Below are 57,671 nucleotides of genomic sequence, written 5' to 3' on the forward strand. Positions count from 1 at the left end.
AACAAGAACCCAGATAACAATAAATGAAGGTGTTGATAAAAAATATTAATCAGAAAAAAGATTAGGTTAAATGCCAGTTAATGACAAGTGTCCTTATTTATGATTGTATTGACCTGCCTTACTCATAAGCATTGGTTTTTATCTTCTAGAAAATATTCTGAACCCCATCATTTATATAATAGGCTTCAGACTGTACGTGTAGAAGGAGCTGTTGAGCTCCCGGGCTTATATAATGTTGAAAAAACAGCTACTTTAGCAAATGTGTTAGAGCAAGCTAAAGTTCTTCTTGAGGCGGATTTAGGTAAGATTTCTTTAAATAAAAAAGTCAAAAACAGCCAATTAATCAAAGTGCCTTACAAAGAATATATTACAGTGAAAGTAGAAGGGGCTGCTAGGAAAACAGGCCCGTTAACTATTCTTAAAGGAACTTTAATGGAGGAGCTGATTAAGCTAATTGAACCACTAGAAAAAGCAGATGTAGGGCGGCTAAAAAGAAAAAGAAAGCTAAAAGATGGAGAAATTATCAAAGTATTGATCAAAGAAAAGCTCTTAAAGGGTAACTGTAAAGGGGAATGTAAATCTATAGAGTAATTTTTTTTAAATATCTGTTGAGAAAAATACTCCACTTTGATAGTCTTTTCATTTAAGCAATTTTATTAGATGAAAATTTAATAAGCTGCCAAAAATGTTTTCACTTGTTTAGCGCTGTTAAGAACGTGCTTCGCACGCAGCTTATCACTAGTTATACAGGTATTCATTTCTTAGATTGTAATATAAAAAAATGATTGCTCAAATACTCAAGATAGTGGGTTAAGGATTTTCATATGGCGCCTAAACTGATGGGCAAAAAGCGTGGAATGATCCAGCTTTTTGATGAGAATGGAAATAGTATTGTGGGTACGGTTATTGAAGTGCAACCAAATGCTATTGTCCAGATCAAGAAGAAAGAGATTGATGGTTATAATGCTATTCAGATTGGTTTTGATAAAATTCATGTTAAAGACCAGCGAACGATGGCGAATCGTCTATCCAAACCTTTGCGCGGACATTACAGTAAAGCATCTGTATCTCCACGTAAAAACCTTTCGGAAGCAAAGGTTGATAACATTGAACAATATCAAGTAGGTCAAGAGTTAGCGATAGACCTTTTTGCTGATGTAAAATTCGTTGATGCCACAGCAGTTTCAAAGGGTAAAGGTTATCAAGGTACAATGAAAAAGTATAATTACTCTGGGGGGCCTGCTTCACACGGTTCGGGATTTCATCGTCATGCTGGATCTACAGGTATGCGCTCAACACCAGGTCGTTCGCTTCCTAATAGCCCACGTCCTAGTCATATGGGTTGTGAAACTGTCACCATTCAAAATTTAGAAGTGGTCATGGTAAAGCCTGCAGAACAGGTGATTATCGTAAAGGGTGCTGTGCCAGGTCCTACGCATGGATTGGTCTATATTGCCCCATCGGTGAAAAAAACAAGCTTAAAAAAAGCTAGCTAGTAAAAAATTTCTGGAGTTATCTTGTGGCAACACTGAAAAAATATAATTTAAAAGGTCAGGAAATTGGCCAAGTGATAGTTGATGAAAGATTAGCTAATGCTGAAGCGCATGGGCAGATGATTAAAGATTATATCGTCGCTATCAGAGCCAATGCTCGCCAATGGTCGGCAAATACTAAGACCCGTTCTGAGGTCAATCACTCAACAAAAAAGCCTCATCCGCAGAAAGGTGGAGGGCGTGCTCGTCAGGGGATGCTTTCAGCTCCTCAGTATAAAGGGGGCGGTCGTGTTTTTGGGCCAAGGCCTAAATTTGATCAGCATGTTCGTATTAATAAAAAAGAACGAAAAGCTGCAATTCGCTGTTTGCTTGCTGAAAAAATTGCTGCAAATCGTTTACATGTTCTTACAGAATCTGTTCTTAATGAACCTAAAACTAAAGTTATGGCTGACTTTTTAGAGGTCACAGGCTTAGCAAATAATAGGGTAATGTTTTTAGGTGAAGCTCATTATGCAGAAGTTAAGACTGAAGAGGAAACAAAGCGCGTATCCATACATCATGATCAACATGATAATTTTATTAAAAGCGTGCGCAATCTACCAAAAGTTTCGTTTTCACTAGCCACTAACATTAGTGGTTATGATGTTCTAGTTGCTAAAGATATAGTAGTGACGGAACCTGCCCTAATTGAATTGGTTGAGTGGCTTTGTCCTTGATAGATAAGGAATAACACCAAGTTATAGATGAAAGGAATAGAGTAATGTCAAAAAAAAATCCTTACCAAGTTGTGAAACATCAATATGTTACCGAGAAAGCCTTGGTATTGAAAGAGCTTAAAAATGCCAGTAGTAATCCCTCACTGAAGCGTTGCGAATCCCCGAAGTATGTATTCGTAGTCGATCGCAAAGCAAATAAAACTGACATTGCTAATGCCATTGAAGAGATTTACAGCGACAGAAATGTTAAAGTAGTAGCTGTCAATACAATTAACGTTAAGCCTAAAGCAAGACGTGTTCGTGGTCGTTCAGGCATGAAGCCTGGTTTTAAAAAAGCTATGGTTACCCTGCAAAAAGGCGATAGCCTTGATAACGTATAAATAAGAGGCGAAGAGAGTTATGTTAAAAAAATATCGTCCCATAACGGCGGGTACACGTCAATTAATCCTTCCAATCAATGAAACGCTCACTCGTGCCAAAGAAGGTAGCCGTGCTAAGGTAAAGCCTACGAAGTCGCTGATGCTGCCTAAAAAAAGAACGAATGGACGTAATAACAATGGGCATATTACCTGTCGTCATAAAGGTGGTGGGCATAAGCGTCATTACAGAATAATTGATTTCAAAAGAGATAAGGAAAATATACCAGCTCGCGTAGCTTCTATAGAATATGATCCTAACAGATCGGCTTATATAGCACTGCTTAATTACTCTGACGGTGAAAAACGCTATATTTTGGCTCCTCATGGTTTGAAAGATGGAGATGTAGTGCAGACAAGCGATGAGCCTCCTTTTAGTGTAGGATGCTGCATGAAGTTAAAATTTATGCCTTTGGGTTCTACTATCCATGCTATAGAAATGATTCCCGGTAGAGGAGCTAAAATGGTTCGTTCTGCTGGTCTTTCTGCTCAGTTGATGGCCAGAAGTGGCGGATATGCAACAATTAGAATGCCTTCAGGTGAAGTGCGTATGGTGAGTGAAAATTGCCGTGCAGCTTTTGGAATGGTCTCCAATTCGGAGCATAATTTGCGTGTAGAAGGTAAAGCTGGCCGTATGCGATGGAAGGGGATTCGCCCAACCGTTCGCGGAACTGCGATGAACCCTGTCGACCACCCGCACGGTGGTGGTGAAGGAAAGCATAAGGGTAACATCCCACAAACACCATGGGCGCTGTATACACGAGGGCTTCGAACTAGATCTCAAAAGAAATCGAACAAGTTTATTGTTAAAGATCGAAGGAAAAAATAAGTATGGCAAGATCACTCAAGAAAGGACCTTTTATTGATCACCATCTTCATAAGAAAGTTGAAGATATGAATGGTAAAGGGGGCAAAACGCCAATTAAAACATGGTCAAGACGATCGATGATCATTCCTGAAATGATCGGACACACTTTTGAAGTGCATAACGGCAAAAAATTCATTTCTGTCTTTGTCTCGGAAAATATGGTTGGACATCGTCTGGGTGAATTTTCTCCTACCCGTAATTTCAAAGGCCATCCAATTAAGAAAGCAGAGGCACAATCAAAATGAATAGGGCAAAAGCAATAAGCAAGTATATTAGAATTAGCCCCCGTAAAGCACGGCTTGCCGCAGGGTTAATACGAGGGCTGCCTGTTCCACAAGCTAACCTCCAATTATTGTATAGCAATTTAAAAGCAGGGCGTCTCTTAAAAAAAACCTTAGATAGCGCTGTTGCTAATGCTGAAACGCAGCTAGATCTACGCCGCGAAGATCTTAAAGTATTAGAAGTACGTATTGATGAAGGGCCAAGACTTAAACGTGCAAAGCCCAAAAATAAGGGTGGCCGCCATCCGATTTTAAAAAGAACAAGTCACTTTACTATTATAGTCAGTTCAGGAAAGGAGTAAGGAATGGGACAAAAAACTAATCCAATAGGATTCCGCCTTATTCGGAATAAAAAATGGCGTTCAAAGTGGTATGCGAATAAGCAAGAATTTGGTACTTTACTCGTCGAAGATAAGAAAATTCGAGAGTATTTAATGAAAAAACCTCAGTGTCAAGGTACTTCGCAAATAAAAATTCGACGCATGAGCGAAAAAATCGAAGTGACTATTTGCACAGCCCGTCCAGGGATGGTTATTGGTAAAAAAGGTTCTGAAATTGAAGGATTACGCGGAGAACTCTTTAAACTTACAGGTAAAGAAGTCTGGATTGAAGTAGAAGAAATTAAAAGACCTGATCTTGATGCAAAAATTGTAGCCGATGCTATTGCAAAGCAATTAGAAAGACGAATTCCCTTTAGGCGTGCAATGAAAAAAGCGATGCAATCTAGCATTGAAGCTGGTGCTCTAGGAATTAAAGTGCAATGTTCTGGCCGTATAGGGGGAGCAGAAATTGCACGGACAGAATGGTATAAAGAGGGGAGTACTCCTTTACATACACTCCGGGCTGATATTGATTATGCCATGGGACGTGCAGAAACAACTTATGGTAGTATTGGAGTGAAAGTCTGGATTTACCGTGGTGAAGATAATCAAGTGAAGGAGGGCCAACAGTAATGCCTTTAATGCCTAAGAAAACAAAACACCGCAAAACAATGAAAGGTTCCTGCTCAGGTTTGAGTAAAGGAGCGACTTTCGTTCACTTTGGTGAGTTTGGTATACAAGCTCTTGAGCGCGGTTGGCTCACTAATCAGCAAATTGAAGCATGCCGTGTGGCTATTAACCGCTATTTCCAGCGTAAAGGAAAAGTTTGGATAAGAATTTTTCCGGATAAGCCTGTTACTAAAAAGCCCCAAGAAGTGCGTATGGGTAAAGGTAAAGGGGGACTTGACCATTGGGTAGCGGTTATCAAACCAGGTAGAATACTGTTTGAAGTGGGTAACGTTTCAAAAGAAGAAGCTCAACATGCATTGAGACGTGCTGCAGCTAAAATTGGACTAAAGACACGATTTGTCGAACGTGTTGAACAAGTATAAGGTAGTAGAATGAAAAAAGCTAAAGATTTTAGAGACCAATCGTTAGAAGATTTAGAAGCCAATTGTAAGGATGCACGTAGAGATCTTTTTAACCTTATAAATGAAATGAAGCAATCTAACAAAGTAGAAAAGCCTCATTTAGTACGCCATAAGAAAAGGGAAATTGCCCTCTTGCTGACTGTCATCAACGAAAAAAAGCGGTTAGCATAAATAATATACCAACTTTGAGGTTAGAAGATGGACGAAAGAGGAAATCGTAAAGAAAAAAAAGGTATTGTAGTCTCTAATAAAATGGCTAAGACTTTAGTAGTCAAGATTGAAAGAAGGCTGCGAGATCCTGTATATGGCAAAGTGACTAAAAGAAATAAGAAAGTCTTTGCCCATAATGAAGGACGGCCTTATGAAATAGGCGAACAGGTTACTATTGTGGAGACAAGGCCACTATCAAAATTAAAAAGATGGCGTGTTGTCGCCTAGCAAATTGCATAATATATTTGGAGTTAGCAACGTATGATTCAACAAGAAACGCAGCTCAAAGTAGCCGACAATTCAGGTGCAAAGCGCGTCAAATGCTTTAAAGTATTGGGTGGTTCTAAACGCCGTTATGCGCATGTAGGTGACATTATCGTTTGCTCAGTACAAGAAGCTGAACCAGAAGGCGGAGCCAAAAAAGGCGATGTGGTCAAAGCAGTGATTGTCAGAACAGCTGCACCTATTAAAAGAGATGATGGAACAGTTTTGAAATTCGACACGAATGCTTGTGTATTGATCGATGACAAAAACAATCCACGTGGTACACGTATTTTTGGACCCGTAGCTCGTGAAGTACGCGATAGAGATTTTCTCAAAATTGCCTCACTGGCACCAGAAGTGATTTAATAAAAGGGCTAGTACATGACTAAAGTTAAAACACATAAAGCAATCCGTAAAGGCGATAAAGTGATCGCTATCGCGGGCAACTTTAAAGGACAAAAGGGTGAAGTGATTGCACGTTTGGGTGATAAACTCGTGGTGCAAGGGCTTAATCTGCGCAAAAAGCACGTTAAAAAAAGTGAAGCTCATCCCCATGGTGGTATCATTGAACTAGAGAAAGGTATTCATATCTCTAATTTAAAAGTGTTAAATACTGAAGATAACCCTGTTAAACTTAAGGCTCAAAAAAGTGATGAAGGCCATAAGGAATGGGTTTACAAGCAAGATGACAAGCATGTTGTTCATCGTGTTGTTAAAAAAACAAAATCTAAAAAGAGTTGAAAGTTATAATGTCTAGGTTAAAGAAAAATTATCTAGAAAAGGTTAAGCCTGCGCTACAAGAGAAGTTCGGGTATACAAACCCGATGAACATCCCTGGTTTGAAAAAAATCGTGGTCAATATGGGTATCGCTGAACCTTCAAAAGATAAAAATGCTATTCAAGCTTGTGTTAATGAGTTGACCCTGTTGTCTGGACAAAAGCCGGTAATTACTAAAGCGAAAAAAGCTATTTCAAACTTTAAACTGCGTGAAGGCCAACCAATAGGTATTAAGGTCACATTACGTGGAGAAAGAATGTATGATTTTCTTGATCGTTTATCCAACATCGTCAGCCCACGTATACGTGACTTTAGGGGCTTTCCTACCAAATGTGATGGGCAAGGCAACTATACATTAGGACTTGATGATCAGCAGGTTTTTCCTGAAATTAATCTTGACGAAGTTAAACGTACACAAGGGATGCACATCACCTTTGTTACAAGCGCCGAAACAGATGCTGAGTGTGTAGAGCTCCTCCGTCTGCTTGGACTCCCTTTTAATAACCTGCCGGTCTCGGTAATAGCTTAAGATAGGAGATGAAATCATGGCAATACCTAGTGATCCCGTAGCCGATTTCCTCACAAGGATTCGAAATGCTGCCAAAGCAGAACATCGTTATGTTGATGTTAGCTGGAGCAAGCTTAAAGAAAACCTTGCGGAGATTCTAAAATTATATGGCTTTATCGAAAATTATTTAGTAAATAAAGACCAAAATCACCGTGGAACTATCAGACTCTTCCTCAAATATGTTGAAGGTCGACAGCCTGTTATCCAAGGACTAAAAAGAGTATCAAAGCCAGGTCTACGAAAATATGTTGGACATGAAGATATTCCACACTTTTATGGTGGGTTAGGTCTTTCTATTGTGTCTACTTCGCAAGGATTAATGGCAGGTAACGAAGCTCGTAAAAGACATATCGGTGGCGAATTGCTCTGCCTGGTATGGTAATATTTAGGTATAGTTTGCCCATTAGAAGGAGTTTATAAATGTCTCGTAAAGGAAAAGCACCCATTCCCTTGATAAAAGGTATAGAAGTTAAGCTTGAAGATTCTACCCTAACTGTTAAAGGCCCTAAAGGAACTCTGACCCGCGAAATCATCTCTGGCATTGAGCTGGTCATTGAAAACGATCATCTTCAAGTTAATTTGGCCTCGGGGTATGAAAAAATGAGTAATTACCATGGGCTCTATCGATCCCTTATCAATAACATGGTGGTAGGCTTATCGCAAGGTTTTACTAAAAAGTTAGAAATGATCGGCGTAGGTTACCGAGCGGTAGTGCAAGGTCAATTATTAGATTTACAAGTTGGTTATTCACATCCTACTAAGTTGACAATACCTGAGGGTTTGCAAGTAGCAGTAGAGAAAAATACGACGATTGTAATTTCAGGTTCTGACCCTCAACAAATTGGACAGTTTGCTGCACAGGTTCGTGCGATCAGGCCTCCGGAACCCTATCAAGGTAAAGGTATTCGTTATGCAGGCGAGTATGTCCGTAAAAAAGCTGGTAAGTCGGCTTCTGCGAAAAAATAATTGCTAGGTAGAAAGGCTCAATGAGGATCGTATGATTAATATAACCAAAAAAAGACATAAATTACGCATTAAGCGCGCTTTAAGAGTACGTAAAAAGATTCATGGCACAAGTGAGAAGCCACGCTTATGTGTAGTGAAAACAAATAAGCATATTCAAGTGCAACTTATTGATGATGATAATCATGTTACCATCGGTAGTGCTGCAACTTTTTCAAATGAATTTAAGAATACTGAATTCGCTAGGAAAAATAAACTTTCAGCTGCTAAACTTGGTGAGAAAATTGCGCAAATTGCACAAAAAAATAATATAAAAGAAATCGTCTTCGATAGAGGACCATTCAAGTATCACGGAATTTTAGCCGCCCTTGCTGAAGCAGCAAGATCAGCTGGGCTTCAATTCTAAAAACTATTTGGAAAAAATTTAGGATAGACCTAATGGCAAAAAGTAATGACAATCCCAAAAAAGAAAGAACTAATTCTGAATTTAACGAGAAAGTTCTTTATATTAACCGCTGCTCCAAAGTAGTAAAAGGTGGACGCAAGTTTAGCTTCTCAGCTTTAATTCTAGTGGGCGATGGAAAAGGCCGCATTGGTTATGGCTTTGCTAAAGCCAATGAGTTAACTGATGCTATTCGTAAAGGTGGAGAGTCTGCTCGCAAGAACATGATAACCTTTGCTAGTGAAGGGACTTCAGTGCCTCACGAGGTTTTGGTCAACTGGGATGGCGCTGCTATTTTACTTAAGCCTGCGCCGGCTGGTTCAGGAGTTATTGCTGGATCTAAAGTACGAGCTGTACTTGAATTAGCAGGTCTTAAAGATGTGATGGCAAAAAGTGTTGGTTCTAATAACCCAATCAATCAGGTACGTGCAACCTTCAAAGCTTTGTCCCACTTGAAAAAACGTGAGCAAATTAAACAGATGAGAGGCCAAGGATGACATCACTCAATAAATTACAAGATGTATCGCGAGAAAGAAAAAAACGTAGACGTGTGGGTAGAGGAATTGGCTCTGGACTAGGCAAAACTTGCGGCCGGGGTGAAAAAGGAGCAGGCTCTCGTTCTGGGTATAAAAGGCGCCTAGGCTACGAAGGTGGCCAGTTTCGTCTGTTTATGAAGCTACCTATTCGAGGCTTTAGTAACGCACGATTCAGCAATAAATATGAAACTGTCAATCTAGGTCAACTTAATGAAATGTATAGTGACGGTGAAACTGTAAATGCTCAAACACTCGCTGAAAAGGGTTTCTTTCGTGGCAAAAGCCGTGGAATAAAAATTTTAGGGGATGGGGAATTGAATAAAAAAGTTAAAATTGAAGTAAAAGCCGTCTCTTCAGCAGCGCAAGAAAAGCTACAAAAAGCAAAAATTGCTATTGAAATTGTTTAGAGATTAAGAGCGCTTACTAAATCGAGGTAGAAGATGTTCAAAGAGCTACAGAAAGTTTTTCAGATCCCAGAGCTAAGAGCAAAGATTCTATTTACAATTTTAATGCTAGCAGTCTACCGTGTGGGAGGATTTATACCCGTCCCTGGAATCAATGGAGAAGTGGCAGTAAGTTTTTTTAGGCACGCAACAGGCGGGGGACAGAACCTTTTTCAACTCGTTGATATATTTTCAGGAGGCGCATTCTCCCAGATGACAGTGATTGCCTTAGGTGTTATGCCCTATATTTCTGCCTCTATTATTATGCAGCTTGTGGTGGCTTTGTGGCCTTCTTTGCAGCGTGAAATTAAAGAAAATGCCGAGCAGGGCCGTAGAAAAATTAACAAGTATACACGTGGCCTGACAATCATTTTGTCTATCCTCCAATCGGCGATGTTTGCTAAATATGCCATTCAAATGAATTATAGCCGTCCAGGTATAATTACAGGCGAATTGTTAGATGCTCAGATCTGGGGCATGCCTATCCTATTTTATTTGCTTTTCATTTTCACTATGACTGCAGGAACAGTTCTCTTGATGTGGATAGGAGAGCAGATTACAGAAAGAGGGATTGGCAATGGAATGAGTTTAATTATCACCGTAGGTATTGTTTCGCAATTGCCTACAGCGATTGGGTTGATTATTCAACAGCTGAACTTAAACTCTCAAGAACCTGGGGCGATGAATTTTACGACGGTCCTAGTGCTTATAGCGATATTTGTTGTAGTCGCATTAGGAACTATATTGGTCATACAAGGACATAGACGCATACCCTTACAATATGCTAGGCGTGTAGTAGGTAGAAAAGAAGTACAAGGGGGAAATTCCTATATTCCTTTAAAAGTTAATTATGCAGGAGTAATACCAGTAATTTTTGCTTCCTCTTTGCTTATGTTTCCTGCTATAATTGCGACCTTTGCAGGAGCAGGTAACCGATTAAGTGAGATCGCTCAGTGGCTATCTCCAGGAAGTACGCTCTATATCTTATTGTTTGTAGTTTTAATTATATTTTTTACCTACTTTTGGACTGCTACTCAGTTTAGACCTGATCAGATAGCATCGGATATGAAGAAAAATGGAGCATTTATACCTGGCATAAGACAAGGTAAGCCCACCCAAGATTATTTAGAATCTACTATGAATAAAATTACTCTCATAGGGGCTATTTCTCTTGCTATGATTGCTGTATTACCTACCATTATAGGCCGCCTATTAGGAGTGCCAGCAACGATTAGCTACTTCTTTGGAGGTACAGCTTTGTTGATTCTTGTAGGAGTTGTTTTAGATACAATGAAGCAAATTGAATCCCATTTATTGATGAAGAGATATGAAGGCTTTATGAAGAAAGGTAGGATAAGAGGAAGAGGATAAAAATAATATTTGCAAGTGAGCTTTACATGTAATCATCTGAACAGTTCAAATAGTTACATTCATAGCAAGTCAAGCGTTTTCATAAATAAAGCTTTTGCTAATAAAGTGAAAGTATGATAAATTTTCGAATTCCATTTTTGAAATTTTAGGAGAGATTCAATGCCTAGAGTTATCGGTATAGATATACCGGATAATAAGAGATTAGAAATAGCACTAACCTATATCTACGGAATAGGTCGTAGCTTGTCAAACGAGATTATTGAGAAGCTTGGGTTTGATCACAATATGCGTGCTCACAAGCTAACACAAGATGATATAGCACGTATTAACAACTTGCTGCAATCTGAATATATGGTAGAAGGTGATCTACGCCGGCAAGTTCAAAATAACATCAAACGATTAATATCTATTCACTCTTACCGTGGAACTAGACATCGTTCTGGTTTACCTGTTCGAGGACAACGTACAAGAACTAATTCTCGTACACGTAAAGGTAAACGTAAAACTGTTGCTAATAAGAAGAAATAATTTTAAGAGGAGTGCTCTACTTTGTCTAAGCAGTCAGCCACAACAACAACAAAAAAGCCTGTTAAAGCAAAAAAAAGAAGCCATCAGAACGTTCCATCTGGAATTGCCTTTGTGAAGGCGACTTTTAATAATACAATTATTGCTATTACTGACCCTTCGGGTCGCGTTATTTCCTGGTCTTCAGCCGGAAAAGTAAACTTTTCTGGTTCTCGTAAGTCTTCAGCGTTCGCAGCGACTGTAGCTGCACAAGATGCAGGCAAAGCTGCTATGTCATTAGGAATGAAAGAAATTGAAGTTAACCTAAAAGGGCCAGGAGCAGGTCGTGAATCTGCTGTACGCGGTTTGCAAAGCACTGGTTTGTTAATAACTGCTATTCGTGATACCACACCAGTACCACATAACGGGTGCCGTCCTCGTAAACGTAGACGGGTGTAATAAACACTCAGAAATTTTAAATTATTTAGGAGTCGCTTAATGTCTGTTAAATACGGCAAGTTCGAAATGCCCCAAAAAATTTTAGTAGAAGAGGATAAAGACAATTCCAATGTGGCTCGAATCATTGCAGAACCTTTTGAGCGCGGATTTGGTCATACAATTGGAAACTCCATGCGACGTATGATGCTCTCTTCTTTAGAAGCTCCTGCTATTATTGCCTTGCGTATTGAAGGTGTGCCCCATGAATATATGGCCATTGAAGGTGTTATCGAAGATATGACCAATATCGTGCTCAATTTTAAAGGTGCTCTTTTAAGAAAGTTGCCTACGGATGAAAGTTCTTATAGCCGTGATACGCGCATTTTGACATGTGTTTTAGATATTACTCAAGAGGAGCTTGACAAGAATAATGGCCAGTATAAAGTTACTCTAGGTGATATTGTAAAAGACGGTTCATATGAGGTTGTTAATTCGGGTCTTCATCTATTCACGGTTACTAAACCTATGAAACGCCAATTAGATCTACGTGTGGCCATAGGACGTGGCTATGTACCTTCAGAACGGCATATTATTTATGATAAAACCGCTGATGAAATCCTTTTAGATGCCTCCTTTTCACCTGTACGTATAGTTAACTATTTTGTAGAAAATACGCGCGTAGGTCAGGATACAGATTTTGATCGCTTAATTTTTGAAGTCGTGACAGATGGGCGTGTGACTCCTGTAGAGGCAGTTTCATTTGCTTCTCAAATCGGTGTTAAGCATTTCGACGTATTTACAAAAGCCAAATCCCACTCACTGGTATTTGACGAAGGATTAGGTGATGGAGATAGCGATGCAGATGAAATGATGGAAAAACTTTGCCTTCGTATCGATGAGATTGAGTTATCCGTTAGGTCAACCAATTGCTTGAGTGGAGCAAACATTGATACAATTGCTGAACTTGTATCCATTCCTGAGAGAAAAATGCTTGAGTTTAGAAATTTTGGCAAGAAATCTTTAAATGAAATTAAAGCTAAACTTCATGAAATGAACTTATCTCTTGGCATGGATCTTTCTCGCTATGGTATTACACATGATAATGTGAAAGATAAGATCAAGCATTACAATGAAGACAAAAAAGGTAGAAAAGAATTAGCAAAAGTTGAAGATTAGCAGCTAGGTAATAAGATATGAGACACAGAAAAGATACATGTAAACTAAGCCGTACCAGTTCACATAGACGGTGTATGTTTGCCAATATGTTAAAATCATTGATCGAAAATGAGCGCATCGAAACAACGGTGCCGAAAGCAAAAGCGCTACGTCGTTATGCCGATAAAATGATCACTTTAGCAAAGAAAAACACTTTAGCTACCAGGCGTCGTGCAATTAGTGAAATGATGGTTCGTTTCAATGCGTTGACTGACAAAGAAGCACGTGCTGCTCGTAAAGGGGACACAAGTGCCTATAATACAGATAGGCAGGTGATTGATAAACTATTTGGTGTATTAGGGCCACGCTTTGCAAGCAGAGCGGGTGGATATACACGAATTGTAAAAGCTCAACGTCGTGTGGGCGATAATACTCAAATGTGTATTATCGAATATCTTGACAACTAAGAGCCTAATCTAGTTATTATAGAGTTCTAGTATAAAAGATCGCATAATTATGCGATCTTTTTGTATCTATACACATTTTTAAAGGATCGTTGCCCATGAGGAGTAAGACACTAAAAGAAGCTCAAAACCCTCTTATCTTGCGTTGTCATCGACTGATCGAAGCTTTTACAAAGTCTGATGACGAACGCGATTTTTATCTTGACCGCCAAGAGGGCTTTATAGTTTATGTCGACCTGGATAAACCTCAGGAAGAGATAGAGGCATTAGAACAGGAATTGCGCCAGCATAGTGAGCGTTACTTTCTTATTCCTAAATTAACTTTTTATGAAACTAAAAAGATTATGGAAGGTTTCGTTAATGAAAAAGTGTATGATATTGATACGAAGGAAAAATTACTAGAAATCATTCAATCCAAAGAAGCTAGGGAAAACTTTCTTGAGTTTATCTACGACCATCTTTCTGAATTAGAAAAATGGCAGCAATTTTACCAAGAAAGGTCTCGCATTCGTATTATTGAGTGGTTAAGAAATAACCAGTTTCATTTTGTGTTCGAAGAGGATTTAGATTTACCCAAATCGCTTTTAGAAAAGGTCAAACGCCACCTATTCGATACAAAAGTAGGTAAAGATATCTTACAAGCTAGAAAAGCCTTGCTAGCGAAAGCTAAGACCTACTACTCTAATGAAGCTCTAAATCCTCGTCCTAAACGTGGAAGGCCTCCTAAGCAAGCTGTTAAGCAAGAGTTTGAGCCGCAGATTGCCACCGATGTCTATACAACTGTGCCAGCTTCTATGCGTTTGTTTTTGTTTACACCTGATTTAACTGCTTCCGCAGTAACCTTCTCTTCTAAATTTGAAAATGAGGGACAGCTTTTAGCAAGTAGGCGTCAACTCCATGATGGCATGGATCAAAATCTTCAGAGTATTAATCAAAAGCTGGCAGCTTTACGCAATTTATCTTCCAAATGGTTAGATCAGGATAAAAGCAAGCCAGAGTCTAGAAGGTTTTTAGACATAGCTGATAAGACGACTATCAATCATTTTGATGGAGAAGATGAAGAAGAAAAAGAAGATTTTGCCTTCACAGCTGATAACAATCCAGCAATTAGCAAAGCTATCTATGTAAACGGGGCATCCTCGACATCTTCTAAGCCAGCTAAAAAGCCTACTCAGAAGTCTAAAGATAATTCTTCCTCACGCAAATCTAAAGCTGTAAAAGTTTCTCCTAAGGAGAATAAACCTAAACCCTTAGCTAAGAGTAGTAAGATTAAATTAATGGATTCTAAAACAGCTAAAGGTAAACCTAAACAAAAAATTAAAGCCAATAAGCCTCCGAAATAACCTTGCTCATAGCTAGCGCTTGCACGGTATGAATAGCCTTTAGCAAAGGAGCGAATGTTTCAGGGATCCGATTTTACTAGGTTTAGAGTTAGTTTAGGCAACATTTTCCTATGATTGCCTATCCGTTTTTTATACATTTATATTTTTCTTCTCTACATTCTTCACCTCTTCTTGCATACCAGTTAGCAGCGTGCCATAAGATTTAGATAGCCTTCGCTCTGCTGCCAGAGGGTAGTATAGTGCTGCTAGAGAAATAATTAAAGACTGTCTTCTAAGGAGAAAAATCATAAGAAGATGTCTTCATTGGCCTCCTGCAAAGTTTAGATAAAGATAGCATCTAGTGGGTCTCTTTTAAAATGTTTATATAGGGCCGCCCTCTTTTTTTATAGGAAACAGAATAAAGAGTTTATTTTTTCCTGTTCTTTTTCTTTATTGCTCAGCTCAGCAGGATAGCTTCCTAAGCATTATACTCCTCCTTCTATTGAATTGGTTTTCATTGATCAAAAGCAAAGGTTCAAGGACACCTTCTTAGGTACTTGTTATTTGCCTGCTGCCTAGCCATGAATGTCAACTAATTCTATTCCTCTTTTGCTCTCAAGTGCTTCTAAGAAGGTTTATCTATGAAAAATTATTTTTTGCTCTGTACAGCTAAATTTTTTTGCTCTTGGTAGATACTCTCTAGACTGTTGTAGCTTTCCAATGTCTCGGGATGATTTTCTCCATAAAGCTTAAGGTTAATATTAAATGCCGTATGGGCATACTTAAATGCTAGATCTAAATTTCCTTGGGCTTGATAGATCCTCCCCAGATTAGCATAACATAATGCTAGTGTAGGATGATTTTCACCAAAAAACTTAAGATGAATGTCGAGTGCTTGATTAATACACTCAATAGCTTTTACTGAAAGTCCTTGTTTTTCATAGAGGAGAGGACTCCTAAATTATTATAATTGCCTGCCAAAGTAGGATGGTCTTTGCCAAAAAACTTAAGGTTGATGACGAGTGCTTGATTGGCACACTCAATGGCTTTTTCTAAATTACCTTGCTCCTGATAGATTCTTCCTAGATTGTTGTAATCTATTGCCACTGTAGGATGATTTTCCCCAAAAAGCTTAAGATCAATATCGAGTGCTTTATTGATATATTCAAAAGCTTTTTCTAAATTACCTTGCTCCTGATAGATTCCTCCTAGATTATTGTAATCTATTGCTACTGTCGGATGAGTTTTCCCGAGTAGCTTAAGATTAATATCGAGTGCCTTATTGGCATACTTAAAAGCTTTTTCTAAATTACCTTGCTCCTGATAGATTCTTCCTAGAGTATTGTAATTTATTGCTACTGTCGGATGATTTTCCCCGAAAAGCTTAAGATTAATATCGAGTGCTTTATTAATATACTCAAAGGCTTTCTCTAAATAGCCTTGGTCTAAGTAGACGCTTCCCAAGTTTTGGTAATCTATTGCTACAGAAGGTTGATTTTCACCTCCTAGCTTGAGGTTAATTGCGAGGGCTTTGTTAATAAACTGAATGGCTTTTTCTAAATCTCCTTGTTTTTGATAGATTTGCCCTATGTGGTTATAAAGCCCTGCAACAGTCGGATTATTTTTACCTAGAAGCCTACGGCTAATCTGGAGAGCTTCATTGATATAATTAAAAGCCTCTTTTAAATTTCCTTGGCTCGCGCAAATAAGCCCTAGATTATTATAAATTATGGCCACCCGGGGATGATTTTTATCATAGAGCTTAAGTTGAATTGTAAGTGTTTTATCAGCATACTTACGGGCTTTTTTTAAGTTTCCTTGGTCCTCATAAATGAGGCTCAAATTGTTATAACAGGTAGCTACATGCGGATGATTTTTACCATAAAGCTTAAAATTGATGGCAAGAGCATGACGGATAAATTCAATTGCTTTTTTTAAATTGCCTTTATCTTTGTACAGCATTCCTAAATTATTGTAATCTGTTGCCACCATTGAATGATTTTCACCCCAAAGCGCTTGGTCTATTGCAAGGGCTTGATTAAGAGATTCACTTGCTTTTACTAAATTCCCTTGTTTTTTGTAGACTAAACCAAGACTATTATAACTATTTGCTACATGGGAATGATTTTTTCCATACAGATTAATATTAATTTGGAGTGCTTGATTACCATACTTAGCTGCTTCCTCTAAATTTCCTTGGGCATAGTAGATCATTAGCAAGTTATTATAAACTGTTGCCACGCTGGGGCAGATTTCACCGCCGCGCCTAATAGCAATAGCAAGTGCTTTTTGGGTGTATTCAGTGGCCTTTTTTAAATTTCCTTGGTTCTCGTAGATAAGCCCAAGAGCTATCAGGGCAGAAATGTTTTCTTGATTTTCTTGTATGGCTTTAAGGTAATACTTTTTTGCCTCTTCATGTTGAAATATTCTGCTGGCTATGTCTCCCTGGATCTGGGGCGAGTCATCATCTAAAGAGGAAGAGGTAAGTCTCTCTTCATGGCCTAAGAAAAACTTTTGAATAGCCTGGCGGAATGGAATGAAAATATGATAAATCTTTTTAATTTTTTCTAATGCCTTATGATCTAAAGCAAACTGCTTTTGGATAAGGGTAGGCTCCTCAAACTTAAAGGGCCTGATCAATGGGTTCATCATCTCTCGCTGGGCTTGATAATGAGAATAGGTTTTAAGGCGCATAAATAGCGCTATACTCATCCACTCTTTTAATTTATTAACGGCGTCAGCCGTTATAATTCCTAGCTGGTTTAGCTGATCAATCCTAGTGAAAGTATCGGAAGCCATTACTTTTTTGAGAAGGGCTAACCGGTCCAAAGCCAACTGGGGAAAGCGATAAAAATCATCTTTGACTTTAAAAAGCATACCCTCCTTGCTTAAATCGCCCATTCCTGGATCGAAAATATTCATATCTGCTAAAAACAAATGAAATTTAGCTAAGTACTTACGCAGAGTAAGACCTTTTCGGCAAGGAGCATTAAGTTTTTTTTGAACATTCTCCTTATATTGCTCAGTTAATTCGCGGCTACCTTGAAGGTGAGCAAAATTTAAAAGTTCCATGGGAAGATGTGGCTCTCTTTCATGCCACCACTGATTTTCATTATCTTTACCAATATATTGAGCCATTTTTTCAGGCGTTTGGATAAGCTCAAACGTCTTACCATTGCCCGAAGGAGTTTTACAGCCTTTTCCTTCAACTCCTGCTCCATCAAAGGCAAAGCCCCGTGGCGTAATGTCATCGAAAAAACTGATGGCTTTTAAGCAAGGAATATTTAAAGCAGGTAGGATCGTTTCGCCTAAGTTGATCACTTTTAAGTGAAGAAGAGTGGTTAGACGTCTGAAATAATCTCTATTAATAGCATTATCTTCTTGGATAAGAATGCCAAACTCTAGATCGGAGTAAGGCGTCATCTCTTCTCTAGCAAGTGAACCAAAGCCTATCATAGAATATTCACAAGGGGGAGGCCCTAGGGTATCTAGGCTTTGTGCCACTATATGTTCAAAAAAGATTTTTATTCCTTGAGCTATTTTACGATAGAGCTCCCTTACTTCTTGAAAAGAAGGAGTTTCGGACAAGGCTTGAATTTTTGCCTCTATTTCCTTCCTAAATTCTTTTAATATCTTACGGTTGCTTTCAAACTGATCCTCTATTGTGGCTAAAGCTACACTTCTGCCTTTACATTTTCTAACAAGTAAATCTTGAACTTTTGATAACTTTTCTTCAAGAACCTTTCGTTTGCCTTCTAAGGAATGAGATAGAAAATGCCTGTGCAAAGCATAATTATAAAGTCCTGCCGCTTGCAGAAGAGTTTCGGAGGTTCCTTTATCCCCATAAATATCCCCGAGTTTTTCTATATAAAAGGCTTCTTGAATAAGGTCTTTCTTCCGAATAGCATGTTTTAAAGCTAAGGTATAGGTCTCTTCTTTAGCTAAAAAACTGCTTCCAATTAGTTGTTTCCACTCTTTACAAACCAATTGTGTTTGGCATAGATCCTGCAGTCCTAGTTCTTTGAATATTTTTAAAGCGATTTCTGCATAAACTGTAGTATCCCTTCTAGAATCTATAGATTGTTCTTCTTGTTTCTCAAAGGCAGGAAAAATTAAAGGGTGAATGCCAAGAGGCTCTAATGAAAGCTGATGCATAATCTTATCCATTTGTTAGCAAATTATGTGTTTTTTAGTTTTTATTATTAACTTATAAATAAATAATATATAAATATATATTATTTTTGAAGTAAACTTATTATAAGTATAATAAAATCGGTAATAAAAAAAATTAATTTATATAAACGCGCGTGAATTTTTGCTAAGATTATTTCCTTTACTTTCTCCTTAAGTCTCATCTATGATAAAAAGGATAATTATGACTTTTTAAGGAATCTAGCTATGCCCCTAAAAATTGCCATTAATGGGTTTGGCCGCATTGGTCGCTTGGTTTTTCGCTTAATTAACGAAAGAAATGATATACAAGTGGTAGCTATTAACGATGTGGTTTCTCCCAGCAATTTGGCTTATTTACTAAAATATGATACAGTACATGGCAAATTTGAAGGGGAAATTAAAGCCGAAGGAGAATACCTTCTCTTTGAGGGAAAAAAGATACAAGTTATCGCTGAAAAAGATCCTCAAAAGCTTCCTTGGAAAGATCTTCAAGTAGATTATGTTTTAGAATCAACCGGCCTATTTACCTCTTTCGATGAGGCAGGCAAGCATTTAAAATCGGGAGCTAAGAGAGTTCTAATATCAGCACCTGCGAAAGAGGAAGGAATTGCTACTATCGTTTTAGGTGTTAATGAGGAAAAATATAATCCAGCAAATGACAAAATTGTGTCAAATGCTTCTTGTACGACTAATTGTTTAGCACCTATTACTAAAGTGTTGCTAGAGAGTTTTGGAATTGAAGAAGGTCTAATGACGACTGTGCATGCTATGACAGCTACCCAGCCTACCGTTGATGGGCCTTCTCCTAAAAATTTAAGAGGAGGCAGGGCTGCTAGTCAGAATATTATACCTTCTTCGACTGGTGCTGCAAAAGCTGTAGCTTTATGCCTTCCTCAAGTGAAAGGAAAACTTACGGGTATGGCATTGAGAGTCCCGGTTGTGGATGTCTCTATTGTCGATTTAACCGTGAGACTGAGCAAACCAACCAGCTATGAATCAATATGCCAAGAGATGCAAAAAGCCTCAGAAGGGCGCATGAAAGGTATCCTAGGCTATTGTGATGAACCGGTTGTGTCAAGTGATTTTATTGGAAGCAGATACTCTTCGATATTTGACAAAGATGCAGGCATAGCTCTTAACGATACCTTCTATAAAATTGTGGCTTGGTATGATAATGAGATGGGGTATGCTTGTAGATGTGTTGAGCTTTTAGCCTATATGGCTTCAAAAGAGTAATACTAACATATAGGTAAGTGGTTGCTTCTTAAATAGACTTTTTTAAAAGTCTAATATATATGCAAATTTAAACAGGATTGAATTAATTGTGGATTTTACTCGAGAACCTATTATTGAAACCGTTATTACGCCTAAGGAAGGGTGCAAAATTGTTGTTCGCAATAGCAAAAATGTAGGGCAAGAAGAATATTTTGTAGATGCTTTAGAAGTCGTTTCTTTTGGAACTGCTATTTTTTTTCGCTCTTTAGAAAAACCTAAATCTTTTCTTGTTCCCGTAAACGACTATGAGATTCTAGAAGTCCGGGAAGCTCGCATGGTCCTTAAAAATGTGGGCTTGGAGCGTTCGATCAAGATAGGAGGAGGACGTGAGACTAAGGCTGTGAAGGAAATGCCTATAGATAAAATGGACCCAGCGGCCATGGAGGAATCTAACGTGATTGCAGAAGAGCAAACTACTGCTACTGACAATCGAGCAGAAAAAAAGCGTGATCGTAGACGGCAGCAAAGGCGTCGCCGGGGCCGAGAAGAGCAAATTAAAGAAGATATAGGTGGTACTGAGGCTATATCATCATTTGAAGATGTAGGGCAACTAGATGTAGCTTCTTCATCAGAGGGAAAAGTAACAGGAGAAGGTCAGCCGCTAGCACAGCCTCCTGCTCCTTTTATGAGTGGATTATTGCCTCCCCCTCCGACATTAATCTCAGAGACCATTGGAAGGTACAAAGAAAACATACTTTTTAAAAATGCTTTCTATACCCGAGAAGAAGCTAAAGAAGATGATGAAGTTCAAATTCTTCATAGCCTCACCGAAGATTTTGAAGGAGACAGCGAAGAAGTTGAAGAGTTTTTTAAAGAGGAGCAAAGTGAGTTGCCTCCTATTGTAGAGCCTGCTCCAGAATTTAAACCTTTGTCTTCTGAGGAACAAAATAGTTCTTTTCATTCTTTTTGGGACGACCTTGCTGAATCTGCTTCTTCTCCTCTACCTTTGGACGAAACAAATGAAATAAAAGAGCCTCTAGAAGAGGGGCTTTCTAACCCCGAGAAAGAAAAAGAATAAATAATTGCGACATTTGGCTTGCTATTAAAGTCAAATGTCGTTATCTTAGCGCTTACCTTTTGCTCGGATGGTGAAATGGTAGACACAAGGGACTTAAAATCCCTCGGGAGCAATCCTGTGTCGGTTCGAGTCCGACTCCGAGCATTTTTTTATATTCAAATCAATTTCCAGTTTTCCTCCTTTAGCTTCTTTTCATCATCTCGCCTACTCTGTAGCCACTAAGTCTGTGTTAACTTCCCACATCTCTTTAGTTAGCTTTTATCCCAGCTGTTTTTCTAGGCATGACTTTAGAAGGCGCGGAAAGAGCATTCTTTTAAAGCTAAGGGGCTAGGTAAGCTTTATGATACTAAAACAACATGCAATAAGGGAGAAGAAACTTTGGTAAAGAAGCAATAAAACCACCCTTACCAAAGTTAGTCATGCAAATTTATCGGCTTACAGCTTTTTTTCTAGCCGCAGTCGTCGTTTTCTTCACTATAGCTTTTTTTACTATAGGCTTTTTTGCAGCAGGTTTTTTAACTGATGCCTTAGCAACAATTTTAGGTGCCGTTTTCTTTACAGTTAACGTTTTCTTAGCCACCGCTTGTTTAGCCACTGGCTTTTTTGCAGCAGGCTTTTTCTCTGCTGCTTTTTTAGCCGTCGTTTTATTAGCGGCTGGTTTTTTTATTGCTGCCATCTATTGTTCTCCTTATATTTGACAGTTATTTGGTATTTTTTCCTTTTTTAGGAATTTTTGCGCCAGATCTTCTGGCCTCATTTAAAGCAATTGCCACCGCTTGTTTTTGTGGCTTGCCATGATGTACTTCTGTGCGGATGTTTTCACTGATTGTTTTACGGCTTGTACCTTTTTTTAAGGGCATAAAAGGCCTCCTTCATTTTTTTCTTACTAATAAAAATATATTTATCAAAGTTTTACGATTATACATAGCAATTTTTTTATTTTCTTCCAAAAGTCTAGCTTAATAGATAGACAAGAAGCTTTTAAGGATGTATGTAGGGTGTGTTTTTAATCTAAATTTTTTTGCCTCCCTTTCGTTTAAATTTTCTAAATAATTCTTAATTTATAAAAAATAATTGATAGTTTCGAATATTTAGTCTTTATAAGATTGCATGGGGGGAGTGAAAATTTAATCCTTGGAAACTTAATGCTCATGAGTCTTCTGCTTTTTTTTACAATTGATTTGCTAAATTTTTAGCTGATAAAGGTTAGCTAGCGGATAGGCTATATATGTTTTTTTAATTGGACCCATATTGTCCTCCTAACTTTAAACAGTTTTTAAGGGTAGTAAGCTATAAACAATCCGCCCTACACATTCTTTAATGTTTTTCCTACAGCTTAATAAAGAAGCTACCTTCATCTCTTTATGTGAGCACACTCTTAGCAAAGTTATTTTTCCTTTACATGCTCTTACAATAATTAGATGTATTATTAGAGTTTTTAGCAATCTCAAAGTTAAAGATAATAGAAAGGAAACCTTTAGAAGTTAATGATATAGAAAATGGTAGGAAGCTTTGCTGTTTTATCAGGAGCTTATTTAGCGTGCGTACCCTGTCCCAGTAAATCCTCTTTGTTTTGTAAAGCTATAAAACTTTTCAAGAAGGGTAGAGGAGGAATGAGGTCTTTTCTTGAGAGAATCCCTTAACCCGATCTTTAAAGTAACTCATTTTTAAGTAGACTTGGCTACAGAAGAAATAGTATGGCTCTTTTCTTCTATACCTAATGAAAAGCTAGATAAAAAGATAAGGAAAAAGAGATAAGATTGCATATAGGCTTAAAAGGAAATAAAACTGAACTTAAGAAAAAAGGTGGTGAGTCAATGAGTTTAGAAAATTCAGCTATTATTAACCCTTTTATATTCAATGAGTTTAAGGAAATAGAAGGGAGAAAACAGCCTCATCTGAAATTAGGTCCGTATGCACAGATTAGCTTAGGGATTTTCAAAAAACTGGGTTGCCAAGACTTATGCCGAGCAATCCTTGTATGTAAAGAATGGAAGCACTTAATTGAACGAAGTGATGAATGGAAAGGGATTCCTTTAGAAAGCTTGAAAAGTAATGAGCTTTTATCGAATGAAGATATAAGAAAAGCGGAAGAAAGCTATACGCAAGCTTTAAAGTTTGCTATTAAAGAAAAAAATTCTGCTCAAGAAAATGCTTACATAGAAAAACTAGGCGACATTTATCTAAGAAAAGAAAAGGCAAGAACCTTTCTTCAAGCTGCGGGTCTCTATAATTATGCTATGCATCTTTCTCAAGCCGCAAAGCAGGAGCTTCTTAAAGAAAAGCTTACTAAAATTCAAGAGGCATTTAGCAAATTGTATCACTGCAAACTTATAGATCCATGGACAGTCGAGAAGCAATTTGTATATAATCGCCAAAAATTAAAAAATTTCCGAAAAGAAATAGAAGAGAAGATTTGTGCGCTGGCAGAAACACCGCCTCCCCAGAATGTTAAAAAGCTTTATCGGCATATTTCTAAACGTATGAAAATTTTCTTCGAGCATCTTGCAATGCAAGCAATTGATAACTTAGGGCCTATTCCTTGTGAGTATGCCTTGATAGGCTTCGGTTCCCTAGCAAGAGAAGAGATGACGCCTTATTCTGATTTAGAGTTTGGGATTCTTATTCAAGAGGACACTCCTATAAATAAGAAATATTTTAGAAATCTAACCAATTTACTTCACTTAAAGGTTATCAACTTAGGAGAAACCATTCTTCCTGCTTTAAACATTCCTTGCTTAAAAGTCATCAAATTTTTTGATGGCATCACACCACGGGGCTTTGCTTTTGATGGGGCAGGGGTAGAAGGGAAAGGCTGCAAAATTCCTGTAGGTAATGGTAAGACATTTGATCTTATACAAACTCCTGGAAAAATGGCTCAGTATATTGGTAAAGATGAAAAAGGCCAGTGGTGGCATGAAAAAGAGCCTCACCTTCCCATGGAATTACTAAACTTTACTCATTTGCTAGGTAACGAGGAACTAACTGAGCAATATAGGCAAAAAGTTCAAGAAGGGCTTAATGCTCCTTATCAACGCAATCTTAATCTACGCCAATATTTAGCTAAGCATCATTTGGTTGAAACGGATATGGTAGCTTTTAATCCGAAAATTGATGAGGGTGAAAGGCAAGGAATGCTTTTTAAAGTCAAAAATGACTTGTATCGATTCCCTCATCTGGCTTTGGATCGGCTAGCACTTCTCGCAAAAGTAAAAGCCTCCGATACGTTTACTAGGATTGATCAACTAAACGAGCAAAAGATTATAAACGACAGCGCGGCTGCAAAGCTAAGAGGGTGGATGAGTATAGTGCTATTTATGCGGCTTAAGACATATTCTCATTATCAAGCGCAACAAGAAATCATGAATCCAATCCTTAAAATATTTGGATTTGAGGATCCTAGCTTTATTCAAAAGCAGTTTGCTTTAAATCCTCAGACATTAGAAAAAATAAAGACAATTTATCGTATCTTTGTTCCTTTTTATCAGGCTGTTCAAAATTTTTTATCAGGAAATGAAGACACTCTTAAACATTCAAATTTAGAGGATAACTCACCGCAGACACAAGGAGATATAGCCTTACGGCTTTTTCAACACGAAGAAGCAAAAAGCTGGTATCACGAGGCCATACGACTAAATCCAGCAAATTCAGAAGCCTTAAATGCTTTGGCGCTAATTTACAAAGCTCAAGGCAACTTAAACATGGCGGCAGAACTTGCCATGCAAGCATTTAAAATTGATCTTTTGTTCTGTGAGGAAACTCCTCTCATTATAGGAAGAGACCTTAACAATTTAGCGACGATCTATCAGGAGCAGGGGAAATTAGATGAGGCCGCTAAGTGTGCCAAAAAAGCGCTTGATATTAACCGTAAACTTTTGAAAGCAAATCATCCTTGGGTGGCAATTGGCTATAATACCCTCGGGTGGATCTACCAAGAACAAGGGAAATTGAAAAAAGCAGCTGAGCTTATTAGACAAGCACTGGCCCCTTTTCGTGAAATGTATGGAGAAAATCATACTAGGATAGCAAGTACTTATACTAATTTGGGACTAATCTACCAAGAACAAGGAAGGCTAGAAAAGGCCGCTAAGTATTTCAAGAGAGCGCTCGATATTAATCTTGAACTTTATGGGGAAAATCATTTTCAAGTGGCAAGGTGCTATAACAATCGAGGGAGGCTCTGCCAAGCACAAGGGAAACTGGAAAAAGCCTCTAAATATTTCCATCAAGCCATCTCTATTAATCTTAAGCTTTTTGGAGAAAATCATCCTATGCTGGCAATTTATCATAATAACCTTGCAGCAGTCTACTTAGAACTCCGAAAGGTAGCGGCAGCCACTGAGCATGCCAAGCAAGCCGTCTCTATTAACTTTAATCTATTTGGGGAAAACCACCATGATCTGGCATTATGTTATGGTAACCTAGGAGCGATATACCAAACTCGAGGAAAGTTAGAAAAAGCCGCTAAGTATGCCCATCAAGCTTTTGCTATTGATCTTAAGCTTTTTGGAGAGAATCATCCTAGTGTGGTAATCCGCTATAACAATCTAGGAACAATCTATTACGAGAAAGGGGATTTAAAAAAGGCGGCAGAATATATTGAGAAAGCGCTCGATATCAGCGTTAAGCTTTTGGGGGAAAATCATCCTAATGTAGCAAAGACCTACAAGAATCTGGGAATACTCTACCAAGATCAAGGGAATTTAGAGAAAGCTGCTGAGTGTGTCCATCAAGCGCTTGCTATTAATCTTAAGCTATATGATAAAAATCTTCCTAGCATTGCAGATATTTACACTACCTTTGGAACAATCTACCAAGATCAAGGGAATTGGGAGAAAGCTACTGAGTGTATCCATCAAGCGCTTGCCATTGACATTAAATTGCTTGGGAAAAATCATCTTAATGTGGCCGTTATTTACAGTAATCTGGCTATGCTCTATCAAGTACAAGGAAATTCGTTCAAGGCGGCAGAATTTGCTAACCAATCACTAAGAATACTTGTCACTATTTATGGGAGATATCATCCCAGCTTAAAAGCTTTATACCATAGCCTCCACATTCTTATTCCAAGCCTAGAATTATACACGCAAGAATTCACTTATTTGAAAAATTAAAATAAATTTTTTCAAAAAAATATAAAGCCTTTTCTGAGGAGGATAGGACTTTTGAGCAATAGGGATAGGTTGCTTGATACGAGCTGCATAGATAGCGTCTGCTAGAAAATCTAGAATAGATTTTCCTTGTCGATAAAGAGTTCCGATACAGCTATGCAGCGCTCCCTTCCACCTTTTGCTATAGGTAGACTGGTTATCTAGGCATAACTTACGTACAATGGCTAGATTTCTTAAAGATTCTTCGGCAGCATTATTGATCATAGGGATAGCAGGATCTTTCAAGTAAGCCTGGAAATATTTGATCTGTTTTAAAAGCTTTTGGCAAAACTTCCGCAATTTCTTGGTGCTACTCCAGCCCCCAGTCCTTGCAATTCTTCTTGTATATAACGCCAGTTAAGATACCCATACTGCTGCCAAGTAGACTGGCTGATCTGGCCTTTTTCTAGACGATGTTTATCTTTAATAAGCAACTTGCAAGTTAGCATATAGGGTCCCTAGGCGCTGTGCACCCCTCAAAGGGGTGTGGGGCTGTTTTGCTCACCCTTGTCTATTAAGGAGCCAATGAGCTTAAGCAATACTGTTTGATCTTTACCTCAATTTGATAAATAGCTTTAGCCTCGATCATTTACTAAGCAATAAATCTTCTGATCGACTAGCACTTTTAGAGTAACGCCATTTTGATAAGCTCTTCATCCATAAGCAATCACATTTCCTACACGTAGTACTAGCAAATGTTCGTTAGTGGCAGCATGACGCCAGCTCGTTGAATCTATATGCAAAGGCTACTGAGTGGTAGTAGCTGCTTTAACGAGTGTTTCATAAGACGAAAAAAGTAAGGCAGCGTGCGAGCTTTAACTTTAAAAATAAAACCTTGGCTTAAAGCCACGCTAGGCAGTAAGGCACTAATCATGGGGCGCACGGCCTGGAGGCCTTGGGCGTGTTGGCCCCATCAGCAGATTAATAAAGCCTTCCAGTCTTAAAACCAAGCAAGAATTACTCATTTTCTTTAAGTTCAGGCCGTGTTTCTAGATGGCAGCAAGGGCATCTGCTCGTTACTAAATCGATTTGATGCATTAAAGGTTTAATTTCAGGAAGCTCGATCTGCTGCCATGGAAAAAATCTTATCAGTGGCATGCATAGCAGAGTGGCAATGTGGGCAAACTTTTAGGCAACGCACCTCATGCAAGGTAACCGCACTAGCAGGTAGCAGTTGACGATTAGCACCAGGATGATAAGGTCGATTTTCTACTTTTGGAGTAATTGGACGATTAGCTTTATGATCAATGGATGGCTGCTTGGAGCTATTCTTGGAATTTTGATTAAGCTTAAGCCTCAAGCTGGGCAATGCGCGCTTCAAGCTTAGTGATTATCTTTTCCAATCTATTTATCACGGCTTTTAACTCCCCATTTTCCGCTCGAAGCTGAACATTTTCAGCCCTTAGTTCTGCATTCTCTTTAAATAGCTGCTCGTATGAAGATTGCATGCTACTCAATATATGATTAAGTAAATATAAACTCTAGAATTAGTTCTACTCATCAGAAAATAATTGATAAACTCCATGGCCGCTTACTATATACCTACAGTTTGTGCTACGCAACCTAAACTCTCTATTATTTAAAGAACTATCTTTAATTAGGTATATCTTAATTAGAGTTTAAATAATTAAGAGTTTTAAACTTTAATTTAATTGATGTTTAAATTAATAAAAGTTAAAATAAATACTTATTTGTGAAGTTAATTTTTTAAGCATTGCTTTGCGAATAATGAACATTTAATCTAAAGGGGTTTAATAATATGTCAATTTCTTCTTCTAAATCAGCTTCTTCGCTAAGTAAGAGCCTTTATCCTAAAATAGGGATATCTGCACGGGCAGCCAATAAACCTATTTCCTCTGCTCTTTTTCACTCTACCTCGATTCCTGTGGCTTTAAAAAGTCTTCAGGTAAGTCATCCATTGGTACCAGCAGTTAGCAATGGTAGAATGTCCAAATATGCCATTTCACGAGGTCATTCTAACCAGAAGAGCTGTGTTCCTTGGCCTAAAGGCAAACGCTTTTATAGTAGAAAGCTAAATGTTAAGCCCCAGCCAAGTTCTTCTAAAGTATTTAGAGAATTAAAGAAGTTGCATAGGGAAATAAAAGGTAAAAGTGATAAAAATGGGCCAGGAGAAACTTTTCAAACGTTTGTAAGCAAAAAATGTCAAGATGTTAAGAATATGACTCCTTTTGAGATGTCTAGGAAGTGGTTGTGGATACCTGTTAGTGGCCTAGCTTATCATTTGCTTCGCTCACATTTCACTGATCAGGTAAAAAAATCATTAAAAGTAGAAATTAATCATATTAGCGTGCCAGAGGAAACTTTATCTCGCAAAGAGGTATGGGTGCAGACAAAAAATATTGATAAGCTAGATGGAAGTTTTAGCTCTCAACAAGCTATTCCTCAAAAGCTGGCGATTACAGGAATTGGTGGCTCAGGAAAAACTGTTTTAGCTAAGCAATATATAGAGCATTATGAACAAAAAATGAAAGGCCAACAGGATAAGATAAGTACTCCATTCTTTGGAGATATGAAAGACATGGAAAGCTTTTTTGAATCTTATAGGAAATTTGCCGTAGAGCTAGGCGTTCATGTGCCGTTGAAAGCTCAAAAAGAGGTGATTATTAGTGAAGTCAATAAAAAGCTTGCCCAAAGGCCTGATTGGCTTTTTGTGATTGATAACGTAGATGCGAAGAATTATGCAGAGCTGCAAGCTTTTCTTCCTCAGGATTCTAAGGGTAGGATTTTAATGGTGAGTCGCGAAAAGCTAAATAAAGTGAAAACTTTTGATATGCAAGTAAACCATATCAGTGAAGATGAAGCGCTAGAGATTTTTCACCTCAATCTCGGTAGTGACCATTGGGCTCTTAACCAAGCCAGCAACTCAAAACGTGATCTTGCCTTGCAGCTTTCTTATTTGCCTCTTGCTTTAAAGCAAGCCGCCCTTTACTTAAAAGCCGCTGAACCCTCTGCTTCGTTTGATTCTATAGTAAGCGCTTATACTGACAAACTAAGGAGCTTGATAGGAGTATCTAAAGAAGCTTCTATGCATTCAGCTGAGGTTAGCCATACGTTAAAAGCCGTGCTACTTTTAAGCATAGAAGCATGTGAAAAACAAAGAAGCGAAGCGAAAGAGCTCTTTACTATTATGCCTTTCTTAAATCCTTATTTTATTGAGGAGTCTCTTTTGAAGCTTTGGTGTAAAAGCCATCTAAAGAGTCCTGAGTCGCTGACCTCTTTATTGGATGAGCTAGAAGGTTATGGGTTGATTACTAGAAAGGGAGCTGAAGTATGGGAAATTCATTCTTCCTTGCAAGAGTTGCTTCTTGAGAAAATGAGTAAAGAAGGAAAGAAGACCGAACAGGTCTTAAAAAACTTTCTAGGCATGCTTAAGGATAATTACAGCTTGAATATGGTCTCCAAAGATAGCCACCACCAAGCAAAAGCTATTGAAAACCAATGGAGATTTCTTTCAAAATATGCCACAGAACATCAACTAGCTCATGAATTAAAGCATTGCTTTGTGCATGTTTATAATGTGCTAGGCAATTATTATCTGCAATCTAATAATTTTTTTGAAGCCCGTCAGGCCTTTGAGAGAAGTTTAGAGCTTGCAGGGTTAAAGCTTGAAGATAAAGAAGCTGAAGAAATCTGCAGGATTTTAAAAGATCATCAAGAGCTTCCCGCGCTTTACTCTCAAACGCTCCATTATCTAGGTATTATCCATTTTCATGCACGAGAATGGGAGCAAGCTGAAAGATATTTTAATAAAGCCGTTGACATTCAAAAAGAGATAGCAAAAAATGCTGATGTCTATAAAAATCCAAATCCTGTAGACCTTCTAATTTTCCAAAGGCAAGGGCCAGGCTGGCTTCTTATAGAAGGGGATAAAGATGATTTGTTAAAAGCAGAAAAGCTTTATTTAGATTTATTTCAAGAAAAAAGGTTTGCACCGCCAGGAAAAGAGCAAGATGTAACTAACCAAAGGTATTGCAATCTTCAATTAGGTAGAGTTTATCTTAAGCTAGCCCAGGCGGCTTCTAAAGAAGATGAAGCCGTAATGTATTATCAAAAAGCTTTAGGAAGGCTTGAAAAAGGTGGGCTTGAACAGGGCGCCTCTTTTCAAGGAGCCATTCAAATGAGGGAATCAGGGCACAGAAAGGCTGGGGAAGCTTACCTAGTATTAGGGGAGCTTTACTTAGATAAAAATTGCCCTTTTAAAGATTTAGAAAAAGCAAAAAACTGTTTTAAAAAAGCCGTAGAGGTATCTGAAACGGACTTAAGAATTTGTGCTAAATCTAGCTACTATCTTACTAAGCTTTATTGGGAAAAAGGCCGTTTGGATAAAGCTTTTAAAGCTAATACAGGCTCTATTGACTTGTATAATCAAGTAGGAGGTAAAGGGCTAACCAAGCTTCCAATCCCTGCCCTTAGGGAAGCAGAAATGATAAGAGACACTTTGATAGCCGATATTAAAGGAGCTTTTAGAAACGATGCTGCTTTAATTGGCTAAAAACGATGGACCCCTCTATTTAAAACAAACTGTTTAATGAGCTTTACAAAGGTAAAGGGAGGAATGGGCTTCAAGCTGCCCTCGTCCATCAAGCATCTTAGCCATTTGTATATCATATGGCTAAGCTTGGTTTGCTTATCGGAAAGAAGGTCTAGCATGGTGATGGTATCCTAAAAAAAGTACCATCACTGTTCTACTTTTTATCTTTTACTTTTTTAATAACTTGCAGGCCTATATGCTATCTACCCTCATTGTAGAAGACTTTCTCTTTACTCATCACCTCACAGGGTCTAGCCACCCTGAATCTCCTTATAGGTTTAAAGTAAGTAGGCAAGCTTTACAAACTCAAGGGCTATTAAAAAGAGGAGGTGTTCTTCGGCCTCGCCTAGCAGAAGAAAATGAGCTTTTGTTGTGTCATACTCCTGGCTATCTACAGGAAGTGCAAGATAATATTCAGCAATGTATTTATAGTGGCTCTAAAGATGGCTCTTTTCAACTTTCTACCGGAGATGTACAGATATGTCCTGCATCTGAAAAAATTGCACGCCATGCTGTTGGTGCTGTATTAAATGCTGTAGATAGCGTTATGCTTGCCCAAGCACGCAATGCTTTTTGTCTAGTGCGTCCACCAGGGCATCATGCCTGTATGGATAAGGGCATGGGCTTTTGCCTATATAACAATGTAGCCATCGGTGCGCGCTATGCTTGCCAAAGATACGGATTGCGAAAAGTTTTAATTATAGATTGGGACGTTCATCATGGCAACGGTATACAAGATATTTTTTATGAAGATCCTACAGTTTTTTACTTTAGCACCCATAATAAAAGAATCTATCCGGGTACAGGTTTAAGCCAGGAAGGGGGAAGAGGGGCTGGCAAAGGGTTTAATCTTAACTTTCCTATCGAGCCCCACGAGAATCCTCGACAGAAAATTAAAGAAATTTTTAGTTACCAGCTTATGGAAAGTACAAAAAGCTTTCAACCCGAGTTTATTTTTATTTCGGCAGGTTTTGATGCACATGCACAGGATCCTTTAGGAGGCTTTAATTTGACTACACCAGATTTTGTAGATTTGACACAAATTGTTAAAGATTTAGCAGAAAAGTATTGTAAAGGTCGCTTAGTATCGGCATTGGAAGGTGGCTATAACTTAGAAGTTTTAAAAGAAGTCATTCCAGCGCATGTTCAAGAATTACTGTCCCCTTAAAAACTAGCTTTGCAGGCCCTATCATACGCACCTTGGTAAAGCAGCCCTTATTATATTCAAAATCAATTTTCAGAAAATCTTCCGAGCGGACTTTCACAGTTAAGGGGCCTTCTAATTGATGAAGCTTGGCAGCTGCTAATGCCGCTGCGGTAGCTCCTGTTCCACAGGCAAGTGTTTCTTGCTCCACCCCGCGTTCATAGGTTCTAACATGAAGGATGCCTTGGTCATCTATTTGTACAAAGTTTACATTAACTCCGCGTGGAGCAAAGAGAGGATGAAAGCGTATGGTGCGCCCACATTCATTAAGATTTAAGAAATCGAGTTTGTCCGTAAAGATTACCGCATGAGGCACGCCCGTATCCAAATAATGAATTGTCCAAGGAAAAAGATCAAGCGACCATCGTATTTCAGAAGGGCTTCCCATTTGTACAGCTACATCCTCATCCTCAGAACTAACCTTCAAAGTACTAAATAAAGTTTCAATATTCAGCCACTCTTCTTGAATGCCACATTCTTGAGTAAACTTGAATAGGCAGCGGATACCATTTCCGCACATTTCGGCTTCACTACCATCGGCGTTAAAAATGCGCATTTTGTAATGAGCCTTTTGCGATGTTTCTAAAAGAATAACCCCATCTGCCCCAATCCCTTTTTGCCGAGCGCACAATTTTTGGATAAGGGTAGGAGTTAAAGCAGGAAGCTTAGAAGTTCGATTATCAAAAAGGATGAAATCATTTCCACATCCTGAGTATTTTGAAAAATTAAATAGCATGAATAAAATTAATAAAAATTAAAAGAAGATCACCGACAAGGAAAAAAAAGAAATTAAAAAAGTAATCGTTCTTAATGCTTATCAGGAATTTTCTTTTATTTTTACATCTCTAAATCGTCTATAGAATGAACAATGCCATCTAGCAAACCAAATTCTAGGGCTTCTTGGGGACTTAACCAGTTATCGCGATCCATCGCTTTTTGAATGGTTTCATAGTCTTTACCTGTCTGATGCATGTAAAGTCTTATCAGAGCTTCATGCGTCTTAAGCATTTCTTTTGCTTGAATCTCTAAATCAGTCGCTTGGCCTTTAATCACCCCTCCAATCAGAGGTTGGTGAATCATTATCCTTGACTGAGGGGTAGCAAAGCGTCGTTTCGGAGCTGCTGAAAGGCTTAATACAGAGCCCATAGAGGCTGCTAAGCCGCACACTAAAGTTGTAACAGGAGATTTCATAAGTTGAATTTGATCCCAAATAGCAAATCCTGAGTCGACAGAACCACCGGGGCTATTGATTACAAATAAAATAGGTTTTCCTGGAGCCGTAAGTTCTAAATACCAAAGCTTACGAATAATGCTTTCGGCTGAATTGCTGTCAACCGCATCACTTAAAAAAATGCGGCGGGATTCAAGGATTACGCTATCTATACGATCTTCGAGCCTAATAAAAGGTATGCTGCTATAGTTATCTTTTTCTTTATCTGCTTTAGCCATGGATGTCTTCTCCGAAGATTAAATTAAGCCTTATTATCCTTATTTTAGCTTGCAAAATCAAGCATCATTTACAATGATTTCAGGATAAAGAGGATAGTGCTGCAAAAGTTCTGCTACACGGCTGCGGGATCTTTCTAAAATTGCAGGCTCTACGATTGCTTGTGCTTTACTGGGTTGCCCGGTTTTATTATTTATAATTGGGGTAGTATGAGTAAGGATATCAGCAGAGATATCTGCAATTTCAGCCATTTCCTCAACACCTAATCCTAACGTTGTGACTGCTGCTGCTCCCATGCGGACGCCAGAAGTGTACCAGGGTCCATTTTTGTCAAAAGGTATGGCATTACGATTGACAGTCAACATAGCTTGGCGTAATGCCGTCTCAGCGTGCCTGCCCGTCAACCCATATTGAGTTAAGTCTAAAATTAGCAAATGATTTTCTGTTCCTCCTGTCACTAATCGAATCCCTCTTTTGCGAAATTGAGCAGCAAGGGCTTGCATGTTATCCACAATTTTTTGTGCATAATCGCAGAATGCCTTGCTATTAGCCTCTTTGAAAGCAATAGCTTTTGCAGCTATCACATGGGGCAAAGGACCTCCCAGGACAAGGGGGCATCCTTTATTGACAATGTCGATATATTCTTTAGTGCATAGGATAATGCCGCCACGTGGTCCGCGCAGGGTTTTGTGGGTGGTAGACGTGACAATATGGGCATAAGGAATAGGATTAAACTCACCAGTGAATACTTTCCCCGCCACTAATCCGGCAAAATGAGCCATATCGACCATTAACACAGCCCCCACGCTATCTGCTATTTCACGCATTTTAGCAAAGTTAATTCTGCGAGGATAAGCTGAATAACCTGCTAAAAGAATAGTAGGTTTCTCTTGTTTAGCCATGTTTGCAAGCTGTGAGTAATCTAAAAGCTCAGTAGAGGGATCCACATCATAAAGAACAGCTTTCATCATTTTACTCGATATATTATGCCGGTAGCCGTGTGTTAAATGCCCTCCAGAGTTTAAAGACATTCCCATGACTTTTTGATTAAGCATTAGTTGACGAATATTTTCATATTCGTGGGGAGCTAATTCATCGAGATTTTTTTTACCTAGCTTTTCAATGGCAGGATTTTGCACACGTTGCACAAGAATAGACCAAAAAGCAACCAAATTAGCATCTGCTCCAGAGTGAGGCTGGACATAAGCTTCTTCGCAGCCAAAAATAGACTTAAGCTCTTTGATGGCTATTTCTTCAACTGTATCGACGTTTTCGCAGCCTGCATAAAAACGATGATGGGCAAATCCTTCGGCATACTTATCTGTCAGAAGATTTCCCATAGCAAGTTGAACAGCTAGGGAAGAAAAATTTTCTGAAGCAATAAGCTTAAGATATGAGCGCTGATCTTTAAGTTCTTGCAAGATGCTCGCACTGATTTGAGGGGCTGCTGTTTCAATATAATCTAAAGCTGCTAAGTAGGCGATAGTAGCTTTATTACGTTCGCTGGGGGCACTTTTTGCAAAATAATTGTCTAATAATGTCATACGCAAGCTCCTCATTAAGGATCATAAGAGGAACCAATTTATCTTAAATATGCAAATTTGTAAATGAGATTACTTTTAAGGTTAAGAAATATAAAAGAAGGATTTTTATCGATTGAAGAAGATAACCAAGTTTATGGACTAAATTAAAAAAAATGCAAAATTTAATAATAGATAAATATCTAAATATAAAACCTTTGAGTTTGAATTGAGGTTTTTTTATCAAGGAAGCTGAAAGTTAAGAGGGAATAAGAAAAGAAAAACAATTGAGAAAATTTTAAAAAATTAAGCCATTTGAGTCATTTTAAGCTGATTGAGAGAAGGAGAGGGTGTAAAAAATAATTTATATCGATTAAGTAAAGCTTTTTTTTGTTTTTCTATAAAAATTCTTTTAACTTTTGCATTTCTTCTAGCTGGCTTTCTTTACAAGATGGGTTCATTCAGAAATAAACTTTTTCAGACTTTTTTCTTGAGAATTATCCTGGAAGGAACTATGCTTTATAGCAAAATAGCAAAGACCTGATTAAGGCCACCTTTACAACGCGTAGGAAAAAGCATGCAAGAAGCTCTTAACATAATTTTAGAAATACAAGAATTTGATATGCAGCTTATTCAATTAATGAGGCTCAAAAAAGAGCGCCAAGATGAATTGCATAATATTAATTCTGTTAAATCGGACTTGCAACACCAATCTCTTGTAAAAGAATCGGAAATTGCAGAATTAAAAAAGCATATACGTCTTGTGGAAGGTGAGCATCATGACATTGTCGCTAAGCTAAAGAAGCTGGAAGCGCAACAAAATCATGTAAAAAAGGTAGAAGAGTTTAATGCTTTAAGCCAAGAGATGTCGGCAGTAGATCGAGAACGTATAGCTAAAGAATTGCGATTAAGTGACCTTTATGACAAGCTAGCTATAGAAGAAGACCATCTGAAAAATCTTACTCAAAGCCTTGAAGCAACTAGCGAAAGTAGTAAAGCTCTTGAAGCTGAAATTATGGAAAGTATTCGTGAAATTAATGCTGAGGGAAGACAACTCAAGCAAAAACGTGATGAGCTTGTCCTTAAGGCTGATCCCGAAACATTTCGCATCTACGAGAGATTACTGCGCAATAAAAAAGACCGCGTGGTTGTTCCTATTGAAAACCGTTGCTGTAGTGGATGCCACATTATGTTAACAGCTCAAGATGAAAACCTAGTACGAAAAGGTGAGCGTTTAGTCTTCTGTGAGCATTGCGCACGTATTCATTATTGGCAAGAAAGCGAAGCACTTGAAGGTACAAGTGTGGCTACAAAGACGCGTCGTCGCCGTTCTACAAAAATAAAAAGTTAAGTTTAATCTAAGCGTTTACTTACTATTAAAGCCTTAATTTTTTAAGTAAATCCTACAGTTAAGCCTTTAAGTTTACTTGTCCTTTAGGAAATATCTACCTATAATCACTTCAAGTGAATAAAAGCTCAAGTGAATAAAAGCATGTCTGGGAAGAGAGGCAATCGCTCTTACTTTTTAAGTAAGGGAGGAAAGTCTGGACTTCATAGGAGAGGATACCAGCGAAAAGCTGGGGGCCGTAAGGCTACGGAAAGTGTAACAGAAAATATACCGCTGTTTAACTTCTAGTTAAATAGACAGGGTGAAATGCTAACTTTAAGAGGAAGCTCTACTTGAGGAGACTCAAGAGATGACAAACCCTATCCGAAGCAAGACCGAATTAAAGCTTTATAGTTCTCCGCTATGCTTTATAAGGGTCGCTTGAGCATGTTAGTGATAATGTGCCTAGATGAATGATTGCCCAACGGTCACAAGGCCGTGAGACAGAATCCGGCTTAAAATCTTCCCAGACTTTTATTTTTCTTCTTATCCATTCAAGAAATTAACTTTTTTCAAGCTGGCTCTCTCCTTAAGGCAAGCTTTTTATTAGGTATACGATTACATAAAGAGTTGCTTAAAAAGCAAATTAGATTTTCCTGAGCTGCTTTTCTTACCTAAAGGCCTATCAAAAGCATAGGGTGAATACTTTTTAGTGCATTCATGGGGGTGAATTTTTGCATGGCGAGCAAAAAAGCCCCTCGAAAAGTTTTTTACCTCTAGCTAGGATGGGTTTTTAAGTTTATCCTTTGGATAAAATAGCAAGATAGTTAATGCTATTATCCCTGCCTTACACAGGCGTATTATTATACATCCTAATGCTTTCAAAAAATTCCCGGCGCACTACCTCATTATTTTGAAAGTTACCTCGCAGAATATTAGTGACCGTGTGGCTATGTTCATTTTCAATGCCGCGAGCAATGACACAGTAGTGTTCTGCAATAATCGAAATAGCTACATTCTCAGTATCAAGTAGATGAGCAAGCGAATCTACGATTTGCGCAGCTAATCTTTCTTGCACTTGAGGTCGCTTAGCAAAAAAACGCACGATGCGGGGGATTTTTGATAAGCCGATCAATTTTTTATGAGGGATGTAAGCGACATACGCATAGCCGCGCATAGGAACAAAGTGGTGTTCACAAAAGCTAGTAAAATTAACTTTTACTAGGATAATATTAGCATCTTCCCTTTTAGAAGGTTCATATTTGTTCTCAAAAAAACTCACCTCAGGAAAGTTATCATCTTTAAGCCCAGAAAAGATCTCCTTAACATACATACGAGCAATACGGCTTGGAGTATCTTGCAGGGAATCATCGGATAAATCGAGCCCTAGTATTTGTAGAATCTCGGTGTACTTTTCAGCGATCAGTTTAATTTTTTCCTCATCCGTCTTATCATCTATGCTTTCTAAAATAGGAGATGGATAGCAGGTGCGGATGTGTAAGGGTGCGTTTGCTTGTAGGGGAAGTTGTTTTTTAGGTGCTTTTTTGGCCATGATCTTCCTTCTTTTGCCTATAAATTTCGCTAGCAGTTATGGCAAAGGCATTTGCCACATTTAATGAATTCTTACGGCCTCTCAGGGGGATTTCAATAAGGTGGTCAGCTATCTTTAAAACTTCATCTGAGCAACCATATTCTTCATTGCCTAAGGCTAAGGTAAAGGTTTCAGGAAAAACAAAGTCATATAAAGATATAGCTTGTGGGCTTGTCTCCATCACAATCAAGGGACGAGGCAAATCAGTTGCTTTACAGCTAGGGTGGCACTCTATCCATTGAAAGGTTCCCATAGAAGCATTTTGCACCTGTTGATTGTTTATATAGGGAGTATGCTCAGAGAAATAGATAGCTCCTAAAGCAAAAGCTTCGGTGGTTCGAATAATACTCCCTACGTTATGAGCTGATCTTAAAGAGTCTAAATAGATAGAGATGGGCCATATTTTCTCTCCTTGCGCTCGATCTCCTCGCCGGATAGATGGCAATAAATGATGCTCTCGAACTTTTCGATTAGATAACTTAAGATGGTAATGATAACGATTGGCGATCTCTTTAGCATCCGAGGAGAGTTTATCTTCCGCCTGCATCCATCCTTGTAGCTCATGATAATGAGTTAACATCTCCTCTATAGGTTGGAAGGCAATTTTGCTTTTGTAAATGGCTAATAAAAGCTCTGCACATTTTTTATGTTGTTTTTCCATAGAAAATGATAAGAACTTTCTTTTAGTAAACATTTGGCCTTGACGAATCTTAAGCTTTTTGTTTCTCTGCTTTGACAGCTAAATATTCATCTAAATTTCCGTCAAATACTTGGATACCATTTTCTTCAAAAGCAATAATTTTGTTAGCTACTTGAGAGATCAGATCACGATCATGACTGACGACTACTACTGTGCCTTTATACTCATTTAATCCCCATGCTAACGCAGAGACAGCCTCTAGGTCGAGATGATTATTAGGCTCATCCAGCAAAAGAACGTTATGCTCGGCTAACATCATACCCGCGATAATCAGGCGTGCTGTCTCACCACCAGAAAGACTAGCTACCGGCTTAAAAGCATCGTCTCCACCAAATAGCATTTTGCCCATTACACTACGGATATCTTGATCATAGATACCAGGGCGTCTTTCTTTAAGCCATTCAAACGCTGTTTGCTTAACGTTTTTGTCTACAGCTTCCATATGATTTTGTGGAAAATAACAGATCTGTACTTGATGGCCATGTTCTATATTTCCTTTATCAGGAGATAAAGCTTGTGCTAGCATTCTAATCAGAGTCGTCTTTCCGCGGCCATTATTACCGATAATACCAATTTTATCTTCCCTAGCAATTTCTAAAGAAAAATTGGTAACAACCGCCGGTCCATCATAAGCTTTTTGTATATTGTCTACTTTCAATACAATTTTACCTGGCTGCTTTTCTGTGGGTATAAAACGGATGTAAGGACGTTGAATATTTGTTTTCTTTAGCTCTTGAGGCTGTAAACGAGAAATTTCCCGTTGGCGTGACTGCACTTGGCTTGCACGTGTTCCGGCGCCAAATTTAGACACAAATTCGCGCAGTTGAGCAATCTTTTTTTCTTTAGATTTAGCATCTGCTTCCGCCCGATCGCGTACTGCACTTTTAGCTGCAATCATATCATCATAGTTGCCAGGATAAAGGATGATAGTCTCATAATCGATATCCGCTATATGGGTAGTCACCGAATTCAAGAAATGGCGATCATGGCTGATCACAATAAGCACGCCTTTATAACCGTGCAAAAAGTTCTCCAGCCACCCAATAGACTCTAAATCGAGGTGGTTAGTAGGTTCATCCAGCAGCAAGGCTTGAGGATCTCCAAATAAAGCTTGACATAGTAGCACTCTAAATTGATGGTCTAAGGGAATCTCATGCATTTTAAGATAAAAAAATTCTTCCGCAATTCCCATACCTGCTAATAAAATTTCCGCATTAGATTCAGCAGAATAGCCATCTTCTTCGGCGATAATTCCTTCTATTTCCCCCAGACGCATGCCTACATCATCTGTCATTTCTACTTCATAAAGAGCGTCACGTTCTTTAAAGGCATCCCACAAGCGTTTATTACCCATGATTACGACATCGACCACTTTAATATCGCTATAGGCTTCGATATTTTGTTTTAGAATCCCTACTCGGTCAGGCAGAGTAATGCTTCCACTTGTGGCCTCTTCCACGCCCATAATGATTTTAAGTAAAGTAGTTTTTCCTGCTCCGTTAGGCCCTGTTAAGCCATAGCGATTCCCCGCATTAAAAGTCATAATAACTTCTTCAAATAGGACGCGGCTACCAAAGCTTTTAGATATTTTATTTAAAGTCAGCATAAGATAATAAATTTTAGATTTTTTCCTTATTATATTACCTAGAATACAGATAACTCGCAACTAAAATTCAGGATTAACTTTACCCCCTTTTAAACCCCTTACGCTGCTTTAGAAGTATGTTGAAGCCTTATTACAAAATAATGACCTAAATTTTTTTGCATGAGGCAGAGTTAAATAAATTTAACCATAGAAATTTTTTTGGAAAAATTATCCATCAAAGCGGCAAAAAGAATTAGCTTTTGTGCTCTAGCTTATGAAGCTTTTGCACGGGGATGAGATTGATGATAAACTTTTTTCTTAAGCTTAGGTGATACTTGAGTATAAATAGTGGTGGTAGATAACGAGGTATGGCCTAACAAAACTTGAATGGTTTTTAGGTCCATGCCATTCTCTAACCAATGCGTAGCAATTGTGTGACGAATCGTGTGAGGCGTAATTTTGCCGGCTAAGCCACTATTTCTTATATAATTATCAAATGTTCGATCGATTGAGCGCGTGGTAAGTCGAGTGCCTAACTTATTCAAAAAGATTGCCTGGGAGTCCACTTGTTCTCTATGTCCATCCGTACACGTATGGCGTTCAGGATGCTCGAGATATTTTTGAATCCATTGAGCAGCATTTTTGGTAATGGGAATCACTCTTTCTTTTTTTCCTTTACCTTTAAGGCGTACAAGCAAGTTTTGATGATCAAAATCGCGACGATTAAGAGAAGCTAGCTCACTGACGCGTAATCCAGAGCTGTAAAATAGCTCCATAATTACGCGATCGCGAAAACCTAAGAAAGTAGAGAGGTCCGGTGCTGCAAAGATTTTTAAAACTTGATCGTAGGAAAGAGAGGTGGGAAGCTTTTTTTCTATTTTCGGCGTATCTAGCTCTTCCGTAGGATTAATGCTTATAAATTTATGGGCAAAAGCATATTTAAAGAAGGCACGAATTGAGGAAAGCCGTCTAACAATTGTCTTTTTATTGATACCGCCTTGAGTAAGTGTGGCTAAAAATCCCCGAATGGTTTTACGGTCGATCATGGACAGAGGAATAAGGGCATCATAGGCAGTAGAATATTTATCTATCATGTTATGATGAATTTTAGGTGCTATTTCTTGAGAAGCTCTAGGAGGTAAATGGTGAGTTTCAATATAAATTTTAAAGGCATTTAGATCGATGGCATAATTACGGACAGTATGTTCCGAAGCATTTTTGATGGTTTTAAGATGCTTTAAAAACTTTTGGGCCGTAGAGATAAACATACATTTTTTTCTTAAAGATTTTTAGGAAAAGGAAATGTTAATAAATCATCAGCAATATAAGTGTGGGGGAAGACGGCTCGAGCTTCTTCTTCAAAAGGCCTTAAGTTTTGGTAGCGTGCGGAAAAATGAGTGAGTATAAGTTGCTTTACACCGGCTTCTTTGGCAATAGTAGCAGCTTGCTTGGCGGTTAGATGAAAATGCTTACGTGCTAGTTCCTGATGCTCCTCCAGGTAGGTGCTTTCACAGATTAAAACCTTAGCATGGCGAGCGATATCGATGGCGTTTTGACAGTAACGGGTATCGATAACTACTGCAAGGCTGTCGCCTTTCCTAATATGGCTGACCTGATCTAAAGTCACCGTTTTTCCATCTAAGACCAGAAAACCTTTCTGCTCCAGTTCACGCACTAAAGGTCCTTTAACACCCAAAGTTTGCAGATTATTGCGTTCATATTTGCGGGTGTCAGGTTCTGTAATTCTCCACCCTAAGTTTTCTACACCATGATCCAATTCCACAGCTTCAATGCGAAATTTACCATCATCGTGAACTAGCCCCCCTTTAGAGACGGGATGTTCGACCACATGGATGAGCTCATGATAAATGGTTCCATAGCGCAGACGATCAAAAAAGCGTTTGCCACTTGCCGGGTAATAGCAGTGAATAGGATGAGTAACCTTATCGAGATTAAGACGCATCAAAACAGAACCTAGCCCTAAGCAATGATCTCCATGGAAATGGGAGACAAAGATACGTGTCACCACTGTAGGAGCTACATTAGCGAAAATAAATTGCCTCTGTGTGCCTTCCCCTGGATCAAACAATAGCCCTTCATCATTCCATCGTACTAAATAGGCACCATGGTTGCGCATGCGGGTGGGTTGCTGACTTGAGCAGCCTAAAATGATGATATCTCGTACGGTCATAAACTAAAAAAATTAACGGTTTTTATAAGCAAAAAAGTCCAGGCTACCTAGCAGAAGGCCAACAATAGCTCCTGATAAGTGCGCTGTATTCGCTATACCGGGGGAAAAGGCTGATTTGGTGTAAATTTCCATCAAAAATGATACCAGTTGAATGCCAAACATCGCAATGATAAATACCATAATAAATGTAAAAGTTGAGGCCTGCAATTGATATCCTTCCCAAGCAGCCTTCTTCTGGCGCATCCAGACAAAGGTGAGCATGGCACAGAGCACCCCTGAAAATCCCAGAAAATTAGGCCCCCCCATCAAATATTGTAGAGTATTTGTTAATATGCCTGCGAGAACGATAAATAAAATGTAACGGCTAGAACGCAGGCGCTCTTCCATTTGTTTACCTAAAACAAGGAGCCATATCATGTTAAAGAATAGATGAAAAATATCATCATGGAGCAAAGTAGGGGTTAATAAGCGCCAAATTTGCCCTTCACGAATTTTTTCAAATAAAGGAGGATTAGACTCTTCGGAAGCATTCGCAGTGAAAAAACGATTGCTCAGTTTAGCATACAGTCCTTTCCAGTAGGGGGTATGATTAAAGGTGTTAAGGAGGATCTGCTCCTGAAACGACATTTCCGTAGGATCTTGAAGGCTTTCGATCCCATAAGCACTAATAATTTTATCCATTATGGTGTAAGCGTAAGGATAATCATACATCAAAGCTTTATGGACAGGGGAGTTTAATAGCACGGTGCTGGGTAGTTTATTAGGGATACGATTAAGTGAAGGTGCTGTGAAGGTAGAAAGAAAAAGTAGAAGAGAGCAAAGAATTAATAAGGTGGTAGTAATTTTACCCCAGCCACTGGGTTTAGCATATTGCACTTTTTTTTGGCCTATCATTTTTAAGTGAGCTTCTTTGATTTTTTCTTTCACAGGCTCTTTTAGCCAACTTTTTGAGGTAGGAGCAGCCGCCATAGCAGCTTGAGGATTATCTAAAAAAGCTTGCACTTTTTCCAAGGCTTTTTCTAAGTCTTCTTCTTCAATGACCCACAAGTTATAGATCATATCGCCATAATTTTGGCTACCCCAATCGGTGTTATTCTCTATTTCCAGTTGATGTTTAATGCCGTAGCATTTAAGGAAAGCAGAAAGGTTTTGTGCTTGCTTTTGATTTTTAAATGTTCCTATCAAACGCATGATCGGATCTCCTAAGATGGTAACGAGGAAATTTTCTTTAGTATTTGGGAGGTAGATAGGCCAGGAATCAAATTCACGAGGTGTAGACGCCCGCCACTCCCGCGAACTATCTCTGCTTCTAGGCAATTTTCTCCATATTCTGCTCCATTGACATGTACATCGGGTTTAATAATTTTAAGCAGTTCAATAGGATTGGTTTCTTCAAACCAGGTCACATAATCGATAAAGCTAAGAGCACTTACCATTTGCAAACGAAATTCTAAAGGAATGATAGGACGCCAAGGGCTTTTATATTGCTGAATCGATTGATCACTGTTAAGGGCTGCAATAAGAATATCTGCTTGCTGAGAAGCTTCAAATAAAATTTGCAAATGCCCAGCATGTAGTAAATCGAAGGACCCATTAATCGTGGCAATCTTTTGACCTTGCTTACGTAGCTCTTCAATTTTTTGAGCCAAGTTTATAGGGGTAATATATTTTTTTAAGCATTCTATAGACCATGTTTTAGACATATAAGCACCTTATCCAAAAGTAATGGTTATTTTAACAAGCTCGACTAATTACTAGGTATGGAAATATGCAGATTTATGATCTGTTAATTTTTTTGCCAAGCGATACAAAAATTAAAAAAATTTACTTAAATAAGCTACTCATAATTTTTTGCTTATAAGACAAAAATTAATTCAAAAAGTATTTATCCAATGATTTATGGGGAGTGGCTCTCTTTCTATGATCGTGGCTAAATGAGGAGAGTAAATAGGGTAAATGATTAGCCTATAGGTGTCTATTCTTTCTCTTGCCTTTTTATTCCTTACTAAAAGAAAAAGATCTTCATTAATTTCGATATCGATTTTTATTTTTATGTATGGGTAGAAATTTTTTTATGTTATGGGTGAAAAACAAAACTTAAAATAAAGCTGGCGATAATATGCGCATGCCGTTAGGGACACCGCTTCATTTGATGAAATATAGCAAGATCGAAAAAGAGGAAGAGCTTATAGAACAGTTATCTAGGCATTCTGCAGATTTAGTTTCTTTTTTCCTCGCTGCTTGCAATGATGAGCAATGGGTTGAGTCCTATCCTAACTCAATGAAAGCCCTTTTTAAATGGCTTACCGATGCCCATATTCATACCAACCTTCCTTATCATTTCTTTTATCAGGTCATACCTCCTACTTATCAGCATATGGAATTTCTAAAAGCTTTTATTCCTTTAGATTTAACGATTAAAAGCGGGGAGCAAGAATATTTTTTTAATAGCTTACTATTAAGCCATCATAGTTACTATTTTAGACGACGTATTATGAAAGAGTGCTCTTATGTAGAAAGACGTATTCTTAAGATTGATGGTATTTTTCCTCAAACGATGGAGGTGATTGAAAAGTTTGCCCTGACAAATATTGCGGAAGATGTATGGAAAAAGTCGCCAGAGGAGCTTTGGGCCCTTCTCAAAGATCTAAAAATTTTAGGCTTTGCCCTCTTAAGGGAAGCCTGCGAAAGGGTTTTACATCGATACATAGATAGGAATAACGTATTAGAGATATTGATTAAAGCTCAGCATCATTCCTTACCACTTTTAAAAAGTGGCTGCATAGAGTTTATCAATCAGCTAGATTGGGGCGTGCGTTTTCTGGTGACTTCGCTAAACCGTCTTTCAATAGAATTTCTACATTACAAGTCGATCGCCTTAGAAGTATTCAATACCCTCTCTTCATCTATTACCCACCTTACTTTTTCAGGTAAAATGGCTGCTGATCCTTATTTTAAAATGATGACCAATCATACCCCCCAGCTAATAGGATTAGATTTGAGTGAGTCAGCTATTTTCTTAGACCATCTAGCCGATTTTCCACCCACATTGCAAGAGTTGTGTTTATCGCGTTGCCCCTGGGTTAATGCTGAGGCTTTAAATATCTTAGCAAATACCTGCCCCCATCTTTTGAAACTAGATTTAAGCAACAATGAGCATTTAAACTATGGGATATGGCCTCATCTACAACATTTCAAACAAATAAAGACTCTTGACATCTCGCGTTGCATACAAATTAACGATAATGATTTAAAAATGATTATCCAAGCCTGTCCCTACCTGATTGAATTAAGCCTTGCCAATTGTCAAAAAGTCAGTGGTGAGGCTTTTTTCCACCTAGGTAGGTTGTTACCCAATTTATCCGCTTTAAATCTTTCACGTTCCTTAGTTATAGACGCTGCTTTAATTGATATTATGATGCATTGTAAAAATCTATATTTTCTAGACATTTCTAGATGTGACTCTCTTTCTGAAAAGGGAGTTTTAGAGGGGATTAAAAGATGCCCAAGCTTAAAAAAAGTACTTTTGAAGCATTCACCCATTAGCAAAAATGGAATTGAGTTAATTAGGAAAACTTTTCCTTATCTAGAATTAGAAATTGAGTAGGTTTATCTTTCTTTAATAACCGTTAGTGCTAGCATTTAAAAACCACTGTAGTAGATGTTAAAAGGGCTTAATGATAGGAGTGGCTACAGGCCTATGCAAGCTTGCAATTTTAAAAAAAAATTAAGTTTTTTACATATGCTTATTTGCTGCTTAAAATTCTTCTAGCAGGGGGGTTGAATAATCAATTAAACTTCATATTATCCTAGGCTAAATAAATTTTTAATCGTAAAATTTTTTAGCATCTCCTTACGACATTGTTGTTAGCTTGTTGGCTAGTATTGTCACTATAGGGTGGTTTTCATTAAAGAGCTTAAGAGCAATAGCAAGCGCTTTCTTGGTATATTTTTTTGCTTGGCCTAAATTGCCTTGCTGTTGGTAGATTCCTCCCAAAGCTTGGTAGATTTGTCCTAGGTTATTGTAATAGATTACCACCCTGGGATGATTTTCGCCGAAATGGTTAAGATCGATGGCAAGTGCTTTGTTAATATGCTCTTCCGCCTGGCCTAAATTTCCTTGTTCTTGGCAGATTCCTCCTAGGTTATTGTAATAAATTGCCATCCTGGGATGATTTTCACCATAAAGCTTAAGATCGATGGCAAGTGCTTTCTTGATATATTCAGCCGCTTTGTCTAAATTATGTTGGCCTTGGTAGATTGTCGCTAAGTTATTGTAGTCTCTTGCCACCCTGGGATGATTTTCATCAAAAAGTTTAAGGTCGATAGCGAGTGCTTTGTTAATAAGCTCTTCCGCTTGGACTAAGCTGCCCTCTTGCTGGTAGATCAATCTTAGGTTGTTGTAACAATTTGCCACCTCGGGATGATATTTACCAAAAAGTTCAAGGTTAATAGCGAGCGCTCTGTGAATAAACTCTACGGCCTGGCTTAAATTGCGTTGATTTTGGTAGATTCTTCCTAGGTTGTTGTAACGAATTGCCACCCTGGGATGTTTTTCTCCATAATGCTTAAGATCAATGGTGAGTGCCTTATTAATAAACTCTTCTGCCTGACTAAAATTGCCTTTTTCCTGGTAAATGAGCCCTAGGTTGTTGTAACGAGTGGCCACCCTGGGATGATTTCCTCCATAATGCTTAAGGTCGAGGGTGAGTGCTTTATTAATAAACTCTATTGCCTGGTCTAACTTGCCTTGGCCTTGATAAATTCTTCCTAGGTTATTGTAATGAATTGCCGCATCGGAATGATTTTCACCCGAAAGCTTAAGGTTAATAGCAAGCGCTTTGTTAATATACTTTTCCGCCTGGACTAGATTGCCTTGCTCTTTGTAGATGAGTCCTCGGTTATCATAACGAATGGCTACATCAGGATGATATTCACCAAAAAGCCTAATGGCAATGGCAAGCGCTTTGTTAATAAACTCTACGGCCTGGCCTAAATTGCCTTGGCTTTGGTAGATTGCTCCTAGGTTATTGTAATAAATTGCCACTCTGGAATGAGTTTCGCCGAATAGGTTAAGGTCGATGGCAAGCGCTTTTTTAGTATACTGTGCTGCTTTGCATAAGTTGCCTTGTTCTTTGTAGATTGATCCCAGATTATTGTAAAAATTTGCCACCTCGGGATGATTTTCACCAAAAAGCTTAAAGGCAATGGCAAGTGCTTTGTTACTATAATCTTTCGCTTTATCTAAATTGCCTTGTTCTTTGTAGATTTGTCCTAAGTTATTGTAATCTCTTGCCAGTATGGGATGATTTTCACCAAAAAGGTTAAGATCAATGATAAGCGCTTTCTCAATAGACTTAACAGCCTGTTCTAAATTTCCTTGGGCTTGATAAATTGTTCCTAGATTATTATAACGAAGTGCCACCCTGGGATGATATTCACCAAAAAGCTCAAGGTCAACCGCAAGCGCTTTGTTGCTATACTCTTTCGCTTTGTCTAAATTACCTTGGTCTTGGTAAATGATGGCAAGAGCATTTAAAACCTCTGCATTTTGTGGATTTTCTTGTTCTGCTAAAAGATAGTATTTTTCTGCTTTCGTATGTTGGAAAAGCCTTAAGGCTATACCTCCTTGCGTCTGTAGTGAGTTATCCTCCAACCCAGAAGATTTAAGTATATCTTCATTACCTGATAAAAAATCTTGAATAACTTGATAGAAAGGAATGAAGATGTGGTAGATTTCTTTTATCTTTTTTAAGGCTTTATGATCTAGGGCAAACTGCTTTTTAATAAGATCTGGATCCTCAAACCCAAAAGGCTTAAGCAGAGGATTCATCATTTCCTGTTGAGCTTGGTAATGAGAATAAGTCTTAAGACGCATGAATAATGCTACGCTCATCCAATCTTTTAGCTTTTCACTGGCTCTTTTCGTTATAATTTTTAATTCACTTAGCTTATCAATTCTAGTAAACGTGTCGGAAGCTTCTACTTTTTTAAGAAGAGCTAACCGGTCTAAAGCTAAATGAGGAAACCGATAAAAATCATTTTTAACTTTAAATAACATTCCTTGTTTGCTTAGGTTACCCATCCCTGGGTCAAAATTTTCCATATCCTCATAAACTAAATGATGCAGGGCTAGGTATTGGCGTATATTAAGGTTTTGTTGATAAGGAGTATGAAGCTTATGCTGGATATTATATCTATATTGCTCAGTTAGCTCTTCATTGCCTAACAAAGGAGTAAAGTTTAGCAATTCCATAGGAAGATGGGGCTCTTTTTTATGCCACCACTCGCCTTTTTCATCTTTACCTACATATTGGGCCATCTGTCCAGGAGTTTGGATGAGTTCGAATGTTTTACCATTGCCCAACGGAGTTTTGCAGCCTTTTCCTTCTACTCCTGCTCCATCAAAGGCAAAGCCCCGTGGCGTCATGCTATCGAAAAAGCTTATTGCTTTTAAGCAAGGGATGTTCAAAGCAGGAAGAATAGTTTCCCCTAAATTGATAACCTGTAAATGAAGTAAATTTGTCAGATTTCTAAAGTACTTCCTGTTTACAGGAGTATCTTCTTGTATAAGAATGCCAAATTCTAAGTCAGAATAAGGGGTCATTTCTTCCCTAGCTAATGAACCAAAGCCTATCATGGCATATTCACAAGGCGCAGGATCTAATTGATGCAAGGCCTGTATTACAAGCTGCCCAAAGAAAGTTTTTATCTGGTGGGCTATCTCACCATACAGTTCTCTTACCTCTAGGGAAGAAGGGTCTTCTGGCAAAGTTTGGATTTTCTTCTCTATCTCTTCTCTAAATTTTTTTAATTTGTTGCGATTGCGTTCAAATTGCTTTCTCATTACCGTAGAATCAAAGGGTTTACCTTTACATTGTTTAATAAGTAAATTTTGAACTTGGCAGAGTCTATCCCTAAGAACTTTTTGACGCTCTTGAGGAGCTAGGCGTAAGGCATAATTATAAAGGCCTGCCGCTTGCAGGAGCGTTTCCGGCGTTTGCTTTCTTAGATAAATGTCACCTAATTCTTCTATGCAAAAGCTTTCTTGAATAGGATCTTTCTCTTGGACAGCAATTTGTAAAGCTAAAGTATAGGTTTGTTCTAATTCTTTTATCTTCTCGTCTGATAAAAGCTCCTGGCTTTCCAATGTTTCTAGGGGGCTTTTTAATGCATTCATCGATAGAGAATTAGAAAAAAGAGCATTGGAGGAGGCTATCGACTTTGAAAGAAAAGATTTATCTTGCTTTAAAGGCTTTTGAGCATAGATAAAATGCCCGCCTAAATCTACAATAAAGATATATTGTTGAGGCCTTTCTTCTTGAGGAATCGATTCCCATTCCTGGGATCTATTATCTTCCGATAAGCCTACTTTTGGAAAGATAATCATATCATTAATACCGCAAATCAATCGTTCTTCATTAACCGTTACTAGCCTTATAGGAATGGATAAAGCCGAGGCTAATAAATCTCCCTCGCCTAAGCCGCTTATCCAACTTCCTTTTTCTATTATTTCTTCTGCTCTTTTGCTGTTGTTGTGCTTAATAATGTCTGAGAGCACTTGTCTTAAATAAGAAATTTTATCGCTAGACATGTCAAGTAATGGAATCTTTTTAGAAAGGGAAGCATAGCTTCCTAAAAAAGCATTAAAAAAGCAGTCCCCATCACCTGCAATCCCTTTTAATTCAATGCCTTCTTTATGTAAATAGGTAGCTACAGTATTTACTTTTGCTTCCTGTGAGCCGCTAATAATAGTCGCTGGATTACACCATAAGGATTTAGCTATTTGAGAGGGGCTCCAGTGAGGGGGAGAAGGATCCAAGGAATTTGCTTCATTAGCAGCAAGCTGATTGGATGTAAGTAAATTACTTTTAATTTTCTTTAAATAAAGCCTTTTCCATCCATCAATCTGTTCAATTAATTGCTTCCACTCTTTACAAACACCTCGTGCGTTAGTTAGATCTTGCTGACTCAGCTCCTGGAAAATCTTTAAGCTAATTTCTGCATACGGGCCTAGCCCTAGATAAGGCTTTTCTTCTGCTAGTTCCTTAAATGTAGTAAATATAAAAGAGTTAATAGAGGAACTTTCTAAGTTCATAAGCTTATCCTCCTTTTATCTAACTTTATTTTCACCTGCACTTCATATTATCTCAGCCTAAAATATTATTAATCGGTAAATTTCTTAACAACTCTTTATGAAATCGTTTTTAGCTTATTGACTAGCATTGTCACTATAGGGTGGTTTTCATTAAAAAGCTTAAGAGCAATAGCAAGCGCTTTTTTAATATACTTTTTCGCTTGGCCTAAATTGCCTCGCTGTTGGTAGATTCCTCCCAAAGTTTGGTAGATCCCTGCCAAGTTATTGTAATAAGTTGCCACATCGGGATGATTTTTACCCAAAAGCTTAAGGTTAATGGTAATCGCTTTGCTAACATACTCTTCCGCTTTTTCTAAATTGCCTTGCTCTTTATAGATTAGTCCTAGTTGATTGTAATGGGTTGCCACGGTGTGATGATATTCACCAAAAAGCTTAAGGTTAATGGCAAGCGCTTTGTTAATATACTCTTCCGCCTTGTCTAAATTGCCTTGGCCGCGGTAGATTGCTCCTAGGCTGCTATAATTGTTTGCCACCTCGGGATGATTTTCACCAAACAGGCTAAGGTCGATAACGAGTGCTTTGTTAATATACTCTTCCGCCTTGTCTAAATTGCCTTGCTCTTTGTAGATTTGTCCTAGGTTATTGTAACCAATTGCCACATAGGGATGATATTCACCAAAAAGCTTAAGGTTAATGGTAAGCGCTTTGTTAATATACTCTGCCGCTTGGCTTAAATTACCTTGTTCTTTGTAAATTCCTCCCAGGCCATGGTAATCGAATGCCACCAGGAGAGAATATTTACCAAAAAGTTCAAGGTCAATGGCAAGTGTTTTGTTGCTACACTCTTCCGCTTGGCTTAAATTACCTTGTTCTTTGTAGATTTGTCCTAGGTTATTGTAACCAATTGCCACATGGGGATGATTTTCACCAAAAAGCTTAAGGTTAATGGCAAGTGCTTTGCTGCTACACTCTTCCGCTTGGCTTAAATTGCCTTGGCTTTGGTAGATTTGTCCTAAGCTGTTATAATTGGTTGCCACATGGGAATGATTTTCACCAAAAAGCTTAAGGTTAATGGCAAGTGCTTTGTTGCTACACTCTTCCGCCTGGGCTAAATTGCCTTGGTCTTTGTAGATTTGTCCTAAGTTATTGTAACCAATTGCCACATCGGGATGATTTTCACCCAAAAGCTTAAGGTTAATGGCAAGCGCTTTCTTGACATACCCTTCCGCCTGGCCTAAATTGCCGTGTTCTTGGTAGAGTGTCCCTAGGTTGTTGTAGCGAATTGCCACATGGGGATGATTTTCACCAAAAAGCTTAAGGTTAATGGCAAGCGCTTTGCTGCTACACTCTTCCGCCTGGACTAAATTGCCTTGGTCTTTGTAGATTAGTCCTAGGTTATTGTAACCAATTGCCACATCGGGATGATTTTCACCGAAAAGCTTAAGGTTAATGGCAAGTGCTTTTTTAATATACTCTTCCGCTTTGTTTAAATTGCCTTGCTCTTTGTAGATTTGTCCTAGGTTATTGTAACCAATTGCCATATCGGGATGATTTTCACCAAAAAGCTTAAGGTTAATGGCAAGCGCTTTGCTGCTACACTCTTCCGCTTGGCTTAAATTGCCTTGGCTTTGGTAGATTGCTCCTAGGTTATTGTAACAAGTTGCCACACGGGGATGATTTTCACCAAAAAGCTTAAGCTCGATAGCAAGTGCTTTTTTAATATACTCTTCCGCTTTGTCTGAATTGCCCTGTTCTTTGTAGATTTGTCCTAGGTTATTGTAACCAATTGCCACATCGGGATGATGTTCACCAAAAAGCTTAAGGTCGATGGCAAGCGCTTTGCTGCTACACTCTTCTGCCTGGACTAAATTGCCTTGGTCTTTGTAGATTTGTCCTAGATTATTGTAATCTCTTACCACGTTAGGATGATATTCACCAAAAAGCTTAAGGTTAATGGCAAGCGCTTTGTTGCTATACTCTTCCGCCTGGCCTAACTTGCCTTGCTTTCCGCAGATTATTCCTAGGTTATTGTAATCACCTGCCACATGGGGATGATTTTCACCCAAAAGCTTAAGGTTAATGGCAAGCGCTTTGCTGCTACACTCTTCCGCTTGGCTTAAATTGCCTTGGTTTTGGTAGATTTGTCCTAAGCTGTTATAATTGGTTGCCACACTAGAATGATATTCACCAAAAAGCTTAAGGTTAATGGTAAGCGCTTTGCTGTTACACTCTTCCGCCTGGGCTAAATTGCCTTGTTTTTTGTAGATTATTCCTAAGTTATTGTAACAAGCTGTCACCTTGGGATGATATTCACCAAAAAGCTTAACGTCAATAACAAGTGCTTTGTTAGTGTACTCTACCGCTTTGTCTAAATTACCTTGGTTTTGATAAATGATTGCAAGAGCATTTAAAACCCGCGTATTTTGTGGATTTGCTTCTTTTGCTAAAAGATACCATTTTTCTGCTTTTGTATGTTGAAAAAGTCTCCGGTGTATATCTCCGTGCGTCTCTGGTGAGTTATCCTCCAAATCAGAAGATTTAAGTATATCTTCATTACCTGCTAAGAAATCTTGAATAACGTGATAGAAAGGAATGAAGATGTGGTAGATTTCTTTTATCTTTTTTAAGGCTTTATGATCTAGGGCAAAGTGCTGTTGAATAAGATCTGGATCTTCAAAGCCAAAAGGTTTAAGCAAAGGATTCATCATCTCTTGTTGTGCTTGATAATGTGAGTAAGTCTTAAGACGCATGAATAAGGCTAGGCTCATCCAATCTTTTAACTTTTCACTGGCCCCTTTCATTATAATCTCTAACTTCCTTAGTTTATTAATCCTAGTAAAAGTGTCGGAAGCTTCTATTTTCTTAAGAAGAGCTAGACGGTCAAAAGCTAAATGAGGAAACCTATAAAAATCATTTTTAACTTTGAATAACATTCCTTCTTTGCTTATGTTAGCCATCGCTGGATCAAAATTTTCCATATCTTCCTGAACTAAATGATACTGGGCTAGGTATTGGCGTAGATTAAGATTTTGTTGATAAGGAGCATTAAGCTTGTGTTGAACATGTTGCCTATATTGCTCAGTTAGCTCCTCGTTGCCTAACAAATGAGTAAAGTTTAGCAATTCCATAGGAAGATGAGGCTCTTTTTCATGCCACCACTGGCCTTTTTCATCTTTACCTACATATTGAGCCATCTGTCCAGGAGTTTGGATAAGCTCAAATGTCTTACCATTGCCCAAGGGAGTTTTGCAGCCTTTTCCTTCTACTCCTGCTCCATCAAAGGCAAAGCCCCGTGGCGTCATGCTATCGAAAAAGCTTATTGCTTTTAAGCAAGGAATATTTAAAGCAGGAAGAATAGTTTCTCCCAAGTTGATAACCTGCAAGTGAATTAAATATGTAAGATTTCTAAAATATTTCTTATTTATAGGATTGTCATCTTGTACAAGGATACCAAATTCTAAGTCGGAATAAGGGGTCATTTCTTCCCTAGCTAGAGAGCCAAAGCCTATCATGGCATACTCACAAGGCTCAGTGTCTAATTGATGCACGGCCTGCATTACAAGCTGCCCAAAGAAAACTTTTATCTGGTGAGCTATCTCACCATAAAGCTCTTTCACCTCTTGGGAAGAAGGGGTTTCTGGCAAAGTTTGAATTTTCTTCTCTATCTCTTCTCTAAATTTTTTTAAGTTGTGGCGATTGCGTTCAAATTGTTTCTCCACCACTGCGAAATCAAAAGGTTTGCCTTTGCATTGTTTAGCAAGTAAATTTTGTACTTGGCAGAGCTTATCTTTAAGAACTTTTTGCCGTTGTAGAGGAGCTAGGCGTAAGGCATAATTATAAAGACCTGCCGCTTGCAGAAGCGTTTCCAATGTTTGCTTTCTTAAATAAATGTCACCTAATTCTTCTATACAAAAGCTTTCTTGAATAGGATCTTTCTCTTGGACAGCCATTTGTAAAGCTAAAGTATAGGTCTGTTCTAATTCTTTTATCTTCTCGCCTGATAAAAGCTCCTGGCTTTCCCATGTTTGCGAGGTGTTTTTCGATGCATTTATCGATAGCGAATTAGAAAAAAGAATATTAGAAGAGATTTTCGACTTTGAAAGAAGAGTTTTATCTTGCTTTAAGGGCTTTTGAGCATAAATAAAATGACCACCTAAATCTACAATAAAGATATATTTTTGAGGCCTTTCTTCTGGAGGAATAGTTTCCCATTCCCTGGATCTAACTTTTTTAGATGTTAAGCCTACTTTTGAAAAAATAAGCCTATCATTAACACCACACCCCGAAGGGTCTTCATTCACTGTGACTAATCTGATAGGAATAGATAAAGCCTGGGCTAATAAATCTCCTTCGCCTAAGCCACTTACCCAAGCTCCTTTTCCTATTATTTCTTCTGCTCTTTTACTGTTAGTGTGCTTAATAATGTCTGAAAGCACTTGTCTTAAATAAGAAATTTTATCGCTGGACATATCAAGCAATGGAATCTTTCTAGGAAGCCCTTCATAGCTTTCTAAAAAAGCATTAAAAAAGCAATCACCGTCGTTTGCAACCCCTTTTAATTCAAAGCCTTCTTTATGTAGATAGGCAGCTACAGCATTTACTTTTGCTTCATACGAGTCGCTAATAAAAGTTGAAGAATCATACCATAAAGACTTAGCTATTTGAGAGGGGCTCCAGTGAGGCGGAGAAGGATCCAAGGAATTTGCTTCATTAGCAGCAAGCTGATTATGGGTGGGTAAATTAATTTTAATTTTCTTTGAATGAAGTCTTTTCCATTCATCCATTTGTTCAATTAATTGCTTCCACTCTTTGCAAACGCCTCGTGCGTTAGAGAGATCTTGCTGGCTCAGCTCCTTGAAAATCTTTAAGCTAATTTCTGCATACGGACCTAGCCCTAGATAAGGCTTTTCTTCTGCTAGTTCCTTAAATGTAGTAAATATAAAAGGGTTAATAGAGGAACTTTCTAGGTTCATAAGCTTATCCTCCTTTTATCTAACTTTATTTTCACCTGCACTTCAAAGCTCTATCTGCTTTATCCTCAATTTTTTGAAAAAATGTTATAATTTGTCAATCTAAATCTAAAAAATATTTTTTCACTATTGTTAGCATCATGGAAGGGTGTGTGTGACTAAGAAGAGAAAATATAATATGCTTTTGAGCTACTTCTTATGCAGCCCCATACTTTATAAAGTCCCTCTCGTTAAGTTGAAAAGCAGATTTCAGAAAGTTGGATATGTAGACTGAGTTTTTTAAAGCGCATAAGATGTTTTACTAAGTTTTAATATTTTTTCTCTCTCTCTTTAAGCTTATAGTAAGTTAAAAGGAAAAAAATAAAGTAATCTCTCTATTTAAATTTAACCAAGAGATCTAGCTTTTAAAATGTCTTGTTGGATATGTAGCTTTAATTCTTCAAGGTTAGCAAACTTTTTTTCAGGCCTTAAATAAGAAGTAAGAATAACTTCGATGGTTTTACCATACAGATTAGCCTCATAATCAAAAATATGAGCTTCTAAGAGAGGAACTTTATCTTCACGGACGGTGGGTGCTATCCCTAGATTCGCTACGCCTTTAAACAGCTGCTGATCAACAAAGATGTTAACAGCATAGACTCCTAAAGGAGGAATACACAAATTTTTGACATCTAAATTAGCTGTAGGGCAGCTTAGCTGCTTTCCTTTTCCTAGACCTCTATCAACGGCAGATAAGACACTATAAGGACGTCCTAGGAGCTTTTGGGCGGTCTCTAATTGTCCTTCTTGAATGAATTTACGAATCAGGGAGCTAGAAACAGCAACCTCGTCGACTGTTTGCTGTTCGATGTATTCCACACCAAAATGTTCTCTTTCTGCTATACCTTTAATGGTTTCCTTATTGCCTTTTCTATCTTTACCTAACGTAGCGTCCCATCCAAGGATAAGATGAGAAAAGGGGAGGAGAGTCTGCAAATGATGGATAAACTGTTCAGCACTCTGTTCAGAAAATTCTTTAGTAAATTTAAGCAAGATTAATAAATCTACACCCATATTTTTGATCAGCTGAATTTTATGTTCATTCGTGCAGATTTTATTTACCGGCCTATCAGGATAAAGGACCTCGGAGGGGTGATTTTCAAAGGATAAAACTACACTGGCTTTTTGTTGGCTTTTGGCGGTTTCTACTACTTTTTTGATGATCGCTTGGTGCCCAATGTGCATGCCATCAAAATTGCCTAAGGTAAGCACAGAAGAGGTAGAAAAAAGCGGCGTAGCTGGAAGTTCGCGAAGGAGTTTCATGATTCAAAAAATAGTAAAAAATTTATTAATCGTTAGGTTGGTAACTAGGTTTAAAAACAGCCCATTTTTTCCTTTAGGAGAGCTTTGCCTACAACATACATATAAAACATTTTCACGCAAATAAATATAAATTTTGGTAGTGCTATTAAAGAGAATGATAAGCTAATAAAAAATGGGAGGGCTTTTAATATAAACCACTCGTAAGCTATGCATTAAAAACTTTTTTGGACATCTTTAACAGGTTAGCACCAAAAAATTGAGTAGGAAATATACTTATAGAGCAGGATAAAAAAGAGCTTTGCTGATTTGCTGAACATCAGGGGAGGCAATAAATAATTGGCTGCCATCTAAACAATCTTCAAGGTTAAAGGGCCCGCTACGCGTCCTTTTAAGATTGGAAAGATGAGCTCCACATCCTAGCTTTTTACCTATATCATCAGCTAAGCTACGTATGTAAGTACCCTTAGAACATTTTACCCGAAGATTTAGATAGGGATAGTGATAATCTAATATCTCTATTTGCAGAGTGACCTTGACAGGTTGACGTTCTATCACTTTTCCTTTTCTAGCCAGTTCGTAAAGTTTTTTTCCATTAACTTTTTTAGCAGAATGCATAGGGGGAATTTGTTGGACTTCCCCTTGAAATTCTTGGATGATAGCCTTAATTTCAGAGGGAGTAGGAATAAGAGGGGATTGGAAAGTGATAGTTCCTTCACAATCGTAGGTGTCGGTAGCTTCTCCCAAATGCACTTGAGCAATGTATTCCTTATCCTCGCATAGAAATCGATCGGAGAGCTTGGTCATGTTGCGCCCGATGAGTAGAACCATGACGCCTGTGGCAAAAGGATCGAGTGTGCCGGCATGACCGATTTTATCTACTCCTAAAATACGCCTTAATGCAGCTACAAGGCTAAAAGATGTTTTG

At 38.2% G+C, this 57,671-nt stretch carries 53 protein-coding genes, 1 tRNA gene and 1 other RNA gene (1 of these 55 running past the window's edge); 34 read left to right on the forward strand and 21 right to left on the reverse strand.

Annotated elements, in window-relative coordinates; genetic code table 11:
• Window positions 1-99: 99 nt before the first annotated feature.
• From NEOC84_RS01320 to NEOC84_RS01440, 25 genes are all read left to right on the forward strand, one after another.
• Entirely contained in the window at window positions 100-591 is a 492-nt protein-coding gene (locus tag NEOC84_RS01320) for a hypothetical protein (protein WP_166154567.1), read from the forward strand.
• Window positions 592-824: 233 nt separating this feature from the next.
• Window positions 825-1,496 (forward strand): 50S ribosomal protein L3, encoded by a 672-nt coding sequence (rplC, locus tag NEOC84_RS01325; RefSeq protein ID WP_166154569.1) that lies wholly within the window; start codon window positions 825-827, stop codon window positions 1,494-1,496.
• Between the two features lie 23 nt (window positions 1,497-1,519).
• Window positions 1,520-2,209: a 50S ribosomal protein L4 gene (gene rplD, locus NEOC84_RS01330; protein WP_166154571.1), complete on the forward strand. Its 690-nt coding sequence runs from the start codon at window positions 1,520-1,522 to the stop codon at window positions 2,207-2,209.
• A 44-nt stretch (window positions 2,210-2,253) separates the two neighbouring features.
• The gene (gene rplW / locus NEOC84_RS01335) at window positions 2,254-2,589 is read left to right on the forward strand and encodes a 50S ribosomal protein L23 (protein ID WP_166154573.1); all 336 of its coding nucleotides are present in this window, start codon (window positions 2,254-2,256) and stop codon (window positions 2,587-2,589) included.
• A 19-nt stretch (window positions 2,590-2,608) separates the two neighbouring features.
• Window positions 2,609-3,454 carry a 50S ribosomal protein L2 gene (rplB, locus tag NEOC84_RS01340; RefSeq protein ID WP_039383795.1) on the forward strand — a complete coding sequence of 282 codons (846 nt, stop codon included), beginning with the start codon at window positions 2,609-2,611 and terminating at the stop codon, window positions 3,452-3,454.
• A gap of 2 nt (window positions 3,455-3,456) precedes the next feature.
• The gene (gene rpsS / locus NEOC84_RS01345) at window positions 3,457-3,738 is read left to right on the forward strand and encodes a 30S ribosomal protein S19 (protein WP_039383797.1); all 282 of its coding nucleotides are present in this window, start codon (window positions 3,457-3,459) and stop codon (window positions 3,736-3,738) included.
• Window positions 3,735-4,076, forward strand: coding sequence for a 50S ribosomal protein L22 (gene rplV / locus NEOC84_RS01350; protein ID WP_166154575.1), 342 nt, complete (start codon window positions 3,735-3,737; stop codon window positions 4,074-4,076). Before rpsS ends, rplV begins: the two co-directional genes overlap by 4 nt.
• A 3-nt stretch (window positions 4,077-4,079) precedes the next feature.
• Window positions 4,080-4,727, forward strand: coding sequence for a 30S ribosomal protein S3 (rpsC, locus tag NEOC84_RS01355; RefSeq protein WP_166154577.1), 648 nt, complete (start codon window positions 4,080-4,082; stop codon window positions 4,725-4,727).
• On the forward strand, window positions 4,727-5,146 hold the full coding sequence (gene rplP, locus NEOC84_RS01360; RefSeq protein ID WP_039383806.1) for a 50S ribosomal protein L16: 420 nt from the start codon (window positions 4,727-4,729) through the stop codon (window positions 5,144-5,146). Before rpsC ends, rplP begins: the two co-directional genes overlap by 1 nt.
• Window positions 5,147-5,155: 9 nt before the next feature.
• Window positions 5,156-5,356 carry a 50S ribosomal protein L29 gene (gene rpmC / locus NEOC84_RS01365; protein WP_039383808.1) on the forward strand — a complete coding sequence of 67 codons (201 nt, stop codon included), beginning with the start codon at window positions 5,156-5,158 and terminating at the stop codon, window positions 5,354-5,356.
• 27 nt (window positions 5,357-5,383) lie between these two features.
• The gene (rpsQ, locus tag NEOC84_RS01370; protein WP_166154579.1) at window positions 5,384-5,623 is read left to right on the forward strand and encodes a 30S ribosomal protein S17; all 240 of its coding nucleotides are present in this window, start codon (window positions 5,384-5,386) and stop codon (window positions 5,621-5,623) included.
• A gap of 33 nt (window positions 5,624-5,656) precedes the next feature.
• The gene (rplN, locus tag NEOC84_RS01375; RefSeq protein WP_039383811.1) at window positions 5,657-6,025 is read left to right on the forward strand and encodes a 50S ribosomal protein L14; all 369 of its coding nucleotides are present in this window, start codon (window positions 5,657-5,659) and stop codon (window positions 6,023-6,025) included.
• Window positions 6,026-6,040: 15 nt separating this feature from the next.
• Entirely contained in the window at window positions 6,041-6,400 is a 360-nt protein-coding gene (gene rplX, locus NEOC84_RS01380; RefSeq protein ID WP_166154580.1) for a 50S ribosomal protein L24, read from the forward strand.
• An 8-nt stretch (window positions 6,401-6,408) separates the two neighbouring features.
• Window positions 6,409-6,966 carry a 50S ribosomal protein L5 gene (gene rplE, locus NEOC84_RS01385; RefSeq protein ID WP_166154581.1) on the forward strand — a complete coding sequence of 186 codons (558 nt, stop codon included), beginning with the start codon at window positions 6,409-6,411 and terminating at the stop codon, window positions 6,964-6,966.
• Between the two features lie 16 nt (window positions 6,967-6,982).
• Window positions 6,983-7,387, forward strand: coding sequence for a 30S ribosomal protein S8 (gene rpsH, locus NEOC84_RS01390; RefSeq protein ID WP_039383816.1), 405 nt, complete (start codon window positions 6,983-6,985; stop codon window positions 7,385-7,387).
• 38 nt (window positions 7,388-7,425) lie between these two features.
• Window positions 7,426-7,971 carry a 50S ribosomal protein L6 gene (rplF, locus tag NEOC84_RS01395; protein ID WP_166154583.1) on the forward strand — a complete coding sequence of 182 codons (546 nt, stop codon included), beginning with the start codon at window positions 7,426-7,428 and terminating at the stop codon, window positions 7,969-7,971.
• A gap of 31 nt (window positions 7,972-8,002) precedes the next feature.
• Window positions 8,003-8,374 carry a 50S ribosomal protein L18 gene (rplR, locus tag NEOC84_RS01400; RefSeq protein ID WP_039383819.1) on the forward strand — a complete coding sequence of 124 codons (372 nt, stop codon included), beginning with the start codon at window positions 8,003-8,005 and terminating at the stop codon, window positions 8,372-8,374.
• Window positions 8,375-8,406: 32 nt separating this feature from the next.
• Window positions 8,407-8,907, forward strand: a complete 501-nt coding sequence (gene rpsE / locus NEOC84_RS01405; protein ID WP_166154585.1) for a 30S ribosomal protein S5 — start codon at window positions 8,407-8,409, stop codon at window positions 8,905-8,907.
• The gene (gene rplO, locus NEOC84_RS01410; RefSeq protein ID WP_166154587.1) at window positions 8,904-9,353 is read left to right on the forward strand and encodes a 50S ribosomal protein L15; all 450 of its coding nucleotides are present in this window, start codon (window positions 8,904-8,906) and stop codon (window positions 9,351-9,353) included. Before rpsE ends, rplO begins: the two co-directional genes overlap by 4 nt.
• A gap of 33 nt (window positions 9,354-9,386) precedes the next feature.
• Window positions 9,387-10,760: a preprotein translocase subunit SecY gene (gene secY, locus NEOC84_RS01415; protein ID WP_166154589.1), complete on the forward strand. Its 1,374-nt coding sequence runs from the start codon at window positions 9,387-9,389 to the stop codon at window positions 10,758-10,760.
• A 159-nt stretch (window positions 10,761-10,919) separates the two neighbouring features.
• Window positions 10,920-11,288, forward strand: a complete 369-nt coding sequence (gene rpsM, locus NEOC84_RS01420; protein ID WP_039383824.1) for a 30S ribosomal protein S13 — start codon at window positions 10,920-10,922, stop codon at window positions 11,286-11,288.
• Between the two features lie 21 nt (window positions 11,289-11,309).
• Window positions 11,310-11,723, forward strand: coding sequence for a 30S ribosomal protein S11 (gene rpsK, locus NEOC84_RS01425; RefSeq protein WP_039383825.1), 414 nt, complete (start codon window positions 11,310-11,312; stop codon window positions 11,721-11,723).
• A 39-nt stretch (window positions 11,724-11,762) separates the two neighbouring features.
• Window positions 11,763-12,878 carry a DNA-directed RNA polymerase subunit alpha gene (locus NEOC84_RS01430; RefSeq protein WP_166154591.1) on the forward strand — a complete coding sequence of 372 codons (1,116 nt, stop codon included), beginning with the start codon at window positions 11,763-11,765 and terminating at the stop codon, window positions 12,876-12,878.
• Between the two features lie 17 nt (window positions 12,879-12,895).
• Entirely contained in the window at window positions 12,896-13,324 is a 429-nt protein-coding gene (rplQ, locus tag NEOC84_RS01435; protein ID WP_166154593.1) for a 50S ribosomal protein L17, read from the forward strand.
• Window positions 13,325-13,419: 95 nt separating this feature from the next.
• Window positions 13,420-14,664 (forward strand): UPF0158 family protein, encoded by a 1,245-nt coding sequence (locus NEOC84_RS01440; protein WP_166154595.1) that lies wholly within the window; start codon window positions 13,420-13,422, stop codon window positions 14,662-14,664.
• A gap of 897 nt (window positions 14,665-15,561) precedes the next feature.
• Here NEOC84_RS01440 and NEOC84_RS01450 read toward each other — a convergent pair.
• Window positions 15,562-18,798 carry a tetratricopeptide repeat protein gene (locus tag NEOC84_RS01450; RefSeq protein WP_166154597.1) on the reverse strand — a complete coding sequence of 1,079 codons (3,237 nt, stop codon included), beginning with the start codon at window positions 18,796-18,798 and terminating at the stop codon, window positions 15,562-15,564.
• A 243-nt stretch (window positions 18,799-19,041) separates the two neighbouring features.
• Between NEOC84_RS01450 and gap the strand changes: the two genes are divergently transcribed.
• The 3 genes from gap to NEOC84_RS01465 all read left to right on the forward strand — a co-directional run bounded on the left by gap (window position 19,042) and on the right by NEOC84_RS01465 (window position 21,253).
• The gene (gene gap / locus NEOC84_RS01455) at window positions 19,042-20,052 is read left to right on the forward strand and encodes a type I glyceraldehyde-3-phosphate dehydrogenase (RefSeq protein WP_166154599.1); all 1,011 of its coding nucleotides are present in this window, start codon (window positions 19,042-19,044) and stop codon (window positions 20,050-20,052) included.
• Window positions 20,053-20,140: 88 nt separating this feature from the next.
• Window positions 20,141-21,109 carry a hypothetical protein gene (locus tag NEOC84_RS01460; RefSeq protein ID WP_166154601.1) on the forward strand — a complete coding sequence of 323 codons (969 nt, stop codon included), beginning with the start codon at window positions 20,141-20,143 and terminating at the stop codon, window positions 21,107-21,109.
• Between the two features lie 61 nt (window positions 21,110-21,170).
• Window positions 21,171-21,253: transfer RNA gene (locus NEOC84_RS01465), tRNA-Leu, on the forward strand.
• Between the two features lie 283 nt (window positions 21,254-21,536).
• Here the strand turns inward: NEOC84_RS01465 and NEOC84_RS01470 are convergent.
• Complete coding sequence (locus NEOC84_RS01470) at window positions 21,537-21,785, reverse strand: histone-like protein 2 (RefSeq protein WP_166154603.1); 249 nt, start codon at window positions 21,783-21,785, stop codon at window positions 21,537-21,539.
• Between the two features lie 25 nt (window positions 21,786-21,810).
• Entirely contained in the window at window positions 21,811-21,969 is a 159-nt protein-coding gene (locus tag NEOC84_RS01475) for a DUF6496 domain-containing protein (RefSeq protein WP_166154606.1), read from the reverse strand.
• A gap of 957 nt (window positions 21,970-22,926) precedes the next feature.
• Here NEOC84_RS01475 and NEOC84_RS01480 point away from each other — a divergent pair.
• Entirely contained in the window at window positions 22,927-26,223 is a 3,297-nt protein-coding gene (locus tag NEOC84_RS01480) for a tetratricopeptide repeat protein (protein WP_166154608.1), read from the forward strand.
• Here the strand turns inward: NEOC84_RS01480 and NEOC84_RS01485 are convergent.
• The 4 genes from NEOC84_RS01485 to NEOC84_RS01500 form a co-directional block, all read right to left on the reverse strand.
• Window positions 26,188-26,559 (reverse strand): transposase, encoded by a 372-nt coding sequence (locus tag NEOC84_RS01485; RefSeq protein WP_166154610.1) that lies wholly within the window; start codon window positions 26,557-26,559, stop codon window positions 26,188-26,190. The two genes, NEOC84_RS01480 and NEOC84_RS01485, sit on opposite strands and share 36 nt — an antisense overlap.
• Window positions 26,532-26,708 (reverse strand): hypothetical protein, encoded by a 177-nt coding sequence (locus NEOC84_RS01490; RefSeq protein ID WP_166154612.1) that lies wholly within the window; start codon window positions 26,706-26,708, stop codon window positions 26,532-26,534. The genes NEOC84_RS01485 and NEOC84_RS01490 overlap by 28 nt, the downstream gene beginning before the upstream one ends.
• Before the next feature lie 602 nt (window positions 26,709-27,310).
• Window positions 27,311-27,568: a hypothetical protein gene (locus NEOC84_RS01495; protein ID WP_166154614.1), complete on the reverse strand. Its 258-nt coding sequence runs from the start codon at window positions 27,566-27,568 to the stop codon at window positions 27,311-27,313.
• The gene (locus NEOC84_RS01500) at window positions 27,549-27,707 is read right to left on the reverse strand and encodes a hypothetical protein (RefSeq protein ID WP_166154616.1); all 159 of its coding nucleotides are present in this window, start codon (window positions 27,705-27,707) and stop codon (window positions 27,549-27,551) included. Before NEOC84_RS01500 ends, NEOC84_RS01495 begins: the two co-directional genes overlap by 20 nt.
• Before the next feature lie 311 nt (window positions 27,708-28,018).
• Between NEOC84_RS01500 and NEOC84_RS01505 the strand changes: the two genes are divergently transcribed.
• Complete coding sequence (locus tag NEOC84_RS01505; protein WP_166154618.1) at window positions 28,019-30,772, forward strand: NB-ARC domain-containing protein; 2,754 nt, start codon at window positions 28,019-28,021, stop codon at window positions 30,770-30,772.
• A 235-nt stretch (window positions 30,773-31,007) separates the two neighbouring features.
• The gene (locus NEOC84_RS01510) at window positions 31,008-31,979 is read left to right on the forward strand and encodes a histone deacetylase (RefSeq protein WP_166154620.1); all 972 of its coding nucleotides are present in this window, start codon (window positions 31,008-31,010) and stop codon (window positions 31,977-31,979) included.
• On the opposite strand, the gene dapF is transcribed toward NEOC84_RS01510, so the two are convergent.
• The 3 genes from dapF to NEOC84_RS01525 all read right to left on the reverse strand — a co-directional run bounded on the left by dapF (window position 31,942) and on the right by NEOC84_RS01525 (window position 35,006).
• Window positions 31,942-32,751, reverse strand: coding sequence for a diaminopimelate epimerase (dapF, locus tag NEOC84_RS01515; RefSeq protein ID WP_166154622.1), 810 nt, complete (start codon window positions 32,749-32,751; stop codon window positions 31,942-31,944). The genes NEOC84_RS01510 and dapF overlap by 38 nt on opposite strands.
• Before the next feature lie 101 nt (window positions 32,752-32,852).
• Window positions 32,853-33,464, reverse strand: coding sequence for an ATP-dependent Clp protease proteolytic subunit (locus NEOC84_RS01520; protein ID WP_042241773.1), 612 nt, complete (start codon window positions 33,462-33,464; stop codon window positions 32,853-32,855).
• 57 nt (window positions 33,465-33,521) lie between these two features.
• Window positions 33,522-35,006, reverse strand: a complete 1,485-nt coding sequence (locus tag NEOC84_RS01525) for a glycine hydroxymethyltransferase (protein WP_166154624.1) — start codon at window positions 35,004-35,006, stop codon at window positions 33,522-33,524.
• A gap of 553 nt (window positions 35,007-35,559) precedes the next feature.
• Here NEOC84_RS01525 and NEOC84_RS01530 point away from each other — a divergent pair.
• Together NEOC84_RS01530 and rnpB are read left to right on the forward strand one after the other, a co-directional pair.
• Window positions 35,560-36,333, forward strand: coding sequence for a C4-type zinc ribbon domain-containing protein (locus NEOC84_RS01530; protein ID WP_166154626.1), 774 nt, complete (start codon window positions 35,560-35,562; stop codon window positions 36,331-36,333).
• 145 nt (window positions 36,334-36,478) lie between these two features.
• Window positions 36,479-36,843: RNase P RNA component class A (gene rnpB, locus NEOC84_RS01535), an RNA gene on the forward strand.
• Window positions 36,844-37,156: 313 nt separating this feature from the next.
• Here the strand turns inward: rnpB and folE are convergent.
• The 7 genes from folE to NEOC84_RS01570 all read right to left on the reverse strand — a co-directional run bounded on the left by folE (window position 37,157) and on the right by NEOC84_RS01570 (window position 44,079).
• Window positions 37,157-37,861, reverse strand: coding sequence for a GTP cyclohydrolase I FolE (folE, locus tag NEOC84_RS01540; protein ID WP_166154628.1), 705 nt, complete (start codon window positions 37,859-37,861; stop codon window positions 37,157-37,159).
• Window positions 37,842-38,561: an RNA methyltransferase gene (locus NEOC84_RS01545; protein WP_166154630.1), complete on the reverse strand. Its 720-nt coding sequence runs from the start codon at window positions 38,559-38,561 to the stop codon at window positions 37,842-37,844. The genes folE and NEOC84_RS01545 overlap by 20 nt, the downstream gene beginning before the upstream one ends.
• Window positions 38,562-38,610: 49 nt before the next feature.
• Window positions 38,611-40,206: an ABC-F family ATP-binding cassette domain-containing protein gene (locus NEOC84_RS01550; protein ID WP_166154632.1), complete on the reverse strand. Its 1,596-nt coding sequence runs from the start codon at window positions 40,204-40,206 to the stop codon at window positions 38,611-38,613.
• A 251-nt stretch (window positions 40,207-40,457) separates the two neighbouring features.
• A complete protein-coding gene (locus NEOC84_RS01555) occupies window positions 40,458-41,453 on the reverse strand; it encodes a tyrosine recombinase XerC (RefSeq protein ID WP_166154634.1) in 996 nt (331 codons plus the stop codon).
• A gap of 11 nt (window positions 41,454-41,464) precedes the next feature.
• Entirely contained in the window at window positions 41,465-42,376 is a 912-nt protein-coding gene (locus NEOC84_RS01560; protein WP_166154636.1) for a ribonuclease Z, read from the reverse strand.
• A gap of 12 nt (window positions 42,377-42,388) precedes the next feature.
• Entirely contained in the window at window positions 42,389-43,567 is a 1,179-nt protein-coding gene (locus tag NEOC84_RS01565) for a rhomboid family intramembrane serine protease (RefSeq protein ID WP_166154638.1), read from the reverse strand.
• Window positions 43,568-43,578: 11 nt separating this feature from the next.
• Window positions 43,579-44,079, reverse strand: coding sequence for an adenylyltransferase/cytidyltransferase family protein (locus NEOC84_RS01570; protein ID WP_166154640.1), 501 nt, complete (start codon window positions 44,077-44,079; stop codon window positions 43,579-43,581).
• 416 nt (window positions 44,080-44,495) lie between these two features.
• On the opposite strand from NEOC84_RS01570, the gene NEOC84_RS01575 reads away from it, so the two are divergent.
• The gene (locus NEOC84_RS01575) at window positions 44,496-45,983 is read left to right on the forward strand and encodes a BTB/POZ domain-containing protein (protein WP_166154642.1); all 1,488 of its coding nucleotides are present in this window, start codon (window positions 44,496-44,498) and stop codon (window positions 45,981-45,983) included.
• 246 nt (window positions 45,984-46,229) lie between these two features.
• On the opposite strand, the gene NEOC84_RS01580 is transcribed toward NEOC84_RS01575, so the two are convergent.
• The 4 genes from NEOC84_RS01580 to truB all read right to left on the reverse strand — a co-directional run.
• Complete coding sequence (locus NEOC84_RS01580) at window positions 46,230-50,474, reverse strand: tetratricopeptide repeat protein (protein WP_166154644.1); 4,245 nt, start codon at window positions 50,472-50,474, stop codon at window positions 46,230-46,232.
• Window positions 50,475-50,569: 95 nt separating this feature from the next.
• Window positions 50,570-55,447: a tetratricopeptide repeat protein gene (locus NEOC84_RS01585; protein ID WP_166154646.1), complete on the reverse strand. Its 4,878-nt coding sequence runs from the start codon at window positions 55,445-55,447 to the stop codon at window positions 50,570-50,572.
• Window positions 55,448-55,828: 381 nt separating this feature from the next.
• A complete protein-coding gene (locus NEOC84_RS01590) occupies window positions 55,829-56,746 on the reverse strand; it encodes a bifunctional riboflavin kinase/FAD synthetase (RefSeq protein ID WP_166154648.1) in 918 nt (305 codons plus the stop codon).
• A gap of 273 nt (window positions 56,747-57,019) precedes the next feature.
• Window positions 57,020-57,671, reverse strand: partial view of a tRNA pseudouridine(55) synthase TruB gene (gene truB / locus NEOC84_RS01595; RefSeq protein WP_166154817.1) — the 3' portion only. 71 nt of this gene lie beyond the right edge of the window; the window shows 652 of its 723 coding nt (coding positions 72-723); its start codon lies beyond the right edge, outside the window; its stop codon occupies window positions 57,020-57,022.

Origin of the sequence: Neochlamydia sp. AcF84, from assembly GCF_011087585.1 — a bacterium.
In the GTDB taxonomy this organism is placed as follows: Bacteria; Chlamydiota; Chlamydiia; order Chlamydiales; family Parachlamydiaceae; genus Neochlamydia.

Bases quoted from the DNA above. Each gene is read 5' to 3' on its own strand.
- NEOC84_RS01590 (WP_166154648.1), bottom strand. From the start codon at position 56,746: ATGAAACTCCTTCGCGAACTTCCAGCTACGCCGCTTTTTTCTACCTCT.
- rplQ (WP_166154593.1), top strand. From the start codon at position 12,896: ATGAGACACAGAAAAGATACATGTAAACTAAGCCGTACCAGTTCACAT.
- NEOC84_RS01555 (WP_166154634.1), bottom strand. From the start codon at position 41,453: ATGTTTATCTCTACGGCCCAAAAGTTTTTAAAGCATCTTAAAACCATC.
- gap (WP_166154599.1), top strand. From the start codon at position 19,042: ATGCCCCTAAAAATTGCCATTAATGGGTTTGGCCGCATTGGTCGCTTG.
- NEOC84_RS01560 (WP_166154636.1), bottom strand. From the start codon at position 42,376: ATGACCGTACGAGATATCATCATTTTAGGCTGCTCAAGTCAGCAACCC.
- folE (WP_166154628.1), bottom strand. From the start codon at position 37,861: ATGGCCAAAAAAGCACCTAAAAAACAACTTCCCCTACAAGCAAACGCA.
- rplB (WP_039383795.1), top strand. From the start codon at position 2,609: ATGTTAAAAAAATATCGTCCCATAACGGCGGGTACACGTCAATTAATC.
- NEOC84_RS01570 (WP_166154640.1), bottom strand. From the start codon at position 44,079: ATGTCTAAAACATGGTCTATAGAATGCTTAAAAAAATATATTACCCCT.
- NEOC84_RS01545 (WP_166154630.1), bottom strand. From the start codon at position 38,561: ATGGAAAAACAACATAAAAAATGTGCAGAGCTTTTATTAGCCATTTAC.
- NEOC84_RS01580 (WP_166154644.1), bottom strand. From the start codon at position 50,474: ATGAACTTAGAAAGTTCCTCTATTAACTCTTTTATATTTACTACATTT.
- rplC (WP_166154569.1), top strand. From the start codon at position 825: ATGGCGCCTAAACTGATGGGCAAAAAGCGTGGAATGATCCAGCTTTTT.
- NEOC84_RS01320 (WP_166154567.1), top strand. From the start codon at position 100: ATGATTGTATTGACCTGCCTTACTCATAAGCATTGGTTTTTATCTTCT.
- rplF (WP_166154583.1), top strand. From the start codon at position 7,426: ATGTCTCGTAAAGGAAAAGCACCCATTCCCTTGATAAAAGGTATAGAA.
- NEOC84_RS01430 (WP_166154591.1), top strand. From the start codon at position 11,763: ATGTCTGTTAAATACGGCAAGTTCGAAATGCCCCAAAAAATTTTAGTA.
- rplV (WP_166154575.1), top strand. From the start codon at position 3,735: ATGAATAGGGCAAAAGCAATAAGCAAGTATATTAGAATTAGCCCCCGT.
- NEOC84_RS01520 (WP_042241773.1), bottom strand. From the start codon at position 33,464: ATGGCTAAAGCAGATAAAGAAAAAGATAACTATAGCAGCATACCTTTT.
- NEOC84_RS01525 (WP_166154624.1), bottom strand. From the start codon at position 35,006: ATGACATTATTAGACAATTATTTTGCAAAAAGTGCCCCCAGCGAACGT.
- rplN (WP_039383811.1), top strand. From the start codon at position 5,657: ATGATTCAACAAGAAACGCAGCTCAAAGTAGCCGACAATTCAGGTGCA.
- rpsC (WP_166154577.1), top strand. From the start codon at position 4,080: ATGGGACAAAAAACTAATCCAATAGGATTCCGCCTTATTCGGAATAAA.
- rpsM (WP_039383824.1), top strand. From the start codon at position 10,920: ATGCCTAGAGTTATCGGTATAGATATACCGGATAATAAGAGATTAGAA.
- rplR (WP_039383819.1), top strand. From the start codon at position 8,003: ATGATTAATATAACCAAAAAAAGACATAAATTACGCATTAAGCGCGCT.
- NEOC84_RS01470 (WP_166154603.1), bottom strand. From the start codon at position 21,785: ATGGCAGCAATAAAAAAACCAGCCGCTAATAAAACGACGGCTAAAAAA.
- NEOC84_RS01510 (WP_166154620.1), top strand. From the start codon at position 31,008: ATGCTATCTACCCTCATTGTAGAAGACTTTCTCTTTACTCATCACCTC.
- NEOC84_RS01500 (WP_166154616.1), bottom strand. From the start codon at position 27,707: ATGCAATCTTCATACGAGCAGCTATTTAAAGAGAATGCAGAACTAAGG.
- NEOC84_RS01530 (WP_166154626.1), top strand. From the start codon at position 35,560: ATGCAAGAAGCTCTTAACATAATTTTAGAAATACAAGAATTTGATATG.
- NEOC84_RS01505 (WP_166154618.1), top strand. From the start codon at position 28,019: ATGTCAATTTCTTCTTCTAAATCAGCTTCTTCGCTAAGTAAGAGCCTT.
- NEOC84_RS01585 (WP_166154646.1), bottom strand. From the start codon at position 55,447: ATGAACCTAGAAAGTTCCTCTATTAACCCTTTTATATTTACTACATTT.
- NEOC84_RS01480 (WP_166154608.1), top strand. From the start codon at position 22,927: ATGAGTTTAGAAAATTCAGCTATTATTAACCCTTTTATATTCAATGAG.
- NEOC84_RS01475 (WP_166154606.1), bottom strand. From the start codon at position 21,969: ATGCCCTTAAAAAAAGGTACAAGCCGTAAAACAATCAGTGAAAACATC.
- rplE (WP_166154581.1), top strand. From the start codon at position 6,409: ATGTCTAGGTTAAAGAAAAATTATCTAGAAAAGGTTAAGCCTGCGCTA.
- rplO (WP_166154587.1), top strand. From the start codon at position 8,904: ATGACATCACTCAATAAATTACAAGATGTATCGCGAGAAAGAAAAAAA.
- NEOC84_RS01565 (WP_166154638.1), bottom strand. From the start codon at position 43,567: ATGCGTTTGATAGGAACATTTAAAAATCAAAAGCAAGCACAAAACCTT.
- rplP (WP_039383806.1), top strand. From the start codon at position 4,727: ATGCCTTTAATGCCTAAGAAAACAAAACACCGCAAAACAATGAAAGGT.
- rplX (WP_166154580.1), top strand. From the start codon at position 6,041: ATGACTAAAGTTAAAACACATAAAGCAATCCGTAAAGGCGATAAAGTG.
- secY (WP_166154589.1), top strand. From the start codon at position 9,387: ATGTTCAAAGAGCTACAGAAAGTTTTTCAGATCCCAGAGCTAAGAGCA.
- dapF (WP_166154622.1), bottom strand. From the start codon at position 32,751: ATGCTATTTAATTTTTCAAAATACTCAGGATGTGGAAATGATTTCATC.
- NEOC84_RS01440 (WP_166154595.1), top strand. From the start codon at position 13,420: ATGAGGAGTAAGACACTAAAAGAAGCTCAAAACCCTCTTATCTTGCGT.
- rpsS (WP_039383797.1), top strand. From the start codon at position 3,457: ATGGCAAGATCACTCAAGAAAGGACCTTTTATTGATCACCATCTTCAT.
- rpsH (WP_039383816.1), top strand. From the start codon at position 6,983: ATGGCAATACCTAGTGATCCCGTAGCCGATTTCCTCACAAGGATTCGA.
- NEOC84_RS01550 (WP_166154632.1), bottom strand. From the start codon at position 40,206: ATGCTGACTTTAAATAAAATATCTAAAAGCTTTGGTAGCCGCGTCCTA.
- NEOC84_RS01450 (WP_166154597.1), bottom strand. From the start codon at position 18,798: ATGCATCAGCTTTCATTAGAGCCTCTTGGCATTCACCCTTTAATTTTT.
- rpsQ (WP_166154579.1), top strand. From the start codon at position 5,384: ATGGACGAAAGAGGAAATCGTAAAGAAAAAAAAGGTATTGTAGTCTCT.
- rpmC (WP_039383808.1), top strand. From the start codon at position 5,156: ATGAAAAAAGCTAAAGATTTTAGAGACCAATCGTTAGAAGATTTAGAA.
- rplW (WP_166154573.1), top strand. From the start codon at position 2,254: ATGTCAAAAAAAAATCCTTACCAAGTTGTGAAACATCAATATGTTACC.
- NEOC84_RS01575 (WP_166154642.1), top strand. From the start codon at position 44,496: ATGCGCATGCCGTTAGGGACACCGCTTCATTTGATGAAATATAGCAAG.
- rpsE (WP_166154585.1), top strand. From the start codon at position 8,407: ATGGCAAAAAGTAATGACAATCCCAAAAAAGAAAGAACTAATTCTGAA.
- NEOC84_RS01490 (WP_166154612.1), bottom strand. From the start codon at position 26,708: ATGCTAACTTGCAAGTTGCTTATTAAAGATAAACATCGTCTAGAAAAA.